The following is a 57671-nucleotide window of genomic DNA, read 5'->3' as shown; positions in this document are numbered from 1 at the left end:
AACTGCTCGACCAGAACGGTCTGGATCGGAGCATCTTCGAGGGTTTTCTGGTTTATCTGCTCGGTCATCCGCGCCCCTTGAACGAGGTGCTGAATCCGCGGCTGCAGCCGCTGGATGCCATCTACCACCAAGAGTTTGCCGGTATGGCGCGAACCGAGGTTCCACTGGCGGAACTGGAGGCGGCTCGTAGGGCATTACTGGCCCGGTTGGGGGAGCTGATCACCGATGACGACGTTCGCTTTCTGCTGTCGTTCAAGCAGGGAAAGCCAGACTGGTCGCTTCTATCGATCTACGGTGTCGATCAGCTACCGGCGGTGCGCTGGAAGCTTGCCAATATCCAGCGGATGAGCGAGGAAAAGCACCGGCGCTCTCTTGAGTCACTGGAGCAGGCATTGAGCGGTCTTCAGTGACAGTCTCATCCATGAGCTCTATATCCTGGCTTCCTTCTTAACCTTTTGAAACGCTAGTCTGTTACGAAACGAACGCAGCTAACGATCACGCCGAGCGCAGGGGATGACATGGCGGACAGCAGAGAAGCCCATTTTCAGCGGGACATCATCGACGCCATGGTGGCTGGTGGTTGGAAAACCGGCGGCGCCGGGAGCTATGACCGCCATACGGCGCTCTATACCGAGGATCTGCTTGGCTACGTGCAGGAAGCCTGGCCAGAGCGCTGGGAGAAGTTCTGCCAGAACAATCCGCAGGCATCCGAGACCGTATTCGTGCGGAAGGTCGTGCGGGAACTGGAGCAGGCCGGCACGCTCGACGTTCTGCGTCATGGCTTCAAGGTGCCAGGCGTCAAATTCGACCTATGCAGCTTTCAGCCCGATCACGGCATGAATCCGGATTCGCTGGCCCGATACCGCGCCAACCGTTTGCGCGTGGTGCCGGAAGTTTCCTATTCCCCTAACGCTCGAGACAAAGACGCTGGACAAGGCTATGACCCGCGCCTGGATCTGGTGCTGTTCGTCAATGGCATTCCCACGGCGACGCTGGAATTGAAGAGCCAGTTCAAGCAGACGGTCGAGAATGCCAAGCGCCAGTACCGTCAGGATCGCCCGCTCAAGGATCCGGTCACCCGTAAGGCGGAGCCACTGCTGGCATTCAAACGTGGTGCCCTGGTCCATTTCGCCGTCAGTCAGGCCGAGGTGGCGATGACCACCAAGCTGGCCGGCAAGGACACCTTCTTTCTGCCGTTCAATCGCGGCACGGAAGCGGGCGGCGCCGGCAATCCACAGCCAGATGATGATCAGACTTACGCCACCGCTTACCTATGGGAGCAGGTCTTCGCGCCGGACGCCTGGTTGAAGATTCTCGGTCGTTTTCTGCATCTCGAGCAGAAGACGACTGAAGACTTCCATGGTCGTCGCAGTACGAAAGAGACACTGATCTTCCCGCGTTACCATCAATGGGACGTGGTCAATCGGTTGATTCATTCCACGTTGGCGGAGGGCGCCGGGCAGCGCTATCTGGTGCAGCACAGCGCCGGGTCCGGCAAGTCGAATTCCATTGCCTGGACGGCTCACCAGCTGGCCAGCCTTTATGCAGACGATGGCCGGAAACTGTTCAACTCGGTGATCGTGATCACTGACCGTACGGTGCTCGACAGCCAGCTTCAGGAAACCATTTATCAATTCGAGCATGCCCATGGCGTGGTCTGCCCGATCACCCGTGAGGTCGGCAACCAGAGCAAGTCGGAACAACTTGCCGAAGCGCTTGCCAGCAACACGCGAATCATCATCGTCACGATCCAGACCTTCCCGGCGCTCTTCGATGCTCTGGAAAAACGCCCCAGGCTGGCCGAGGGCCGTTATGCGGTGATCGCCGACGAGGCTCATTCCTCGCAGACCGGCAGCTCGGCCAGCAAGCTCAAGGCATTGCTGGCCGCCGCCGGCGAATCGATGGATGGGGACGATAACGGCGAGCTGGAAGAGCGCGAGGGCAACGGCGAGCTGGAAATAACCGCCGAGGCCATGCTCGATGCTGCCGTCGCTTCGCGCCGGCCCAATGAGTGCATCAGCTACTACGCCTTTACTGCGACGCCCAAGGGCAAGACACTCGAGCTGTTCGGGCACAGACCGGAGCCGGACTTGCCAGCCAGCATCGAGAACAAGCCTCAGCCGTTCCATCTCTACTCCATGCGCCAAGCTATCGAGGAGGGCTTCATTCTCGATGTCCTCCGGAACTACGTGACATACAGCACGGCGTGGAAGCTCGCCCATCCCGATGGTCAGGAGCAGGAGGTGGATTCCAAAAAGGCGTCACGGACGCTCGCGAAGTGGGTTCGCCTGCACCCCTACAACATTGCGCAGCGAGTCGAAGTGATCGTCGAGCATTATCGTAAGAACGTGCATCACTTACTCGATAAGCAGGCCAAGGCGATGGTGGTCACGTCGAGTCGGCAGGAGGCGGTGCGCTATCAACTGGCGATGCGTGAGTACATCCAGGAGAAGCGTTACGACGACGTTCATCCGATGGTGGCGTTCTCCGGCAGCGTGCCGCCGGACGAGGCGATCCCCGAAGAGGTGACGGAGACCAGTCAACGGCTCAATCCGGGGCTCAATGGACGTGACATGCGCGAGGCATTCGATACCGAAGACTATAACGTGATGATCGCGGCCAACAAGTTCCAGACCGGCTTCGATCAGCCCAAGCTATGCGCCATGTACGTGGACAAGAAGCTCCAGGGCGTGGACTGCGTGCAGACCCTCTCGCGGCTCAACCGCCTTTTCCCCGGCAAAGAAACTTTCGTTCTCGATTTCTATAACGACGAACAGGATATTCTCGACGCCTTCGCGACCTACTATCGCAAAGCCGAGCTGGCCGATGTCTCCGATCCGCAGGTGGTCTACGACCTCCAGCGCACTCTGGATGCCAGTGGTATCTATCAGTGGCCGGAGGTGGAAGCCTTCGCCAGGGCGTTTTTCGATCCCAAGGCGTCTGCCTCCAGTCTCAGCTACCACTGCCGGCCGGCGCAGGAACGCTTCAAACAGCGTTATCGGCTGGCTCTGGATCAGTTTCAGGCTTGGAACGAGGCTCACCAGACCGCCGAGCGCAATGGCGACGATAAGGGCCTGAAACGTGCCGAGCAGGAGCTCAAGGACGCCGGTACCACCCGCGACGAACTCGAATTGTTCCGCAAGAACCTGAACAGCTTCGTGCGCAGCTACGAATTCCTCAGCCAGATCGTTCATTTCGACGACGCCGAGCTCGAGCAGCTCTGTGTCTTCGCGCGTGGACTTTATCCGCTACTGAGAACTGACCGTTTGCTGGAAGAAGAAGGCGTCGACGTCAGCGAGCTGGAGTTGACGCATTACCGCTTTACCAAGCGCGAAGAGAAACGTCTGCGGCTGGAAGAGGCCGAGGGCGACTACGGGCTAACCCCGGTCAGCGCGGTGGGCTCCGGCAAACCCCACGATCCTGAAAAGCAGCGCCTGGCCGAGATCATCGACCGGCTCAATGATCTCTACGGTGCCGAGGTCAGTGATGATGACAAGCTGCATTTTGCCAACGGCATCGCTGATCGTATCGAGCGTGACGAGGCGGTGATGGCCCAGGTAAAAACTCACAGTCAGGATCAGGTGATGCACGGGTTGTTTCCCAAGCGCATTACCGATGCCGTGCTCGACGCCATGAACGATCACGAGAAGCTCAGCATGCCGCTGCTAGAGAATGAACAGGCAGGCAATTTGCATTGCTCATTTTGAAGTTGTTGGCGAGTCGCGAAAGCTTTAGTGCGTCTTCGAAATAGCGCGCAGAGCTACCTTTCGCCTCCGCCCTCCCGCTCCCTAAACATCTCCACCACCCGCTGCTGGGCGATGCCGATGTGGTAGTCGATCGCCGCCTCGCAGGCATCCGGATCTCGTGTCCGCAGCGCGTCCATGACAGGTTGGTGGCTTTCCGCGACCTGTGCGGGGTCGTCGTAGAGCTGGCCGATCAGCAGAATGCAGAAACGCATCTCGTGGCACAGCTCGTCGAATACCCGCACCAGCCGCTGATTGCCGCTGAACTCGCACAGCATGCGGTGAAAGGCGACGTCCTCCTCTATCTGCTGGACGGCGGTGCCGTCTCGGGCGACGCGGCGCATGGTCTCGAGCTGGGCGTCGAGCGACGCTTCCATCTCGGCCGTCAGTTTGTCGGCGAGCAGGCGAACGGCATGACGCTCGAGACACAGGCGCAGATCGTAGACGTCGTCGAGTTCTGCGGCATTGAAGGTGCGCACGAAGAAGCCGCGCCGCGGCTGCGACACCAGCATGCCGCGGCTTTCGAGCAGGCGTGCCGCCTCGCGGACGGGGGCCCGGCTGACGCCGAAGTCCCGCGCCAGCTGCGCCTCGGCCAGATGCATGCCCGGCGCAAACTCTCCCTTCAGTAGAGCTTCGGTCAGCATGTCGGCGATCTGATTGACCAGATCGCGCTGCTGGATGGTGGCAAATCCCCGCGTGGTCGTCGTCATGTCATCTCGTTGGGCTGGCGGTTACCGACCGTGGCACTATCGCTGAAAACCGCACTTGGGTCGACTGTCGAGTGTCGACAGTTTGAGAATGGCCTGATAGCTTACCTGCAGCACAGCCCAGTCACGATTGCCCGATGCGCAACCCGGATCGAGCCCACCAGGAGAGCGAGATGGATACGCTGACCGATACCTCCCGAGCTACCACAAAGTCCGACGCGCGCCGCGATCTGGCGGCCGCCTATCGACTGATCGCCCACTTCGGGCTCGATGACAGCATCTATACGCATATCTCGGCGCGGGCCGAGGCGGGCAAGGAACACTTCCTGATCAATCCTTACGGCTATCGTTTCGAGGAAGTGACCGCGGCCAATCTGGTCACTATCGATCTCGAGGGCAACGTGATCGATGACCCGGAAAGCGCAGGCGTCAACAAGGCCGGCTTCACCATTCACAGTGCGATCCATGAAGCGCGACCGGACGTGCACTGCGTGCTGCATACGCACTCGGTCGCCGGGGTGGCGGTCTCCTGTCTGGAAGAGGGGCTGCTGCCGTTGAATCAGTGGTCGATGGAGTTTCACGGGCGTACCGCCTATCACGACTACGAGGGCATCGCGCTGGATCTGGCCGAGCGCGAGCGTCTGGTGGCCGATCTCGGCGACAAGCCGGTCATGGTGTTGCGCAATCACGGCATGCTGGTGTGCGGGCGCACCGTGGGCGAGGCGTTCAAACGGATGCACAACCTCGAGCGCAGCTGTCAGGCGCAGCTCGCGCTGATGGGTAGCGGCATGGAGATTCGCCGTGTCGACCCTGCGCTTGCCGAGCACACCGCCCGGCAATATGAAGCGTGGGATTCGGATCACGGCGTCACCGACCACGATCCGGAGTGGGACGCCTACCTGCGCCTGCTGAAGCGCATTCAGCCGGATTTCGAGGGCTGAGCATGGCGCGAAAAATTTGCGGCGTCCTGCTGGGTTCTCCGGAGATCATGACCGAATACATCGCGGCGTTCGAGCAGGCGACGCCGCAGTTTCATCTTGCCTTGCCGCAGGATGTCGCCGATCCCGAGGCAGTCACCTTCGCGTTGGCCTGGGACCCGGGCGCCGACGATTTTCGGCCTTACCCTAACTTGCGCCTGGTCTCGTCTATCGCCGCCGGCGTCAACGGGATTCTGGCCAGCGCGAGTCTGCCCGGCGACGTCCCGCTGATGCGGATTGCCGGTGAATCCCAGTCCCAGATGATGGCGGGTTTCGTGACCTGGCACGTGCTCTGGCACCACCGGCGCTTTGGCGAATACCTGACCCATCAGCGACAGGCGTACTGGGAGCGCCTGCCCAAGCGCGATGCCAGTGACGTGCGCGTCGGTCTCCTGGGCGCCGGCAAGATGGGCGGGGCCGTCGCGCGGGCACTCAAGGCGCTGGATTACGATGTGGCGATCCATTCGCGTAGCGGGCGCAATCTGCCGGTAGGTATCACGGGCTTCAGTGGTGACGAGGGTCTCGCTCAGCTCGCCGCGCGCAGCGAGATCCTGATCAACCTGCTACCGCTGACGCCGGAAACTCGCGGCATCCTGAACGCCGAGCTGTTCACTCGCCTGCCGACCGGCGCCGTATTGATCCATGTCGGCCGCGGCGAGCAGCTCATCGAGGCCGACCTGCTCGCCGCGCTCGATAGCGGGCAGCTCTCGGCGGCATCGCTGGATGTGTTTGCAGTGGAACCTCTGCCGACAGATCATGTTTTCTGGCGCCACGACAGGATCGTCGTGACCCCGCACGATGCCTGCGATTCGACGCCGACTCAGGTGGCCCACGAGGTCGCCGAAGCGATGGCGCGGCTGGATGACGGCCAGCTGCCGGCAAGCATCGTGGATCGCCACGCGGGCTATTGAGGATCAGGTGGGCTGCGTATGACAAGGACAACATCGATGAAGACCTTTTTTCACGACGACCAACTTCTGCACCAGCCGCAGACCTATTTTTCCCGCGGCAGGATGCGTGAACCCCAGGAAGTTCGCGATCGCGCCAAACATCTGCTGGCGGCGGCCAGACGGCTCGGCTTCGAGATTCAGGAACCGGCGGATCATGGGGTCGCCCCCTTGCGGGCGGTGCACTCGCTGCCCTATCTGCGCTTCCTCGAGAGCGCCTATCGGCGCTGGCACGAGCTCGACGAGGACTGGGGCGAAGAGGTGATCTCCAGCATCTTCGTGCGCTCGCCCAATGCGCTGCGCGGGATTCTCGCCGAGACCGCGCGCTACCTGGCCGATGGCAGTGCGCCGGTGGGCCAGCACACGTGGCAGGCCGCCTACTGGGCGGCCCAGAGCGCGGTGGCCGGTGCCGAAGCCCTGCTCGGCGGTGACCGCTTCGCCTACACGCTATCGCGCCCGCCGGGGCATCATTCGGGTATCGATTCCGCCGGCGGCTTCTGCTTTCTCAACAACGCCGCTATTGCCGCGCAGCATCTGACTTCGCGTTATCCGCGCATCGTCGTACTCGATACCGACATGCACCACGGCCAGGGCGTGCAGGAGATCTTCTATGAGCGCGATGACGTGATGTACATCTCGATCCATGGCGACACCACCAACTTCTACCCGGCGGTCACCGGCTTCGAAGACGAGCGCGGGCGGGGCGATGGCCTCGGCTACAACCTCAACCTGCCGATGCCCCATGGCTCACCGGAGTCGGTGTTCTTCGAGCGTCTCGAGGAAGCCTGTCAGACCATTCGGCTGTTCGAACCGGATGCGCTGGTGCTGGCGCTGGGATTCGATATCCACGAGAAAGACCCGCAGGCCAAGGTGTCGGTCTCCACGCCGGGATTCGGCAAGTTGGGCCGCGCCATCGCCGATCTCGACCTGCCGACGCTGGTGGTGCAGGAGGGCGGCTACTACCTGGAAGGGCTCGAGGCGAATGCGGTGAGCTTCTTCGAAGGGTTATCGGGCCGGTGACAGATCGGCTTCGCAGAATAGCCGCCTAGAGATTCTGGATCCGAAAATCCTTCGATCGGTCGATCTCGTCGCCGGCGACCATGAAGCGGCCGTGGCCACGGTAGTGGAGCGTCCGCGGGAGCTCGATCGAGGTGTCGACGTGGGCCTTGACGATCTCCCAGATGAACAGCTCGTGGCGGTCGATCTGGCTATCATCGGCCAGCCGGCATTCGAAGCTGGCGTAGCATTCGGCGACCAGCGGGGCCGAGACCTCGTCTCCTGCGACCGGGGTCAGCCCGAACGCCTCGAATTTGTCGATGTCGTCGCCATCGCTGTTGCCCACGCCGACCACGGCATCGATCAGATCCAGCGTCGGCACGTTGATCGTGCATTCGCGACTTTCGCGCACCAGCCGGTGGCTATGGTTGCCGGCGGTGATCAGGCAGCCGAAGTGTGCCGGCGCGAAGCCGAGCATCATGTGCCAGCCCATCACCATCAGATTGCGTTCGCCCTGCCACTGGGAGCCGACCAGCACGATGGGGCCGGTTTCCAGATGGCAGCGGCTTTGATCCAGCGGGAAATCGGTCTTGAATGATCTCAAGCGACGTTCCTCTCTGCCGATAGTGTGATTCCAGCATAGATCTTTGGCAAAGACCTCTGACATAGATCTTTGGCAAGGACCTCTGGCTAAGATCTTTGGCAAAGGCCTCTGATAAACACCTCTGGCATCGATGACTCGCATACCGCTTATCGATGCCTTCAATTTTTCGTCACAATCTTGTGGTTATATCCTGTGTGCCATCCCACCCGGACTCCTTCATCTAGGATCCGGCCACCTTTATTCAAGGAGAAGCAGCGTGAAGATTTCAGGGCGCATCAAGGCGTTGATCATTATGGCCGTCGTTGTCTACGTGCTCGCGCACGTGGTGCGCGCCATGCTGATGACGCTGATTGGCCCGCATGCGCTGCTGCCTCCGCCGCGCCGGTCGTCGGCACTGCCGCGATCAGCGCCACGCCTCGAATGTGACGAGGCCGAAACGCTCAAGCACTGCACGCGTTGCTGACGAGCGCTTACCCGTAGCACAGTGATATCGACGCACCCGGTCCCTCGGATCAGGTGCGTTTTTTGCGAGCTACGAACCCACGCCAACGCCATCGTCGGCTATGATGAAATCCTGCCGTGGCACCGTTTGCTGCTCACGGTGACGACGCCCCGAGGCCAAGGACAGGATTTTCATGCAATCAATTAAGACCGCCCTGATCGGCGCCGTCCTCTGCAGTGTGGCCGCCCAGGCTAACGCGGCGGATAGCGTTACCATCGGCACCAATAACTGGGCCGAAAACATCGCCATCTCGCACATGTGGCAGCAGTTGCTCGACGAAAAAGGGCACGACGTATCGCTGAGTGAAGTCTCCAAGCCGGTACTGTTCGGCGGGCTGGCGGAGGGCGATATCGATGTGTCTCTCGAAGTCTGGCTGCCAAGCGATTCCGAATATCTGAAGCCTTATGGAGAGCGGATCAGCCTGCACGACACCTGGTACGACGATGCGCTGGATGCGCTGGTCGTGCCGGCCTATGTCGAAGATATCGATACCATCGAGCAGCTCAAGGCGCATGCCGACGATTTCGAGTATCAGGGGGAATCGACGATTTTCGGCATCGAACCCGGCTCGTCGATCGCCAGCGAAACCGATGCCACCATCGAGCAGTATTCGCTACCGTTTCGCCAGTTGAGCAGCAGCGAGTCGGCGATGCTGGCGCAGCTCAAGGATGCCTATCAGCGCCACGAGCCGATCGCCGTGACGCTATGGCAGCCCCACTGGGCGTTTGCCGAGTACGATCTCAAAGTGCTGAAGGACCCCAAGAAGACCTACAGCGCCGGCGAGCAGATCAAATGGGTGTCGCATCAGGGCTTCGCCGCGTCGCATCCCGACGTCGCGAAGATGCTCGACGCCTGGCACATGACGCCGGAGCAGCTTTCCCAGTTGATGCTGACGATCGAAAAAGCCGGTGATCCCGATGATGGCGCGGCCCAGTGGATCGAAGAGAATCGGAAGCTGGTCGACGGCTGGCTGGCGGCAGATGACAACGGCTGAGCGTCGGCTCACCGTCGTTTTCCCGAGCTATCTTGCGCACGGATTACTGAAAGATTTTCGGTAACCCGCACCGCCGCTCACAAAAACGCCCGCACTCGAAAGAGTGCGGGCGTTGCCGTTTCTGCCAAGTATCGTTATTGAATGGCGTTACCGACGCCATGCCATCACGATCACTTGTTCGGCTGCTTGGTGACGCGGAGATAGGGCTTCTTCTCGTCCCAGCCGTTGGGGAAGAGTTCCTTGGCCTTCTCGTTGTCGATCGAGGGCACTATGATGACGTCGTCACCGTCCTGCCAGTTGACCGGTGTAGCGACCTTGTAGCCGTCGGTCAGCTGCAGGCTGTCCAGCACGCGCAGGATCTCGGCGAAGTTGCGGCCGGTGCTGGGCGGATAGGTGATCGTCAGGCGCACCTTCTTGGCCGGGTCGATGATGAACACCGAACGCACGGTATTGGTACCGCTGGCGTTGGGGTGAATCATGCCATAGGCCTCGCTCACCGAGCGGTCGCCGTCGGCCAGCAGCGGGAAGTTGAGCCCGCAGCCCTGGGTCTCCTCGATATCGCCGACCCAGCGGGTGTGATCGTCCAGCGGATCGACGGAGAGGCCGATTGCCTTGGTGTTGCGACGTTCGAATTCCGGCTTGAGACGCGAGACTTCGCCCAGTTCGGTGGTGCAGACCGGGGTGAAGTCCGCCGGATGGGAGAACAGGATGACCCAGTTGTCGCCGGCCCATTGGTGAAAGCTGATCGGCCCGTCGGTGCTTTCCTGGGTGAAATCGGGAGCGGTATCGCCAAGTTGCAAAGCCATGACTTTCTCCTGTTGCCGTTGGCGGCCTCGGTTCGAAGCCTAGAGTCGAATGCTCATCATGACGAGCGAGAGCGGCGCTGTGAAACAATCGATAGCCATAACGACATGCCCGCGCTCGTGCGATGTATCTGTAACATGGATGAGTGACGTGTCTTTAACGTGGTAGCCAAGATCCGATATCTCAAGGGCGCGGCGGTTTTTCCCTCACATGCGGGTCCCGATTGACACACTCGGACCCGTGCGCGGGCTACGATGATCCGCTCAGTTCGTGGGGGCGGCCGCGCCCAGGTAGTGCTTGCGCCAATAGCGGATATCCAGCGACGAAACGCTGACGGTTCGTCCGCTGCCGGGGGCATGGATCATCTGGCGATCCCCCATGTAGATGCCGACATGGGTGGCGTGGCTGCCGGAGCCGAAGAACAGCAGATCACCGGGACGGGCGACATCGATCTCTTTCAGGGCGTGAAACTGATCGTTGGACGTTCGTGGCAACGAGATGCCGATCTTGCCGTAGGCCATCTGAACTAGTCCCGAGCAGTCGTAGCCCCGGGGCGTGCTGCCGCCCCATTGATAAGGCGTGCCGAGCGCATCCTTGGCCGCCGACATCACCAGAATGCGGTCGATGGAAAGATTGTTGCCATCGATGGCGGGTCCGTCGTCGCGAGTGACGATCGCCTTCTGCGTGCTGCAGCCGGCCAGCAGAAGCAAAAGCAGCCCGGTGAATAACAGGCTTAGGCGAGAAACAGCCGGCGGTCGGCAAGCGCGGGTTCGAGGTGTGACAGCGCGTTGCGCCATGGGGTGGGGAATCGTGCCTGTCGCCATGCCCGTGGGCCCTGTTTGCCGGTTTCAACCGAGTGTAGAGCAGAGTCCGGGTAGCGCAAAGTCGTCGGCCGGGTCCGTCACCGACATGACCGGCATCGACGCCGACGCTTGTGACGGCCGGGCGGTGCCCTCATCTCTTTCAGCGATGCCTTCGCCCACGACGTCGTCATCATCCGTCTTCAGTCCGTCTTTTCATCGTCAGCCCAAGGAGTGTTCCATGACGATCGCCGAAGATCAGGTTCCCGGCGTGCAGCCCGCCACCGCCGACAGCCAGGGTTTCGTGCTCAACCACACCATGCTGCGGGCCAAGGATCCCAAGGTCTCGCTCGCGTTTTATACCCGCGTGTTCGGCATGCGCCTGCTGCGCAAGCTCGATTTCCCCGAGATGCAGTTCACGCTCTACTTTCTGGCGCGGGTCGACGACGACAGCGCCATCCCCGAGGACGACGGCGAGCGTACCGCCTACACCTTCTCGCAGAAAGGCGTGCTGGAGCTGACTCACAACTGGGGCAGCGAGAACGACCCCGACCTCAGCTACCACGACGGCAACGCCGAGCCGCAGGGCTTCGGGCATATCTGCTTCTCGGTGCCGGATCTGGCAGCGGCAGAGCAGTGGTTCGATGCCAACGCCGTCGAATTCAAGAAGCGCTCGGACCAGGGAAAGATGAAGAACGTGATCTTCGTCAAGGATCCCGACGGTTACTGGATCGAAGTCGTCCAGCCCTCGCTGTCGAAAGGTCTGGGAGCCTAGGGCATATCGCCCGGCGTCTCTCCACTCGGCAGGGCGTTGCTTGGGTGCTGGGATGAATCTCGCTGGGGTGGATCGCTCCGGCTGGATGCATAGGGTGAACGGCGCAGACAGCTGTCGTCGAGCTGCTTGAGCGTGGGGCGACCGAGCTGGGCCATCACGTTGTGCAGCTGATCCTTGAGCAGATCGATGGCGTGGGCCGCGCCCGCTTCGCCGCCGAGCGCCAGGCCGTACAGCGTGGCGCGTCCGCACAGCACGCCCTCGGCGCCCAGCGCTACCGTCTTGGCGATGTCGCTGCCGCGTCGAATGCCGCTATCCAGCAGCACGTGCATCGTATCGCCTACCGCGTCGACCACTTCGGGCAGGGCGTCCAGCGTCGCCGGTGCGCCGTCGAGCTGGCGGCCGCCGTGGTTGGTGACGACCACGCCGTCGGCGCCGATGCGCTTGGCCTCGCGCGCATCCTCGGCGTTGAGGATTCCCTTGATCAGCAGTTTGCCGGGCCAACGCTTGCGGATATCGGCCAGCACTTCCCAGGTCAGCCGGCGGGTCATGCGTTGATTGATGTAGCCAGCGGCGCTGCCCGCGCTCTGCTGCTCCCTGGGCAGATATTTCATCAAGTTGCCCAGCGTCGGCAATCCCTGGGGCCAGAGCGCGCGATAGGCCCACTGCGGATGCAGACCGGCGTCCAGCAGGTAAGGCCACGCCAGACGCCGCGGGTTGAGATAGCTTCTCGAATCCCATTCGCGACGCCCCAGCACCACGGTGTCCGTGGTGACCATCAGTACTTCGGCGCCGGCGTGTTTCGCCCGCTCGAGCATGTCGTTGCGAACCGCTTCGTCGTCCAGCACGTAGAGCTGAAACCAGAGCCTCACCGCCGGCACCGCAGCGGCGATCTGCTCGAGGCTGGCGCAGGAGACCGTGCTCAGGGTGAACGGGATGCCGCGACTGGCTGCGGCCCTTGCCAGGGCGATATCGCCGTCCCGCCACAGCATGCCGTTGTAGCCGGTGGGCGCGATCGCCAGTGGCAGCTCGGCGGGGCCATCCAGCAGCCGGGTTCGGCTGTCGCGGGCTTCGACATCGACCAGAGTGCGTGGCTGCCAGCCCCAGGCGCCAAAGGCGCGACGGTTGTCGCCGAGGGTGATCTCGTCTTCCGAACCGCCGTGGACATATTCCCAGGCGAAGGCGGGGAGTCGGCGACGCGCCATCCATGCAAGCTCATCGATGTTCTGGGCGCGGCGCCAGCGGTAATGGGAGGAGTAGCGTCGTTTCACGGGGCCTCTCGCGGTCGGCGGATGACGATGCGGTCGACGTTAGCACGCCACTCGTTTTCCGGCGATTCCACCAACGGCGAGGGACGGAACCCCGCCAGCGCGATGGCGTCTGATAGGAGATTCTTCCCGAGGCAGCCTGATTCGCGACGATCGGGTATGCTGCGACATCGACGGCAATTCACTAAAGGATGCGTGTTCATGGATCGTAGAACCCTGCTGAAGAGCTCCATCGCGTTGGCCGCCTGGTATGGTCTGCCCTCGGCCCCGCTGTTTGCGGCGGCGCGGGCTTCCAGCGGTATCGCCGATGGGCAGTCCGAGGCGTTCAGCTTCGATTGGCTACAGCAGTTCGCCAAGGGCCTGGCAGCCAAGGCCTATCAGAGCAACGTCGAGCAGCTACCGCCGACGCTCGCCAATCTGACGCCGCAGCAGTACAACGCCATCGGCTACGATCCCGACCATTCGTTGTGGAAGCGCATGAATGGCCCGCTCGATATCCAGTTCTTCCATGTCGGCATGGCGTTCAACCAGCCGGTGCGGATGTACTCGATCGATCCCGATACCCAGAAGGCCAAGGAGATCCATTTCCGCCCGGATCTGTTCGACTACTCGAAGGCCGATGTCGACGTATCGCAGCTCGAAGGCCAGGGCGATCTCGGCTTCGCGGGATTCCGCGTGTTCAAGGAGCCCTCGCTGACCGAGCGCGATATCGTCTCGTTTCTGGGTGCCAGCTATTTCCGCGCGGTCGACGACACCTATCAGTACGGCCTCTCGGCGCGTGGCGTGACCGTGAATACCTACAGCGACGGCAACAAGGAGGAGTTTCCGGCCTTCACCCGGTTCTGGTTCGAGACGCCCGAGAAAGGCGCGACCACGTTTACCGCCTATGCGCTGCTGGATTCGCCGAGCCTGGCCGGCGCCTATCGCTTCGTCATTCACTGCGAGGACGATCGCGTGGTGATGGATATCGACAAGCACCTCTATCCGCGCGAAACGATCGCCCAGCTCGGTGTCACGCCGATGACCAGCATGTTCAGCTGCGGTACCCAGCAGCGCGACATGTGCCTGACCTTCCACCCGCAGATTCACGACTCCGATCGACTGTCGATGTGGCGTGGCAACGGCGAGTGGGTCTGTCGGCCGCTCAACAATCCGCCGCGGGTCCAGTTCAATACCTTTGCCGACGACAACCCCAAGGGCTTCGGGCTGCTGCAGACGGATCACGACTTCAGCCATTACGAAGACATCGTCGGCAACTATCACAAGCGTCCGAGCCTGTGGGTCGAGCCCAAGGGCCAGTGGGGCAAGGGCGCAATCCAGATGCTCGAAATTCCCACCACCGGCGAGACCATGGACAACGTGGTGGCGTTCTGGAAGCCGGAGCAGCCGATCGAGCCGGGGCAGACGCTGAGCTACGGCTACAAGCTCCACTGGAGCGCGCAGCCGCCGGTGAAGCCGGATCTGGCTCGGGTACGCAAGACCTTCACCGGTATCGGCGGTTTCCCCGAGGGCTGGGCGCCGGGAGAGCACTACCCCAAAGTCTGGGCCAAGCGCATCGCGGTGGATTTCATCGGCGGTCAGCTCAAGCACTTCTACGACAACGATATCGGCATCCATACCCAGCTCGACGTGCCCGAAGGCGACGTCAAGCAGCTCGAGATTCTGTGGGTCGAGGAAATCGACGGCTTCCGCATCCAGTTCGACTGGTACCCGACCAGCGATTCCACCGACCCGATCAACATGCGCCTGAACCTGACCGCCGATGACAGGGCGGTGAGCGAAACCTGGCTCTATCAGTACTTCCCGACCCCGCCGGAAGAGAGAAACTATCCCGCGCATCCGGCTGCCAGCTGATAACGCCAAGGCACTAGCAACGACGATAGAAGGACATCACGAACGGGGCGGCCAGTTGGCCGCCCCGTTTCGTTTGCGGCAATCCGCTTTTTTCTGATTTTTCCTGGCGTTCACTGGCGGGGCCGATATCATCGGCGGCTTCGTCTGGCGGCAGGGCTCGGCAGGCAGGGTTCACGGTTTGAAAAGAGGCGATTCATGAATGCTGTGGTGCTGGCCATTCTGATCATGGTCACGTTGAGTCTGGCGCGGGTCTCGGTGGTGTTTGCGTTGATCGTTGCGGCACTCGTGGGCGGAATCTATGCGGGAATGCCGCTGGACGGGATTCTCGAGGCGTTCAACGGCGGGCTGGGTAACGGGGCGACGGTCGCCATCTCCTATGCAGTGCTGGGAGCGTTTGCGGTAGCGCTGTCGCGTTCGGGGATTACCCAGGGGCTCGCTCGCCGCGCCGTCGAGCGATTTCATCTCGAGGGCGTCGGAGCAGGCCGCCGCAAGGTGACGCTGGGTTTGCTGGGCTGTCTGCTGCTGGCCGCGATCAGCTCGCAGAACCTGATCCCGGTGCATATCGCTTTCATTCCGATTCTGGTGCCGCCGCTGCTGGTGCTGATGAATCGTCTCAGGCTCGACCGGCGGGCCGTGGCCTGCGTCATCACCTTCGGCATCACCGCGCCCTACATGCTGTTGCCGGTGGGCTTCGGGGCGATCTTTCTCAACGACATCCTGCTCGGCAACCTCAACGCCAGCGGCGCGGATCTCGGCCTTCATATCGAGGCCGCGCAGGTGCCGCTGGCGATGGCAATACCGATCGGCGGCATGGCACTGGGGCTGCTGGTCGCGGTGTTCTTCAGCTATCGTCGTCCACGGGATTACGAAGACCGTTCGCTCGTCGGTCAGAACCCCGAGCCCGTCCAAGTTCAGGCCCAGACTCGATTCGAAGGGGCCGGCCAACGTCTCAAGCCTTGGCAGAAACTGGTGCTGGCGCTTGCCCTCGTCGGCACCGTTGTCGTTCAACTGCTTACCGAGTCGATGGTGCTGGGCGGGCTGTTCGGCTTCGCGCTGCTGTCGGTCAGCGGCGTGTTTCGCTGGCGCGAACAGGACGATGTCTTCACCGAAGGCATGCGGATGATGGCCCAGGTCGGTTTCATCATGATCGCTGCCGCCGGTTTCGCCGGGGTGATGCAGGCGACCGGTTCCGTCGACAGCCTGGTGACGAGTTCCGCGGCGATGATCGGCGACCACAAGGGGCTGGCGGCGCTGATCATGCTGATCGTGGGTCTGTTCATTACCATGGGCATCGGCTCGTCGTTCTCGACCATTCCCATCATCGCCTCGCTCTACGTGCCGCTGGCGCTGAGCTTCGGCTTCTCGCCGCTGGCGACCGTCGCGCTCGTCGGTACGGCCGCGGCGCTGGGGGATGCCGGCTCGCCGGCCTCGGATTCCACGCTCGGCCCCACCGCCGGACTCAATGCCGACGGCCAGCATGACCACATCTGGGACAGCGTGGTGCCGACCTTTCTGCACTACAACGTGCCGCTACTCGTGTTCGGCTGGATCGCGGCGATGATGCTCTGAGCGGTCTTTCGGCGTCAGTGGTGGATCGATCTCGTCTGGCATCGCGCACTTGGCTCACTCGGCCAGCGGCGTTTCGCGCGTTGCCTGGCGGTGGGCCACGGCGTTCCAGGTCGTCAGCAGGGCGCCGCACACCAGTGCGGCGACCACGAACAGTAAACTATGGCTGCCGTAACGGTCGTCGAGCACCGTGGCAATCGCGGCGCCGGTGATCAGCGCCACCCAGCGCAACAGGCCGTCCAGACACGCTCGCCACTGTCCCGCAGCCAACGCTCGGCCGGTTCTCACCAGCGCCCCGGTCAGAAAGGTGACGCCGGACTCCTTGGCGCTGACCTGATTGAGCGTGCCCATGGCGGCGGCGATCGCGACCACGGTCACCAGGGTGTAGCCAGCGGCCACCGCGTGGGAGAACGCAAGGGCGATTAGTAGTGCGGTGAGCAGCATGACGAGCGTCGCACGCCATTGGTCGGTTCGGTCTCCGAGCCAGGCGGCCAGGGTCGTGGCCCCAAAGAACGCGCCTATCACCGCAAGAAGCGGCATGACGCCTGCCCAGTCGCCCATCGCCAGATGCTGCCCCACGTGAGAGGTGTTGCCGGTCATATAGACCGCCAGCAGATCGCGGCTGTGGCGATAGATCAGTGCATCGGTCGCCCCCGACACGACAAACAGCAGGGCAAAGGCCTGGATGGGGATGGGTTTGGGCGCTATTCGTCTCGTCTTGCGAATCGGTGTCACGGTTGGGATACCTTGGATTTGACGTGATCGGCGATACGTCCTGGGGTCGTCCACCAGACGCCGCGGGACTCCCGGTAATCGGCCAGCTCGGTCATTATCTCGCGTAGTTGGCGCAACCGGAATGGCTGCCCGACGAGCCAGGGATGCAACGCGATGCCCATGACGAGAGGCTGTCGGCGTGACTGCTCCAGCAGTTCCCGAAACTGATCGCGGATCATCGTCGTGAACTCGTCCATCGAGACGCGATGGGTCGAGATGGTCGGAATGTCGTTGAGCTCCTGCGGGTAGGGGATCGACCACAGGTCGCCGTGAGCCGTCTGCATGGTGATCGGGCGGTCGTCGTGGGCCCAGTTGAGGGAGTAGCCGAATCCCGCTTCGCGGAGCAGGTCGGGCGTCGTCTCGCTCTCCGAAATCCAGGGTGACAACCAGCCACTTGGCGTGGCGCCATAGCGTTCGGCGAGCCGGTCCCGGCAGTCGTGGATCAGCTCGCGTTCCTGCGCTTCACTCATCTGGCCTTGGCGCTCGGCATTGGTATGACCATGAGCGATAAGCTCGTCACCACGCGCCTGGAACGCGTCCAGTAGCGTCGGGCAGTGATCGAGAATCGAGGTGTTGGCGATCACGCCAATCGGCAGGTTCAGCGACTCGAAGAGTTCCAGGCAGCGCCACGCGCCGACGCGATTGCCGTAATCGCGCCAGGCATAATTGAGCACATCCGGTTCGCCCTCCGGGGCTGGTGGCGCGATCCCCACGCCACGCCCCTCGCCGAAAGCGTAATGCTCCAGGTTAAAACCGATATAGACGGCGAGGTCGGTATCGCCGGGCCAGCGCCACGTGTCCCTGTCGGTGATGGCGCGGTAATCGAAGCGTTGATGGTGGCGTAGCGGGCGGCGAGTCATCCTTGTCTCTCCAGATCGAGTGGGACCACTAGCGTAGACGCGAACGAGACCGATGAGGCAATCACGCTTCATAGGCTGCTAAGCTAGAGTCACCTTCATGACTCGTTAGGGAAGATGGATGAGTAAAAGCACCGACAAGAGCCCCAAGACCGCTAAAACCACCAAGACGACGAAGCGTGGCGCCACGCCGCTCAATGCAGAAGCGATGACGTTTCTGGAGCGCTATCTCAACAACGCCTCGCCCACCGGCTACGAGTGGGAAGGGCAGAAGCTGTGGATGGAATACCTGCGCCCGTACGTGGATGAGTTCATCACCGACACCTACGGCACCGCGGTCGGCGTGATCAATCCCGACGTCGACTACAAGGTGGTGATCGAAGGCCATGCCGACGAGATCTCCTGGTACGTCAACTACATCACCGACAACGGCCTGATCTACGTCGTCCGCAATGGCGGCAGCGATCATCAGATCGCCCCGTCCAAGCGGGTCAACATCCATACCGACAATGGCATCGTTCACGGCGTGTTCGGCTGGCCGGCGATCCATACCCGCCGTCAGGGTCCGAAGGAACAGCCGCCCGAGCTCGACAATATCTTCATCGATGTCGGCTGCAGCACCAAGGATGAGGTCGAAGCGCTCGGCGTACACGTCGGCTGCGTGATCACCTATCCCGACGAATTCTTCATCCTCAACGGCGACAAGCTCGTGTGCCGTGCCATCGACAATCGCATCGGCGGCTTCATGATCGCGGAAGTGGCGCGGCTGCTGAAGGCGCGCAAGCAGAAGCTCGATTTCGGTCTCTACATCGTCAACGCGGTGCAGGAAGAGGTCGGCCTGCGCGGCGCGGAGATGATCGCCGAGCGTCTGAACCCCAACGTCGCCATCGTCACCGACGTCAGCCACGACACCTCGACGCCGATGATCGAACCCAAGCGCGAGGGCGCCAACAAGATCGGCGACGGCCCGGTGATCTGCTACGCCCCGGCGATTCAGAACAAGCTTCGCGAGCGCCTGATCAAGGTCGCGACCGAGCAGAAGATTCCGTTCCAGCGCCTGCCGCGCTCGCGCGCCACCGGCACCGATACCGACGCCTTCGCCTACAGCAATTCCGGTGTCGCCTCGGCGTTGATCTCGCTGCCGCTGCGTTACATGCATACCACCGTCGAGATGGTCCACAAGCAGGACGTCGAGAACGTGATCGAGCTGATCTACCACACCCTGCTCGACATCAAGCCCGGCGAGACCTTCAGCTACTTCGATTGAGTGACGTGATGCCGGCCCGGGCCAACAGCTCGGGCCGGCAAGTCGACGTAGCGTCATTAAAAACCAGCACCGTCAACATCTGAGCAGTAACAGAATCTAAGCATCGTCAAAATCTAAGTACCGTTAAAATCTAAGCACCGTCAAAATCCGAGCGTCATCAAGAATCTGAACACCACGTCACCAACAACAACATCGTCTGGGGGTTCTCATGGCAAAAGCGACCGGCACTCTGCGCTGGTACGAACGCATTCCGCATCCAGCCATTCTGATTTTCTGTCTGTTGATCGTGGTCTGGGCGCTGACGCTGATCGTCCCCGCCGGGACTTTCGATCGGCACGAGATCGATGGCCGTAGTGCGGTCATTCCCGGCACCTTCCATCTGATCGACGCCGCGTCACCTTCCTTTCTAGAAGTCTTTCATGTCGTGCCGCTGGGCATGGTTCAGGCGGCGAGCATCATCATTGTGGTGTTGATCGGCGGCGGACTATTCCGCGTACTCGAAGCGACTGGCGCGCTGGAAAACATGGTCGGCACCCTGGTCAAACGCCTGGGATCGGAGCATCCGGTGCCGCTGATCTGGCTGATGACCTTCGTCTTCGGGGCACTCGGTGTCGCGGTCGGCTACGAGAACAACATCGCGCTGATCCCTATCGCGGTACTGCTGGGTCGGGCGATGGGCGGTGATCGACTGGTCGGCACCAGCATCGCGCTGGGCGGCGTGGGCATCGGTTTCGCGACATCGCCGATCAACGTCTATACCGTCGGCGTGTCGGACCAGATCGCCGAACTGCCGCTGTTTTCCGGGGCCGGCCTTCGTAGCGTGCTGTGCATCGGGGCGCTCTGCCTGCTGGCGCATCACACCAGCCGTTACATGAAGCGGCTGAAACGCGATGCCAATGCCACGCTGCTGCGCGATGCCGAGGAAGAGGGCAGCTCGCTGCGCAAGCCGCTCGCCGACTATCGCCTGAATGGCCGTGACTATCGGGTGTTGGGCACGTTTGTGATCGGTCTGGCGATCATGCTCTACGGCGTGTTCAGCCACGGCTGGTACATTGACGAGATCTCCGCCACCTTCCTGGCGATCGCCATCGTGGCGGGGCTGATGGCGCGGCTGCCGGCGTCAAAGATCAATGCCTACTTCTTCGAGGGCGCGGCCTCGGTGACGACCGGCGCACTGCTGGTGGGTCTGGCGAGGGGGCTGCAGGTGTTGCTCGAACAGGGCCAGATCGGCGACACCATCGTTCACACGCTGGCCGAACCGCTGGGCCACATGCCGGTACTCGTGTCGACGCTGGCGATGACGCTGGTTCACTCGGTCATCAACTTCTTCATTCCCTCCGGCAGCGGTCAGGCGATGGCAACGATGCCGATCATGATTCCACTGTCGGATCTGATCGGGATGACCCGGCAGACCGCGATCCTGGCATTCCAGGTCGGCGATGGCCTGACCAACCTGATCGTGCCCACCTCGGGTGGCACCCTTGCCATGCTGGCGATGGCACGCGTGCCCTATGACGTCTGGGTGCGCTTCTTCTTTCCGATGCTGCTGCAGGCATTTCTGCTGAGCTGGGTGATATTGGCGATCGCCGTCGCGATCGGTTGGGGGCCGGCCTGAAGCCGCCAGGGATCAGATACTGATCAACCCTTCCCACCACTGGCGGATCGACTTCCACCAGCCGGGAGATTGCTCGCGGTGTCGGCGGTTGCTGTCGAGATAGACAGTGGCGGTCAGCCCGGCGGAGAGCTTGGTGCCCTCGGGGATGTCGTCCAGCGCGATGCGCACGGGAATCCGTTGAGAGAGACGGACCCAGTCGAACGAGGCGTTGACCGCAGCCAGGCCATTGGCCTGGCTGCTGAGACTGCCGTCGCTGATACCGCGGGCAAAGCTGTCGACATGTCCCCAGATGGCCTCGTCGCTGGAGAGCAACTGCACGCGAACGGGCGCGCCGACCTCGATGTTGGCGAGCTTGGTCTCTTCGAAATAGCCCAGCACATAGAAACTTTCGGCATCGACCAGCGTCATGGCCTCGGTACCCACTGTCACGTACTGGCCGGGGCGCAGCAGCAGGTTGGTGACGTAACCGTCGACTGGCGCGCGGACCGTGGCGCGTTCCAGATCCAGCCTGGCTCGGTTGACCTCGACGCTGGCCTGCTCGACGGCGGCCTGGGCCGTGGTCAGCGCGAAGCGGGCGTTGTCCTTGTCCTCTTGCGACACGTAATTCTTCAGCCGCTGGCGGCGGCTGTTGGCCGCCTGGGCTTCATCACGCTGCTGCGCCAGCTGGTGCAGATTGGCCTGGGCCTCGTCCAGCGCCAGCTGATAGCGCTGCTGGTCGATGGTGAACAGCACGTCGCCTTTATTCACCAGCTGGTTGTCATGCACCTCCAGACTGTCGACGAGCCCGGCGACATCGGTACCCAGATTGACCACATCGGCGCGAACGCGGCCATCACGGGTCCAGGGGTCGTGCATGTAGTGATTCCAGATCTGGGCGACGGCGACGATCGCGGCAATGACCACGATCGCGGTCAGCGCCAGGCGAACGGTTTTACGAAGTCCGGGAGACGCGGTCATGCACTCGATTCCTTCACTCGATTCCTTATTCAGCGATCGGTAATGAACCCGTCAGGGCGAGCACCGACCACAGCAGCAAAGCGTAAATGGCGATATCCAGCAGCACCGGCTGCCAGAACCAGTGATAGAGCCCGAGGCGGACGAACACCCGCCGGAGAATCAGATAGAGCCCCAGCGCCAGAAAGACGGGTACGGCCAGTGGCGGTAACAGAAACCCCAGGAACGACCATTCAGTCAGCATGTCGGGGCTCCCCGGTCGTTGCGGTGGACGTATCGGGATTTTCATCGGACGCCCCATCGGCGCGGGCTTCGAGCGCGACCCCGGGGGCCTCGCGCATCAGGTGTCCCAGCATGGCGATTTCGCCGATACTGGCGATCGGCAACCGGGTTTCATGATAGAGCCGCTCGACCCAGCCGATGGCCTCGTCGGCGAGCGCATGCCAGGCGGCGGGATCGTGGCGGCGACGGGCGGCTACACGCCTGCCGATGTCGCCGAGCCAGACTTCGATCTCGGCTCGGTGGGGGCCGAGCGCATCGCGCAGACGTCGGATTCGCCAGACGCAGAGTGCCAGCGCGTGCAGATCGATGGCTTCGCGCACGACGCTGTCACTGCCGCCCAGCGCGACCAGCCGGCCCAGGCGGTCGTAGAGCCGGCTCTCCAGACGGGCGCGATTGGGCAGCGACTTTTCCTGCAGCAGCCGGCTCAGGCCGCGCCAGTAAGCCGCCATCAGCGTCTCGATCCGTTCGCCGGGAGAGCGCTGTCGAAACAGCGAATAGGTGATCATGGAGGCGATGGTGCCGATGATCGATGCCAACCCGCCATTGATGTAGCTCGAGGGCGAAAAGGTGTAGGTCGAATGCAGGTTGAGCAGGGTCATCATGGTGATGGCGCCGGCCAACCCGATCAGCGACCAGCGCGGATGGGGTGTCATCAAGGTGCCGATGGCGACCGGAATGCCGATGGCGATGGCCAGTAGCGGAAAGCCGTTGATGGTCGGCAGCACCAGAAACAGCAGAATGCCCCCCAGAATGACCGCAGCGATCGAGCCCCACAGGAATTGATAGACCACGGCGGCCGGGTTCGGCGCCTTGGCAAACAGCATGGTGAAGACGCCGAGCAGCATCATCGCCAGATAACCGGAATGCCAGCCGCCGTGGATCCAGATCTGGCCCAGCAGCTCGAAGGCGATGAATACGCGAAAGGCGTTGAAGCGCGCCACGAAGTGTTCGTTGTGGGTAGTGCGGGAGCGACGCTCGCGGGGCAATGTCTCGACCTTCGACGAGGTCGGGTCGTCGAGTGCGTTGCGGAGCCGGCGGCCGTGCTGCAGAAGCCCCAGCACTTCGCCCAGGCGCTGGCGCACCAGCTCTGCCCGGGCGCGGGTGCGCGGTGCGATGGCGGCGTCGTCATGCCAGTCGAAATCGGCCAGCAACAGGCGTTCGGTCGGCTTGCCATCCGGTTCGGACTCGATGGCCCGGAGCAGCGGTAGCGCCTGCTGTCTCAATTCGGCCAGCCAGCGCTCGCCGTCGTCGCAGTGGCGTAGATAGTCGAGTGCCGTTTCCAGTTCGCGCACGGCAGTGATCAGCGCCAGGCCGTCACTGGCGAAGCGGTCCAGCGCGGGGATGAAATGGCTGAGACGGCGAGTCTCGAGCCGGGCCAGCCCCCGCAGCTTCTCGAACTGCTGGTAATGCTGGAACAGCGCTTTCAGCGGGGCATCACGACTCGCCTGGGAACGTGGCTGAGAGCGTGGCTCGACGAGCGTCGTCAGCGTTTCGGTGGCGGCCTGGGAAAGAAAGCGGGAAAGCGCGCTCGGTAGTGCGCGGCTGCCGAAGCGCGGCGCGATCACCACGTGCGCGAGCAGGCCGCAGCCGATGCCCAGCGCCGTCTCGCTGAAACGCCCTTGCGCCACCGACCAGATATTGTCGATGCCGGTACCGATCGCCGTCAGCGAAACCAGCGTCGCGGTATAGCCGCTGAGCATCATCACGTAGCCGAGGTGTTCATCCTGCTCGAGCATGACCCAGTACATGCAGAACGCCAGCCAGGCGCCGGCAAACAGCAGATAGAGCATGGGTTGCTGGCCGAACAGCGCGATCATCACCAAGCCGACGATGGCGCCGAACAGCGTGCCGAACAGTCGCGCCACGCTGCGCCCGATGATAATGCCGATCGGCGGCGTGCCACCGGTGAACATGACCGGCTGCAGGGTCACGATCATCACTGCCAGAATCGCCCAGGCGGGCTGGTAGAGATCGAGGCGCATCGACAGGAACAGCGCCAGCCAGACGGCCAGCACCGTTCGCAACGCTAGTAACCAGTGATCGACGGGGATTCGGGGCATAAATGACCAAAACCCGTGAATGCAGGCATCCACAGGCAAAATGTAATCAAGCACAGTAAAAGTTAGGCTGCGAATAATCACATCATGGGCGACTTTTGTCTACCGTTGCAGCCAGAAGATTCGGAGAATTTGACCCGGTCGAAAGCGTGCAGAGGGAACCCGTCGGGCGTGAGGGCGCGTATCGGTGGGTGGTAAGCGAGGACCTTCCTACCGACATGGCAGCAGGAAAGCGCTGTGGGGCGATGAATGAGTCACACGACTGACTGCACTCTTCGGCATCACCGCCCCTGGCGGGGGATCAGAAGCGGTAGCCAATGCCACCCATGATCACGACCGGATCGATATGGACCGTCGTGTCGTAGGACTCGCCGCCAATCGTCGCGGTGGTATCGGAATCGATATCCAGATACCAGGCGGCGGCATTCAGCGACCAGTGGTCATCGATCAGCAGGTCCACGCCGAGCTGTGCGGCGGCACCCCAGGAGTCGTCCATATCGAGACTGCCGCCGTCGACTTTCTCGTCGGAGAAGTGGGTGTAGTTCAAGCCGGCGCCCACGTAAGGCTGAACCCGTGACTGGGTGCCGCCGAGCGGGTAGTACTGCAGCGTCAGCGTCGGTGGTAGATGCCGGGTAGAAGCCATTTCCGTGCCGTCCAGGCTGACGTCGTGTTTGAAGCGCTGGGCAGCGAGCAGTTCGACGCCCCAGTTGTCCAGAAAGCGATAGCCGAGAGTGAAGGCGAAGCCGTTTTCATCATCGACATCGACCTTGTCGACGCCGATGACATCGAAACTGCCGTTATCGCTCTTGGGTGAGACCTTGGCGATGCCAAAGTGGGTGAACCAATCGCCACCACCGTAAGCGAAGACGTTACCGGCATTGAGTGACATCGCGATCGCCAGCCCGGCGACGCCGATGTGGCGTGGTTTGGGGTTGCGCAGGCAGAGATGGCCCAGGCTGATTTGGCTTAGAAGGCTTGTGTTCATGAATGGCGTTCCCCTATCGATCCCTTGTGGATCTGCCAGCGACTGTCACCGCCGTGGCATCGGGAATAGCCTACGCCCGAATAACCACACAGATAATGTGGTTATTTGTCGCAAAAGTATTCTTAACCATCGAAGGGGCGGTTTAGCTGCTGTGGTTTGCCTACAGCTCCCGCCGCCGCTTGAGATCCACCGGCCAATGGGCAGAGAGCCTCTGGGAGAGCGGGCGTTGGCAGGCGAGATGGATACGCGGCAATCCCAGCCACGCTGCCAGCTGCTCGAACTGCCGTGACAGGGCGGTGAGATGTGAATCGTCGAAGGTGATGCCCGGCTCGGGATGTATTGCCAGCACCGTCAGTTCACCGTCGGCCCGGCGTGCGCGCAGATCGATTCGGCCGATGAGCCGGTCGCCGTGGAGAAACGGCATGACATAGTAGCCGTAGACTCGCTTGGTCGGCGGTACGTAGAACTCGAGGCGGTAGTGAAAGCCGAACAGCCGCTCGGTCCGTTCGCGAAACCAGATCAGCGAGTCGAACGGGGAAAGCAGGGCGGAGGTGTCGATCCGGCGGGGAATTCGTGGCTCGCCGACGACATAGGCGGGCAGGCGCCAGTTTTCGACTGAAACCGACGTCAGCGTTCCGTCCTCGGTTAACGTCTGCAGCGCGGCACGGGTGTCCTGCGGCGCCAGCCGGTAGTAGTCGCGCAGATCCTTCTCGGTCGCCACGCCGAGCGCGCTGGCGGATTGGCGCAGCAACTGACGGTGGGCCTCGAGTAGATCGGGCTCGGGCTGGTTGAGTACCGTCGCGGGCAGCACTCTCTCGGGCAGATCGTAAAGCCGTTCGAACCCTCGACGGCGGGCCACGGTGACTTCACCGGCGGCGAACAGCCACTCCAGCGCGTGTTTCTCGTCGCTCCAGTCCCACCAGGGCCCGGCCGGGCCTTCACGTGTATTCAGCGCGCCGGCGCCCAGCGGGCCGTGATCGCGCACGCTGGCCAAGACGCGATCGATCACCTCACGCCGCTCTCGGCCGAATCGAGCGAGGTGCTTGTAAATGCCGATGCCGTCCTGCGCGCGGCGCATGCGCCAGCGCATCGCTGGGTAGAGCGAGATCGGCAGCAGCGAGGCCTCGTGGCCCCAGTATTCGAACAGTGACCGGTGGCGATTGCGGCTCCAGGCCGCCTCGTCGAGCAGTGCGGTCGGGTAAGGGCCGAGACGCGAGAAGACCGGCAGATAGTGGGAGCGGGCCAGCGCGTTGACGGAGTCGATCTGCAGCACGCCGAGACGATCCAGCAGACGGTTGAGGTGACCGCGATTGACGGCATCGGGAGACCGAGACGTGAAGCCCTGCGCTTTGAGCGCAAGACGACGTGCCTGAGCGAGCGTGAGACGGCGTTGAGACGGAGGAATCACTGACGACATGCGAGGGACACTTTCTCGGCGAAAACGGCAAAGGAGGCTGCCGGGAAAGTGTCGTTCAAGCGGAGGCAATTGACCAGCGCCGGGCTGACCAGCACCGACGCGGCGCTGGCCTGGCGGCCGCTAGTCTTCGGCTTCCAGCGCGTCGAGTAGGGTGTCGACGTTGTGCTGGAACATGCCGAGGTAAGTGCTGCCTTCGCCGTCCGGCGTCAGCGCGTCGGCGTAGAGCGTGCCGCCGATGGCGACGCCGGTCTCTTCATGCAGCTGATTGATCAGCGCCGGGTTGCTCATGTTCTCGAGGAACAGCGCCTTGGCGTGGCTGGACTCGATCTGTTTGATCAGGTTGCCCATGTCGCTGGCGCTGGGCTCGGCCAGCGTGTTGATGCCCACCGGCGAGAGCAACTGCAGGCCATAGGCATCGGCAAAGTATCCGAAAGCGTCGTGGCTGGTGATGATCAGCCGATTGGCCTCGGGGATGTCCGCCATGCGCTGCTTGGCGTCGGCGTCCAGCGCTTCCATCTTTTCGATGTACTGCTTGGCGTTGGCCTGGTAGTCGTCGGCATTCTCGGGGTCGAGCTTGACCAGCGCATCGCGAATGTTGCGGGCGTACTGTTCGCCGTTCTCGAGATCCTGCCATGCGTGCGGGTCGACATCGCCGTGATGATGGTGGCCTTCCTCGGCAGCGGCGTGATCATGATCGTCATGGTCATGGTCATGGTCATGGTCATCGCCGTAGTCGTGACCTTCCTCTTCTTCATGACCTTCGAACGGTCGTGTCTTGATGCCGTCGCTGGCGACGACGATGTCACCCTCATATTCGCTGGCGTCGATCAGCCGATCGATCCAGCCTTCGAGCTGCAGGCCGTTGACTACGATCAGGTCGGCGTCGGCGAGTGACTTTGCATCATCCGGCTTGGGTGAGAACGCATGCACGTCGCCATCCGGACCTACCAGCGAGGTGACCGCGACATGATCCCCGCCGACGGTTTCGACCATATCGTCGAGGATGCTGAAACTGGTGACGACCTTGAGCGGGTCCGCGTGAGCGTAGACCGGTGACAGGGCGGCGATACTCAGGCTACCGGCGAGCACGCTCTTGAGCAGCGTTGAAGCGATCGATTGGCGGGACATCGTGAATCCTCGTAAAGAGTGGAACGGTGGTGAATCAGCGGGGAGCGGGGTACTGAGTGATGAGTGCCGGCTCAGCCGTGAGCGTCCGGCGGCAGCATCGGTTGAACCCGGCGGCGCCAGCGGGCAAAGACGCTGTGATAACGTCCGAACAGCGCGGAAAGCAGGTAGACCACGCCGGCGAACAGAATGATGCAGGGCCCGGAGGGCAAGCCGGCGTGGTAGGAGAGCAGCAGCCCGCCGACGCTCGAGACCATGCCGATGGCGATCGCCAGCCCCATCAACCCCTCGAGCCGCTTCGACCAGAAGCGCGCGGCGGTGGCCGGCAGCATCATCAGGCCGACCGCCATCAGCGTGCCCAGGGTCTGAAAACCGGCGGTCAGGTTGAGCACCATCAGGCCCAGAAACAGCCCGTGCACCGCGCTACCGCGAATGCCTTGGCCGCGCAGGAACAGCGGGTCCAGGCATTCGACGACCAGGATGCGGAAGATCGCGGCCAGCACGATCAGGGTCAGGCTCGACACGCTGACGATCAGCCACAGCGCGGTACCATTGACGGCCAGAATCGAGCCGAACAGCACGTGGGTCAGGTCGACGCTGCTGCCACGCATCGAGATCAACATCACCCCGGCGGCGAGCGAAATCAGATAGAAGCTGGCGATGGCCGAGTCTTCCCGGTGGCCGGTCAGGCGCGACACGCTGCCCGCCAGCCCCGCCACCAGCAGCCCCGCGAGCAGGCCGCCGAAACTCATCGCCGGTAGCGAGAACCCTGCCAGCAGAAAACCGACCGCGACGCCGGGCAGCACGGCGTGGGCCATGGCATCGCCGACCAGACTCATGCCGCGCAGCGTGAGAAAGACCCCCAGCGGCGGGGCGACCAGCGACAACGCCAGCCCGGCCACCAGCGCGCGGCGCATGAAGCCGAAATCCAATAGCGGAGAGAACAGCCAATCGATCATGTCGGCGTCTCCGCCGGTGAAGAGGCGTCGCCGGCCCGAGAGGGCGCCGACCAAGTTCCGTGCCCGCGCTCCAGCCGCAGAGTGCGATCGGCCAGTCGCGTCATTTGATCGTGATCGTGGAGCACGATGATGATCGCCGCACCCTCGGCCGCCATGGTGCGCAGCACGTCGATCAATACCTCGACGGTCGCGGCATCGACATTGGCAAACGGCTCATCGAGCAGCAGCAACTGGGCTTCCTGCATCAGCGTGCGGCCGAGCAGGGCGCGCTGGCGCTGGCCGCCGGAAAGCTCACCCAGCGGGCGGTGTTCGAACGCCTGCAGACCCAGACGCTGCATTACCGCCTGGCCACGGCGATACTCCGGTGGCCCGTAACGCTTGAAGCTGCCGTGGGTCGGCCAGCAGCCGCTCATCACCAGTTCCTCGACGCTCATCGGGAAGGTCAGATCCAGCGCCAGCTGCTGCGGCAACCATGCACGGCGGGCATTGGGTACCTCGCAGCGAACGCGACCGCTGACCGGGCGAAGTTCGCCCATGATGCCCTGGACCAGCGTGCTCTTGCCGGCACCGTTTGCGCCCACCAGCGCGGTAATCGTGCCGGCCTCGAAATGACCGTCGATATTCTCCAGCACCATCCGGTTGCCCTGCGCCAGCGACAGGGACTCCAGCGTCAATAGCGTGTCGGGCTTTGCCATGGATCGTGTCTGCAACGGAGCCATCAACCGAACGCCCCGCCCGCCCAACCGGCGACGAGCCACAGCACCGCCAGAGGAATGAGCGCCAGCAACACACGCCGCCCAGCGCCCAGCGACATCAAGGAAAAGTGGCACGGCCCATCGGGGCGATGGCGGTGACGATGTGACATGAACAGATCTACCTGAAGAAAACAGGCAGAAAGGTTATATCATAACAAAATGGGTGCCAAGCAGAGATTACAAGTGCGCCCGTCTTGTAAGAGATCGCTGACAAGCCTTTTGGCGGGGTTGTGGTACGGCGGGATCTGCGTTACCTAGAGTTACAGGGTGGTAATCCAGGAGGAGGTCGATTGGTACCATGCCTACAAGCATGACATGTAAGCTTAACAATTGGCAGCGCAATGATAGATTTTTCGCCGCGATGCTACTCCAAACTAGCGCGCGAACCATTAGGTAATAAGGGAAAAAAATGTACGATCCGGAGACAGACATATACGAAATGGAGAATGACAAACCTTTAGTCTTGCTCATCGGTGGTGTTGGCCATGAAGGTGTATTAAGTTCATTGCGAGCAGCCGGCCGGCAATATAAAAATAAGCTGCTGGAATCTAAAGCCGCAAACTGGGAGTCGATTGTCTCTTACTTTGATGAGTTCCCAGTTGAAGGGGTGTTAGTAAAGTTATCACCCTCTGCTATTACGCTCGCTTGCAACTCGGAATACAATGGTATTCGAGAAAGACTTTTCGAAAAAATAGCCAGCGTTCCAAACATTCTATTTGTGTATGAAGATATCTTGTCAGGAAATTATAAACAAGACGATGATTGGGAAGGCTACCATCGCAAGCCAACACACGAGGCAAGAGAGCAGTTTTTTGAATTTATTGCGGACTACGAAATTAAATTAATGCCATACAAAAGGAACGCTGAGGTCACAGTGATGGCTCAAACGTTTCTCGCGGATACTGAGCATAACTTACTTTTCAGAATATATACTCCAAGTGGCCGCCTATGGTTTAATGAAGCTGACAAATTGCTACAGCTATTTAGAGATTACTTGGCAAAAGTGTCAGGCTTGTCAGTAAGGCTTGACCAGATTCGAACGGATAAAGGTGTTATTTACGAAATACATAGCGATAGCGCCGATCGGAATACGGATGTTGATTTCGAGTTTTCGGGGTTCACTCAGTTCATGGATTTGTGTGTTGCTGATCTTGACGCTGCTGCAAAGGTTTTGAGGAGTAAATCAATAGCAGAAAAAGATATTATACCAATCTTGTCTCGCTATTCCAAAGAAGCGAAGCGCTTAAGTGTCGATTTGAAGCATGAGCGAGAAAGCAAAGTTTTAAGTATACGACACCGCCTTGAGTCAGAGCTTGTTGATAACATGCCTGAAGCAACAGATTGGAGTTTTATTGGGCAGCTAATTAATATCACGGTTCCGCAATTAAGTGGTACACAAAGTGCGATTGCTATCGATCAAAATCTTTCTATGGTTACAGGAATAGGTCCCACCCATAATCTAACAATTAACTTGAATCCCCAGATTGTAGAAACTGTAAATGGCGTTATAGCACAAGAAATTACGGGAAACCAAAATACTGGATTAGAAGCAAAGCAATTACTAGAGCTAATCCAAAGCTATGGCGGAAAAGATGCCGCTGAGTTGGCATCATCGGTGCACGAGTTAGAGGACACTAGTGCGCCAAAAGGAGGGCGGTTAAACGCGAAGCAGCGTCTTAAACGTTTTCTCATAAGTGTAAGTTCCAAAGGCGGTGACGTTGCGACAGGTGTTTTGCAGTCGTACATTGAAACAAAACTGGGGCTCTGAGCAGGAGCTCATGCCTAAAAAGCGTAAACTTGGAATCAATAAAGCCTCGTTCATCCGTCACGATGCTTTTATTGATCCGGTTACGCCAAGCGTTACATCAGGTTTTGGCCGAACGCGGCCTCTAGAATCAACCTCACTCCTCCAGCGCGTAATCGATCGTCGTCACCACCCGCACCCGCTTGATATCGGGGGTATAGCTGTCGAGATCCTCGATCGAGAAGTAGCCTTGGCTGGCGCTGCGAATCGCGCCGACGCGACTGCCTGAATCTCTGGCGAATTGCTGAGCGACGCCGCGGGCATCCTTGGTGGCTTCGGCGACCATTTCCGGCTTGAGGTCATTGAGGCCGGTGAGCAGGAATTCGGTGCGGTAATCGTAGTTGGGTGACAGCACGACGCCGGCACGCACCAGTTCTCCGGTCTGGGGCATTGCTTTCTTGACGTTATCGACTGCCGGGGTTCGCAGCAGCACTGTGGCTTCGGCCTGATAACGCTCGTCCGGCCGGTCGGCGCCATAGAGATTGGCGAATCGGTCGGTGACCTGGGGGGAGGTCACGGTGATGTTGCCGGTCTCGAAACCCCGCTGGGTCAGGAATTCGCGAATACGGGTTTCCTGAGCGGTCAGGTCGCGCTGCAGCGTTTCCAACTCGTTGGCGGTGTCGGTGTAGTGCAGCGGCCAGAGTGCCATGTCCGCCGCCACCTCGCGTTCCGAGAGCCCCTTGACGGTGACGCTGCGGCCGGCATCGCGCCAGGTTTCGGCGGCATCTTCGATATAGCTGCCACCCCAGATCATGCCGATTGCCAGCAGGCCTCCCAGAATCACCGCGCTGCGTGTCGGTAGCATTGCTTTCTCCTGTTTCCATAGCCGTCTGCTAGCATTGTCCTGATAGCCAGTATCGTAGCCGGTTATCAGTGCCGTGGGGTAGACCGCCGCCGTCTGGCAATCCGGTGACCCTATCCATCAATCCCGGTGATATTTGATTTCAGACTGACTGATTAGCCAGCTAATAAGGTGATCTCCATAATCTCGTCATCGGTTAGGCCAAGGGGCCAACCACTCAAACGAAGATGATTGGAGGTTCACCATGAAAACTCGCATTCTCGCCGCTATCGCACTGGCCGTCGCACTCCCTGCCGCCGCTCAGGCCAACAGCGTCATGGAGCAACGCGCTTTCGCTCAGCAGCATGAAGCGCTGAATACTCAGACAACTTCCAGCTATCAGTTGCTGCCGTCCGACTATCGCATCGATAACGTCAGCGGTGGTCACAGCACCGCGGCCGATCACTCCCTGGCCTACGTCGCAGCGATCACGCAGCGGGCAACCGCTATCGCTGGTGGCAATAGTGAGCTGGTCGGCCAAGGCCAGAGTGATGCAGCGGCGCAGTCGCTGCAGAACGTCAATGGCGGCGGCGATACCGGGCAGGGCAATGTCGAAATGTCTTTCGCCAGCCTCGATTGATCGATAAGGCTTGATCAAGTTGCGCCCGGCCAGCGGGCGCTCGAAACAGGCCGAAACTGCTCAGGTACTTTCAGGTTTGCCGTGCTTCTGACCTCCAGTGGCTTTTAATCTCCATTGGCTGTGATTTCCAGTGCTTTGGGATTCCAGCATCTTTAATACCCGTACCTCCAACTTCCCCGATCCATCCTCTGGATCGGGGTTTTTTATGGGTGAAAGGGCAGGCCAAGCCATTGGCAAAAACTAACGGCGATGCCTCGATCGCGGTGCCAGACATGACAACGCCCGGCAGTGGCGAGATGACCGTTTTGGAGTGCCGACCGCGGCGGGACCGAGCTGGCGTCCATCAATCCCGGTGATACTCGAATTCGGGTCAACTGATTAGCCAGCTAATAAGATGCCCGCCATAATCTCGTCATCGGTTAGGCCAAGGGGCCAACCACTGAAACGAAGATGATTGGAGGTTCAACATGAAAAATCGCATTCTCGCCGCTATCGCACTGGCCGTTGCACTACCGGCCGCCGCTCAGGCCAACAGTGTCATGGAACAACGCGCTTTTGCTCAGCAGCATGAAACGCTGAATACGCAGACGACTTCCAGCTATCGGGCGCTGCCGACCGACTACCGTGTGAACACCTTCAACAGCGGCTATAGCGTTGAAGCGGGTCGTGCGCTGGCCACCGTCGAAGAGACCACCCGCCACGGGACCCATCTCATCGGTGGAAGCAACGACCTGATTGGTGAGGGCCACAGCGTGGCCGCCGCTCAGGCGCTGCAGAATGTGAACGGCGGCGGCGATACCGGCCGCGGCAACGTCGAAGTGACTTTCGCCAGCCTCGACTGATCGAAATCGCTGTGACGCCAGGCGCCCGATTGCCGGGCGCCCTGACAGGAATTGAAACTCGAGCCGTATGACGCTCGAGCCGGCACGACCACTTTTTGGTTCTTCTTAGTCGCTTCTTGCTAGTTGGTACTTCCAGGTTCCCTGTACCTCCAACTTCCCCGGTCCATCCCCTGGTCCGGGGCTTTTTATGTGCGCAGTCTTTTAATTCCCGCTTACGTCGAACTTCTACTGGCCGTCGATTTTCTGCTGACCATCGATTTTCTACTGACCATCAATTTTTTGCTGACTGAGATGCTCCATGAAGCGTCGGCGCCATTCGAGCAGGCTGTTGCGCCTGAGAATGCCGATCATCTGCTGGTAGCGTTCGCGACGCTCCTGCTGCGACATGTTGAGCGCCTGATCGATGGCACTGGCGATGGCGTGCACGTCGTAGGGGTTGACCAGTAGCGCGCCGCTCAGCTCCTTGGCGGCGCCGGCCAGTTCGCTGAGCACGAGTACGCCGGGGTCGTCGGGGTCCTGGGCAGCGACGAACTCCTTGCACACCAGGTTCATGCCGTCGCGCAGCGGGGTGACCAGGCCAACCCGGGCGGAGCGGAACAGGCCGATCAGCGCGTCGCGGGGGTAGGTCTGGTTGAGATAGTGCACCGGCACCCAATCGAGATCGGCGTAGGTGCCGTTGATGTGCCCGGCCATCTCCTCGAGCTGGCGACGCAGCTCGTCGTATTCCGGAATCGCGCTGCGCGAGGGGCTGGCGATCTGCATGAACATCGTCTTCTGGCGGCGATGTTCGAAATCAGTAAGTAGTGCTTCGAAGGCGTTGAAGCGCTGAATCAGGCCCTTGGAGTAGTCGAGGCGATCGGCGCCGATGATCAGGTCGCGTTCGCCGAGATCTTTTTGGAGCTGAAGCGCCTGTTCGTTGGCACAGGAGCGTTCGGCCTCATCGGCCAGCTCATCGACGTCGATACCCACCGGGTAGACGCCGGTGCGCACCTTCCGGCCGTTGCATTCGATGGTGTCGCCGGTGACCTCGGCGCCGAAGGTCTCGATCGCCGCCTGGCGGAAAGCGTGCAGGTCGTTACTGGTCTGAAAGCCGATCAGGTCGTAGTGCAGCAGGTCGTCGAGTAGTTCGCGATAGCCGGGCAGCGCGCGCAGCAGATCGTAGCTGGGGAAGGGGATGTGCAGGTAAAACCCCATCGGATCCTTGATGCCCTTCTGGCGCAGTTCCTTGGCCAGCGGCAGCAGGTGGTAATCGTGCACCCAGATCAGCTCACCGCCTTCGAGCAGAGTGCTCAGCGCACCGGCAAAGCGCTTGTTGACCCGCCGGTAAGCCTTGGCGTAGCTCAGCCGGAAATCCATGGCGCCGAGATTGAAGTGAAAGACCGGCCAGAGGACCTCGTTCGAGAAGCCGAGGTAATAGTCGTCGTAATCCTCCTGAGACAGCGACAGGGTGGCGTAGGTGATGTTGCCACGCTCGACGGTGTTGGGCTCGCTGGCGGGCGATTCACTGACCTGGCCGTCCCAGCCGAACCACAGCCCGCCATACTCGTTGAGGGCGCCGGTGATCGCCACGGCAAGGCCGCCGGCCTCGGATTTGCCGGGTTCGGGGATGGATACGCGATTGGAAATGACGATGAGACGGGTCATGCGGGCTCCTCTCAGCCATGGCTGAGATGCAACGCCGAGTCGATCGACTCGACCCTGCAGTAGGTCTGCGGGAAAATGCGCCACAGCGCGGGTTTGGTAGTGTCCAGGTCGTGGGAGAGCAGACCCGGGAAAGGGCCGACAAGGCTTGTTACGAGGTCGTGTTCTGCGTCGCGCGGCGGGGTCAAGCGCCTTGCGCTGCCAGACTCTCCAGCCATGTCAGTACCTCCTGTACTGATTCGAGATAGCAGCTCGCGGCGGTCTCCCCTTGGCTGCCGACTCGCACGGCATGGCCGCCGCGAGCGTTGACGACGCGAAAGGCATCTTCGTCGGTGACATCGTCGCCGATGAAAACCGGCGTGCGCGCCTGGAAAGCCGGTGTTTCATCGAGCAGGCGGGCAACGGCGGTTCCTTTATGATAGCCGCCGGGGCGCAACTCGAGGACGCACTTGCCGGAAATCAGTTCGAACGTGTCGCCGAGGGCCCGATGCTGAGCCTCGAAAAACTCGTGACACGCTTCATCGAGCTCCGGGGCGCCACGGTAATGCAGCGTCAGCGACACGCCCTTGTCTTCGTAGTGCAGGCCAGGGTGACCCTCGACGAAGGCTGCCAGGGCATTCCGGCAGGAAGCCAACTGGGCGGGCTGGTCGATTGCCGTATGACGCGTGCCGTCGGCGTCGCGCCACTCCAGCCCGTGGATGCCGGCCATCGGCAGGGAAACCGGCGCAAGCAGCCGCTCGAGCTGATCCAGCGGGCGTCCGCTGACCACCGCCACGGCACCGTCGAAGGTCCTGTCGAGTTCGCCGAGCAGCGCTTTCAGACGCGGCGATACGTGGACATCGTCGGGATGGGCTTCGAGCGACACCAGGGTGCCGTCGAAATCGAGAAACAGCGCCCAGTCGCGACGAGGCGGGGGCAGCCGAGAAGAAGGCCGGTTCGAGGATGGTTTGGACATGGGCCTGCGCGAGCTCTCTGAGTGAAGGGTCGGGTCCGTCGGCGTAGCTCGGTCCGGTATCGTCGGCTCTGGTGTCGTCGTGTCCGGGGTGTCGGCCGCTTTAATGCTCGGCCTGTTCGAACTGCTCGGCGGCGCGCAGGGCTTCTTCCTGAGTCGTATGCTCGGAGACGACGTTCTCGTTGTCGGGCTGGCTTTCGTCGATCACCACCCAACCGGTGATCGTGTCTTTCAGGTCGCTGCTGTCGAAAACCGGTTCGACGCGGGCTTGTTTCTGCATTTTTCATCCTCCGTGATGATGTCGCTCAGGGTTGAGCGACGGGTCTCGATGGTTCGAAAGAACGTTATCGATAGTTCGAAAGACGTTCTCGATGATTCGAATGAATGGTCCTGATGGTCTGAGTGAGCGGTCTCGTCGGCATGGCAAGCCATCGCAACGCTTGCCTGCCCGCGCGCCTCAGTCGTCGTCTGCGGCCGACGCCTGGAATGCCCGCTTGTCATCGGGAAGCCTAACCATGTCACCGACGCTGAGTTCGCCGTGGGTGTCGTGGCGATCACCGTCGTCGCCGACCAGCGCGGCGACCTTACCGATGCTCACGCCGTCCTTGTAGGCTTCTACCTTCACCCGCACCGTGGAGCCGTGGTAGCGAGCGGTCAGCATCGTTCCCGGCTGCGGCGTTGCGCGATGCTGCTCATCCTTGGCGTAGTGAGCGTCGACGCTGGCGCCACCCGGGGTGTCCCATTCAACATGCTTGTGCATAGCGGTTTCCTTAACATTGGTAAGCGTGCTGTTCAGCGTAGCCGTTAATCGTTCGGTCTGCCGTCGCCTCGAGAGTGGCGCTGTTCGTCACCCGTCATGCGCTATCATGGGGGCGGTCAGGCACGCCGAAAGGTGAAGACACGAACCGTTACGAATGCTTGTCTTTTGGGCGCCGTGCCAGCAGAGTAAACATCGTCTTTCACGACCTCATACAAGTCTTTCACGACCCTACAAAGAGCGACAACAACGATGAAGAAGACAGTACTCGCACTCGCCATCGCGGCAACCACGGCCTGCGCCGGCGTCGCCCAGGCGGATGTCAAAGTGGGATTTCTCGGGGGCTTCACCGGCGGTATTGAAAGCCTGACGCCGCCGATCTTCGATGGCGCCAAGCTCGCCGTGCAGGAGGTCAACGAGCAGGGCGGCCTGCTGGATGGTGAAGACATGGTGATGCCGTCAGGCGATACGACCTGTTCGGACGCCTCGGCTGCCTCCAACGCTGCCGATCGCCTGGTGAATAGCGAGAAAGTGACCGCGATCGTCGGCGCGCTATGTACCGGTGCCACCATTGCGGCGGCCAACAATGCCGCGATCCCCGGCGGCGTGGTGATGGTCTCGCCGGCTTCCACCGCTCCGGCGGTGACGGATCTCGACGACAACGATCTGGTCTTCCGGACCGTGCCTTCCGATGCCTTCCAGGGCGAGCAGCTGGCCAAGCTGCTGCTGTCCAAGGGCATCGAGGATGTCGCCGTGACCTACGTCAACAATGACTACGGTCAGGGCCTCGACGACGCCTTCACCAAAACCTTCGAAGCCGAAGGCGGCTCGGTCTCCGCCAATCTGGCGCATGAGGACAATCGGGCGGACTATCGTTCGGAGATCGGCAAGCTCTCTTCCGGCGGTTCGCAGACGCTGGTCGTGCTCGCCTACGCCGATACCTCGGGCCAGACGATCCTGCGTCAGGCCTACGAAAGCGGCGCGTTCACTCAGTATGCCGGCGGCGACGGCATGGTCGGCAACTCGCTGGTCGAAGCGGTCGGCGCCGACGTACTCGAAGGCATGATCGCGACACGTCCGGGCTCCCCGGATGCGCCGGGCGGCGATGTCTTCAACGATCTGGCGAAGAAGGCCGACATCGATCCGAGCGCGGTGTTCGCGGCGCAGTCCTACGATGCCGCCTTCCTGCTGGCGCTCGCCATCGAGAAGAACGGCAGCGCGGACCGCGAAGGCTTGTCCAAGGCACTTCGCGATGTCGCCACCGAGCCGGGCGAGACGATCCTGCCGGGTGAATGGGAGAAAGCCAAGAAGTTGCTCAAAGAGGGTAAGGAGATCAACTATCAGGGCGCTTCCGGCAACCAGGAGTTCGACGACAACGGCGACGTGCCGGGCATCGTGGTCGAAATGGCGGTCGAGGATGGTAAGTTCGTCACCAAGGGTGCGATTGGTGAATAAATAGCGAGCCGCCGACGACTGATCGGCGTCACTGTTCAGATAGCAAAACCCCGAGCTCAGGCTCGGGGTTTTGCGTTTCGGGCTTGGTAAAATCGCTCAATCGTGATGTGCGACCTTCTCCGGTATCAGTCCGCGCGGGGCGAAGCGCAGCACCAGCAGAATCAGCAGGCCGATCACGAACACCCTCGCCTGCAATGCGCGACTGTCGAGATTGCCCGGCTGCCAGTCGAACCAGTGCGAGCCCAGTGCGACGAAGGCGTGCATCACGGCCAGCGCCATCGGCCCCGACATGATCCAGATCACGTAGACCAGCACGGCGCCGAACAGGGTGCCCAGATTGTTGCCCGGGCCACCGAGAATCACCATCACCAACACCAGGAAGGTGTGATTGAGCGGCAGGAAGCCCTGCGGATCGAACAGGCCGTTGAAGCTGGTCAGCGCCGCGCCGCCGATGCCCATCAAAATACAGCCGAAGACGAAGATCTCCTGACGGCGGCGATTGATCGACTTGCCCATGGCCGCGGCGGAGACTTCGTTGTCGCGGATGGCGCGGATCATGCGGCCCCAGGGGGCGTGATAGGCGCGATGGAGCAGGAAGAAGATCACCGCGATCATCACCACAGTCACAGAAAGATAGAGCGCTCTCGCCGTCAGAAAGCCGACGTCACCGGGTTCCGCCACCGGCCAGGACAGCGGCGAGATCGTCGCGGTGCCGCGAGTGAGCCAGTCGGAGTTCTTGAGAAACGCTTTGATGATCTCGGCGATGCCCAACGTCGCGATGACCAGATAGTCGCTGCGAAGGCCGAGGCAGATATGACCGATGAAGTAGCCGACACCGCCGGCCAGCACGCCGCCCACGATCCAGCCCAACCATACCGGCAAGCCCAGGCCGCCGATGAACTCCACCTGGGATTCGATATCGCCGGTCACGCTGCGCAGCCAGCTGATCACGACCAGGTAGCCGACGAGCCCGGCGACGATGGCCAGCGTCGTGCGCAGCAGTTTGGGAACGCCGATGCGATCGAGCCGGCTGATGCCGAAGACCAGCGCGGTCACCACGACCATCGCCAGCAGCACCCAGCCCAGGCGGCCGGGAAGATCGCTCGCCCAGAATTCGTGATTGACGGGGATGCTGAAGAACGTCGCCGAGAAACCGCCCAGCGCCACGAAACCCATGATGCCGGCATTGAACTGGCCGGCGTAGCCCCACTGGATGGTCAGGCCGAGGGCGAGAATCGCATAACAGGAGGCTTCCACCAGCATGCGCGTGGAATAGGCCGGGCCCATGGTCGCGAACACGGCGAGCACGACGATGGCCAGCCCGCCGAACAGCACGAGTTCGCGCTTCGGCATCGCGCGGCGGGGCGCGGTTTGCCTTGAGCTGGGCGTATTGGAAGTCGAGTTCATCAGATCACCTTCCCTTTGAAGATGCCGGTCGGACGCCAGATCAGTACCGCGATCAGAATGAAGAAGGGCACGACGATTTTGTATTCGGTACCCACCAGCGCGAGGTTGTTGGGGAGTTCCAGCCACGTCGGCAGGCTATCGCGCAGCGGTCTGAGCAGCACCGACCAGTTGAATACCGCCAGCGTTTCGGCGAAGCCGACCAGGAAGCCGCCAGCGATGGCGCCATACGGGTGACCGACGCCGCCGACGATGGCAGCGGCGAAGATCGGCAGCAGCAGGAAGAAGCTGAGATCCGGCTTGAAAGCGACATCCAGCGACAGCAGCGTCCCCGCCAGGGTGGCAAGCGACCCGGCGATGACCCAGGTCAGCGTGATGATCAGTTTGGTGTTGATGCCGGAGGCCCGAGCGAGATCGGGGTTGTCGGACATCGCCCGCATCGCCTTGCCCAGTCGGGCCCGCGTCAGAAACAGGTGCAGCCCGACCACGGCGATCACGGTCACGATGAACAGAATGATCTGCGGTTCGGTGAGGATGATCGGTCGGGTCACGCCGGGCACGTCAATGCGAAAGATCTCCTTGCGCGCGTCGACGTAGAGATTCTGGGAGCCGGTACCGGCGAACAACCGGATCAGACCCTGCAGCATCAGGGTGACACCGAGCGACGCGATCACCATCACGATCGGTTTGACGCCGTGATTGCGCAGCGGCTGATAGAACGCGCGATCGATCCCCACGGCGATCAGTGAGGTGATCGCCATCCCCACCGGCAGCATGACGATGGCCGTGGGCAGGCCGAGCGGGTCGCCGGCATGGGGAAAGGCCAGCGTCAGCAGCAGTACGGCGAGGGTGCCGAGGGTCATCATGTCGGCATGGGCGAAGTGGGCGAAGCGCAGGATGCTGTAGATCAGCGTCACGCCGACCGCGCCGATAGCGTAGATGCAGCCGGTGACGCTGCCGGCGATCACCACATAGTTGAAGAAATAGATCAGCTCATTCACGACAGGGTCTCTCTTGAAAGCGGGGTCTCGCGGCCGGGAATACCGGACGACAAGGCGGCGTCAGCCACCGAGGAAGCTCTTGGCCACCTGCGGATCATCGAGCAGCGCCGCGCCGGTATCGGTGAAACGGTTCTGCCCGGCCGCGAGCACGAAGCCCTTGTGCGCGATACGCAGCGCCTGCTTGGCGTTCTGCTCGACCATCAGCACGCCGACACCGGCGGCATTGATGGTCTTCACCCGCTCGAAGATTTCGTTCATGTAAAGCGGCGAGAGCCCGGCGGTCGGCTCGTCGAGCAGCAGCACGCTGGGTTCGTTCATCAGCGCCCGGCCCATGGCCACCATCTGACGTTGGCCGCCGGAAAGCTCGCCGGCCGGCTGACGGCGTTTTTCCAGCAACGGCGGGAAGAATTCGTAGATCTGGGCCTTGAGCCGCGAGGCGGTGGCGGGCTTGAGGAACGCGCCCATCTCCAGGTTCTCCTCGACGGAGAGACTGGGGAAGATGTTCTTCTCCTGGGGGACGAAGCCCATGCCCATTTCCACCAGCTTGTGGGGAGAAAGGTTGGTAATCGCTTCGCCGCGCAGCCGGATCTCGCCCTGGGTAATCGTCAGCAGGCCGAATATGGCCTTGAGCATGGTCGATTTGCCGGCGCCGTTGGGCCCGATGATGACGCCGATCTCATCGGCCTCGATCGTCATGTCGACGCCGTTCAAGATGTTCATGCCGCCGTAGCCGCCATGAACGTCGATTGCTTCGAGTAGTGGCATTGTGTGCTCGTTTGTTATTGCGTCGCGAGTACTGGCTGTTGTTTTCGAGCCTCGAGCCGGTTCCGGGCTCCAGGTCGGTTCTGAAATCTAGGCAGGCTCGGCGCCAAAGTACGCTTCGATCACTTCCGGATTGTTCTGGATCTCGGTGATCGACCCTTCCATCATCACCTGACCCTGGGCCAGCACGATGACCGGATCGCACAGCCGCGCGATCATGTCCATGTCATGTTCGATGACCAGGAAGGTGTAGCCGAGCTCGCGATTGAGGCGTTCGATATTGCCCATCAGGTCACCGAGCAGGGTGCGATTGACCCCGGCGGCGATCTCGTCGAGCAGCACGACGCGGGCATCGGTCATCATGGTGCGGCCCAGCTCGAGGAGCTTCTTCTGGCCCCCGGAGAGATTGCCGGCCAGTTCGTTGCGCACGTGCGAGAGCCCGACGAAGTCGAGCACTTCGAGCGCACGGCGGCGAACTTCGGCTTCCTGACGTCGCACTTCGCCGGGTTTCAGCCAGGTGCTGAACAGCGTCTCGCCTTCCTGGCTCGGCGGCACCATCATCAGATTCTCGAGCGCCGTCAGGTGACTGAACTCGTGGGCAATCTGAAACGTGCGCAACAGCCCTTTATGGAAGCGCTGGTTAGCGGAGAGGTGGGTGATCGCTTCGCCGTCGAGCAGCACCTCGCCGCTGTCGGGCATGAGGCTGCCGGCGATGATGTTGAACAGGGTGGACTTGCCGGCACCGTTGGGACCGATCATCCCGGTGACCGAGCCCTTGGCGACCTGGATCGAGCAGTCGTCGATGACCGTCAGGCCCCCGAACGACTTGCGGATATTGCGGACATCGATGATCGGCGTCATCGGGTTTCCCTTGGCACGTTTTTACTATTGTTCGAGCAAGCCCGCCGATAAGGCGGCGCTCCTGGCAGTCGCTTGTTGATGATGTTGCCGATTGTACAGCGGTCGCTCATCTTGAATAGTCTTTCTTGTTCAACGCTCGAACGCCACAAACGAATACACCCGCCGAAGGGCGGGTGTATCGATGTCACGTCACGCGTTCGAATCGGCGCGTGATCAGCCTTTCTTGCCGGCTCGCTTGCGCTCGTTCTCGGTCAGGTGCTTCTTGCGCAGACGAATATGGCTCGGCGTCACTTCTACCAGCTCATCGGAGTCCAGGAACTCGATCGCCTGTTCGAGCGTGAACTTGATCGGCGGTGTCAGCACGATATTTTCATCGTTACCCGTCGAGCGCATGTTGTCGAGCTTCTTGCCCTTGGTCGGGTTGACCACCATGTCGTTGGCACGGTTGTTGATGCCGATCAGCATGCCTTCGTAGACTTCCGTGGCGTGATCGATGATCAGCTTGCCGCGCTCCTGCAGGGCGTAAAGCGCATAGGCCAGGGCCTTGCCGCCGACCATGGAGACCAGCACGCCGTTACGACGCTCGATCGAGGCGTCCGGCTTCAGCGGGCCGTAATGATCGAAGCGGCTGGTCAGGATGCCGGTGCCCGAAGTCAGGGTCAGGAACTGACCACGGAAGCCGATCAGACCCCGCGCGGGGATGATGAAGTCCAGACGCACACGACCCTTGCCATCCGGGTTCATGTTGGTCATCTCGCCCTTGCGGTAGCCGAGCTCTTCCATCACCGAGCCCTGATGCTGCTCTTCACAGTCGATGATGACTTCTTCGTACGGCTCCTGCTTGACGCCGTCGATCTCGCGGATGATGACCTCGGGGCGGCCCACGGCCAGCTCGAAGCCTTCGCGGCGCATGGTTTCGATCAGCACCGAGAGGTGCAGCTCGCCGCGGCCGGAGACCTTGAATTTCTCCGGGGTCTCAGCCTGCTCGACACGCAGCGCCACGTTATGGATCAGCTCCTGGTCGAGACGATCCTTGATGTTGCGGCTGGTGACGTACTTGCCTTCCTTGCCGGCGAACGGCGAATCGTTGACCTGGAAGGTCATCGAGACGGTCGGCTCATCGACGGAGAGCGGCGGCAGCGCTTCGACGGTGTTGACGTCGCACAGCGTGTCGGAGATCGCCAGGTTGTCGATACCGGTGATGCAGACGATGTCGCCGGCGGTGGCTTCGTCGGTCTGCACGCGTTCCAGACCCATGTGAGTCATCACCTGGCCGATCTTGCCCTTACGGGTCGCGCCTTCCTTGGTGATGATGCTGATCTGCTGGCTGGGCTTGACGCTGCCGCGCTTGATGCGGCCGAGACCGATGACGCCAACGTAGCTGTTGTAGTCCAGCGCCGAGATCTGCATCTGGAACGGGCCGTCGAGTTCGACCTTGGGCGGTTCGACGATGTCGACGATCGACTGGAACATCGGCGTCATATCGTCGGCCATCGCGTCCGGTTCCATGCCGGCGATGCCGTTGAGCGCGGAGCAGTAGATGATCGGAAAGTCGAGCTGCTCGTCGGTGGCGCCGAGGTTGTCGAACAGATCGAAGATCTGATCGACGACCCAGTCCGGGCGCGCGCCGGGACGGTCGACCTTGTTGACCACGACGATCGGCTTGAGACCCTGGGCGAAGGCTTTCTGGGTCACGAAGCGCGTCTGCGGCATCGGGCCGTCGACGGCATCGACCAGCAGCAATACGGAATCGACCATGGACATGACGCGTTCGACTTCACCACCGAAGTCGGCGTGTCCCGGCGTATCGACGATATTGATGTGGTAATTGTGGCCTTTACCGTCGTCCCAGCGGATCGCGGTATTCTTGGCCAGAATCGTGATGCCGCGTTCCTTCTCCTGATCATTGGAATCCATGATCCGGTCTTGGCCTTCGGCCTTGCGATCCAGCGTGCCGGACTGGCTCAGGAGCTTATCGACCAGTGTCGTCTTGCCATGGTCGACGTGGGCGATAATGGCAATGTTCCTAATGCTCTCGATACGAGCGTTAGAGGCGTTGTCACTCATGGGGCGGTTTCCATCGTAAAATGTGTGCGCCCATGTCTAAGTCGATGATCCGCGCTCTAGCGCTGGATCGACGAGTCCCCTGGGCACTGAGTAGGAGGGTCGGGCGCGCATTGTACAGCCAAGCGCGCGACACTGGCTACTTTAGTCTATCGGGATATTGTGTCGATGGATCGCAGGATCTTTCTGGGCGATTTCCGCGCGTGGCGCCAGCCAGAGCGATAGGTAGGGCGATGTCTATCGATCAATACGGCGGTGTGTCTATCGACAAGGGCGGCCACGGTGGTTCGAGGATGCTCATGGGTGATGCCGAGAGAGTGTGCGAGTGGATTCACGCCGATGCCTGGCGCATGAGCGCGCTGCGCCAGGCGCGTTCGCTGGGCTTGCCCGACTGGTGGCTGGCCGCCGGATTCGTGCGCAATCTGGTCTGGGATCGGCTGCACGGCCATGTGCCGTCGACACCGCTCAACGATATCGATCTGGTCTACTTCGCGCCCGCCAGGACCAGCGCGCTGATCGATCGCCAGCAAGAAACGAGCCTCATCGACGCCACCGGTTTGCCCTGGTCGGTGAAGAATCAGGCCCGTATGCATCGCCGACACGGTCATCTTGCCTACACCTCTATAGAGGAAGCGCTGAGCGTGTGGGTCGAGTGTGAAACCGCGGTGGGGGTGACGCTGGATGACGATGACGGTCTTCACCTGATCGCGCCATTGGGTTTGGCGTCGCTGCTGGCCGGACGCGTCACCCACAATCCGCGCCATGGGGATCGCGAGGTGTTTCGTCGTCGGGTCGTTGCCAAGGGGTGGGGTCGTCGCTGGCCGCGACTCGAGATAGAAGGCCTGCCCGGCGAGAGCTAGCTCGGCAGCTTGCCCAGCAACCAGTCGAACAGCCGGCCCGGGCTGTTGGCGACCGGTTGCGTGATCAGAAAACGCGGCAACAGAACGGTGTCGTTCGGCGGCTCCAGCCAGCCGGCACGGCGGGTCAGGACGCGCTCGAAGCCGGCGTTGACGGCCAGTCTGGTCAGCGCCTCGTCCGCAAACTCACTGTTGCAGGCCGCCACGTTCAGCGGTTGGCGGCACAGCACCGCCAACTGATGCTGACTGTCGCGCAGTCGATGGAGCGTCTGAAGACTGCCAGGCGTGGAGCGCGCCGGCATCAGGTTGCCGAAACGAAAGAGTCCGCCCTGTTCGAGACGGCGGATGCTGAACGCATCGAGTGCCTGATCGGTAAATGCCGGTTCGTTACCCAGTGATTCGGCGATCATGCCCAGTGCGGCCCCTTCGTGCGACCGTTCGAGTTCATCGATGTAGATCTTGATCTCCTGGCTGTAACGCTCGTCGCGGTGGCCGTTGGCCAGCGGCGGCATCGGCAGGCTCGCGTCGGCGAGCAGCCGGTGCGCACTAGCGGCGGTATCTTTGCGCCACAGCGCTTCGCCGATGACTTCGTGCCAGCTGCTCCAGGCCTGCTGGGTGACCGGGCAGGGGAGAAACACGTTGGCGGGAAGCGCCAGCCGCTCCAGCGTCGGCGAAACCTGTTTGAGCGTGTCGCGCCAGCCGCCGTCGAATGTCAGCGCAATCCGGGGCAGTTGATCGTGGTGCAAGTGCAACGCGCTTTCCAGACTGACGATCTGGGCGCTTTCAGTGAGACTTTCCAGCAGTTGCCGGAAGCTGTCCGGGCCCAGACACCAGTCGGATCGATGTGGCAGGCGGGCCTCGGCTTCGTCAGCCATCACCCGGCGCAGGGCTAGAATGGCGCTGCGGCCCCACAATGGTTCACTCAGATTGAGGCGCCAGTGGCCCCTTAGGCGTTGTACGACGTCCTGTGTACGATCCAGCCTGGGCATGGGAAATTCCGTTACTGAAGTCGTTGATCGCCATCGCTTCCGGCGCCTTTCTATACTCTCTACAGTATCCGTTGCCGATCGCGTTTGGGCAAAGTTTCCGGGCGAAGTCGTGCGAGACATTGTGGTGCATTTGACTCTATAGGCGCGCCAAACTGGTGCATAAGGCAATCAACCGATCTAGGCTGAAAGCCAATAGAAAGGCCGTGAGTCTCGTATGAAGCTTTCGATCTGTAGGGAATCGTCTTTTTTATCATCCGCTTACGGCTTCATTTCACCGCTTTGCTTCATTTTGGCACATTCTCTGCATGACAATGTAAAAACGGTGTGCGCGTGGGCAAGAGTGCCGACTTCATGCTACAAAATACGCACGCCACACATACGTACGCCAAACAACGGTGTTGGTCATTCGCCAACGAATCGAGCCATGGCTCACAGTGGAGGACAACATGTCTGAGAAAACCCTCGCCCTTATCGAAGAACACGACGTCAAGTGGGTGGATTTGCGCTTTACCGATACCAAGGGCAAGGAGCAGCACGTCACGATCCCTGCCACTGCCATCGATTCGGATTTCTTCGAAGACGGCCAGATGTTCGACGGCTCTTCCATCGAAGGCTGGAAAGGCATCAACGAGTCCGACATGATTCTGCGTCCGGAAGACGGTACCGCGTTTCTCGACCCGTTCACCGAAGACTCCACCCTGGTGCTGCGTTGCGACATCATCGAGCCGGCCACCATGCAGGGCTATGAGCGCGATCCGCGCTCCATCGCCAAGCGCGCCGAAGCCTATCTCAATAGCACCGGCCTGGGTGACACCGCGTTCTTCGGCCCGGAGCCGGAATTCTTCATTTTCGACGAAGTGCACTGGAAGTCCGATATCGAGGGCTCCATGTACAAGATCTCGTCCGAAGAAGGTGCCTGGTCCACCGACCGTCAGGTCGAAGGCGGCAACCTGGCGCACCGTCCGCGCGTCAAGGGCGGCTACTTCCCGGTTCCGCCGGTCGACAGCTTCCACGATATCCGTAGCGCCATGTGCAACACGCTGCAGGCGATCGGTCAGGAAGTCGAAGTGCATCACCACGAAGTGGCCAACGCCGGTCAGAACGAGATCGGTGTCAAGTTCAACACGCTGGTGAAGAAGGCCGACGAAGTTCAGGAAATGAAGTACGTCATCCACAACGTGGCGCACGCTTACGGCAAGACGGCGACGTTCATGCCCAAGCCGCTGGTGGGCGACAACGGTTCCGGTATGCACGTTCACCAGTCTTTCTGGAAAGACGGCACCAACCAGTTCGCGGGTGACGAGTACGCAGGTCTGTCCGAGATGGCGCTTTATTACATCGGCGGCATCATCAAGCATGCGCGTGCTCTGAACGCCTTCACCAACGCCTCGACCAACTCCTACAAGCGTCTGGTGCCGGGCTTCGAAGCGCCGGTCATGCTCGCCTATAGCGCGCGTAACCGTTCCGCGTCCATTCGGATTCCGTATACCTCCAACCCGAAAGGCAAGCGTGTCGAGACGCGTTTCCCTGACCCGACGGCCAACCCGTACCTGGCCTTCTCGGCGATGCTGATGGCCGGGATCGACGGCATCAAGAACAAGATTCATCCTGGCGATGCCATGGACAAGAATCTGTATGACCTGCCGCCGGAAGAAGGCAAGAAAGTGCCGACCGTGGCGACCAGCCTCGATCAGGCGCTGGAAGCACTCGACGCCGATCGCTCCTTCCTGACCGAAGGCGGCGTGTTCACCGACGAGATGATCGACGCCTACATCGCGCTGAAGAGCGAAGACGTCGAGCGCCTGCGTCTGGCGACGCATCCGGTCGAGTTCGATCTCTATTACAGTGTCTAAACGGGCTTGAGCGTATAGCCCCGCGGACCTGACGGAAGCCCCACTCTGGTGGGGCTTTTTTCGTGGCACGTCACGTTCGTGCGCTTTCAGCCGATGTTGTGCCTGGCCGATAGGAGATATCGGACGATAACGGAGGGGTGGCGATGTCGGTACGAATGTTGGGTTTGAGGACCTGGGTTGGCCTGGCGGCTGGCATTGTCTCGTCGGTGATTGTCTCGCCGATGCCTGTCTTGCCGATGATTATCTCGTCGGCCCAGGCGGCGTCGGTGTACCGTCATGTCGACGCTGACGGTAACGTGGTCTACAGCGATGAGCCGCGGGCCGGGCATCGCGTGGATCTCAAGCCGATTACGGTGGTCGACCCTGACACGCCCGACATCCGCACGCGCTCAGACCAGCCGACGCCGGCATCCGCCTCGGCGGTCGACTATGAGCGCTTCACGATTTCCAGCCCGCATGACGAGCAGACGCTGCCCACCGGCCAGGCCGGCAACGTTCAGGTGCAGCTGGCGATCGAGCCGGCGCTGCAACGTGGCGATCGGGTCCAGCTCCGGGTCGATGGCGAAGTGCGCCAGTCACCCATGCACACCAATGTCTTCGCGCTGAGTCAGCTCGAGCGTGGCGAGCATCGGTTGCAGGCCGAGCTGGTCGACGCGCAAGGGCGGGTACGTCTGGCGACGCCGGCGGTCACGCTCTATGTGCAACGGGCCAGCGTCAATCTGCCGGCCAACCCGAACAATCCCAATCGCCAAAAATAATGGCAGCCGTGAAATCGATCCCCATTGGCAGGCAGGGATCTGGGTGACTGCACCATTTTGGTGAATGAGCGCCAGGGCGTTCAGTACGGATCAGATCGGGTGGGGACGCGCCTGCATCAAATGAGCCTTCCGCGTAGCAGCGCGAAATCGGGGAGTGGCGCGGTTCTTGCACTGTATAAGCACATACCGGATCACCACGATGGAACGACGCATGTATCAACGTTTGCTGGAGCATCTGACGACCGCCGTCGTACTCCTCGACGACAGCCTTCAGGTGCGCTGGCTCAACCCCTCCGCCGAGGCGCTGCTGGCCGCCAGCCGGCCGCGGGTGATGGGACAGTGGCTGGAGTGCCTCAACGGCGAGGACGGTAGCGTTCGCCAGGTCCTGCTCAAGGCCATGCAGGAGTTTCACCCCTACACTCAGCGCGAAGCCACGCTGATACTGGCCGCGGGGGACGTGATTACGGTGGACTTCACCGCGACGCCGATCACCAGCCGCGAACTGCTGCTCGAGATCGAGCCGCGCGACCGACTGTTGCGGATCTCGCGGGAGGAGGCGCTGATGGCGCGCCAGGAAACGGTCAAGGTGCTGATGCGGGGTCTCGCTCACGAGGTCAAGAATCCGCTGGGCGGTATCCGCGGTGCGGCGCAGCTGCTGGAGCGGGATCTGCCCGACCCGCAGCTCACCGAATTCACCCGGATCATCGTCGAAGAGGCTGACCGGCTGCGCGATCTGGTCGATCGCATGCTGGGCCCCAACACCCTGGTTCACCACGAGCCGCTCAACGTGCACAAGGTACTGGAGCGCGTGCGTGCGCTGCTCGAGGCGGAGCACCATCAGCTGAGCTTCGAGCGCGACTACGACCCCAGCGTGCCGGACCTGATCGGCGACGAGCCCCAGTTGATCCAGGCGGTGCTCAATATCGCACGCAATGCCGTTCAGGCGATGGAGGAGTTCGACACGCTCGAGCCGCGCCTGCTGCTGCGCACCCGGGTTCGCCGCCAGTTCACGCTGGGCGCCGAGCGCCACCGACTGGTGTGTGAAGTGGCGATCATCGACAACGGCCCCGGCATTCCGGAGCACATTCGCGAGACGCTGTTCTTCCCGATGGTCTCCGGGCGCGCCGAGGGTAGCGGGCTGGGACTGTCGATCGCGCAGTCGATCCTGCATCAGCATCAGGGCCTTATCGAGTGTGAATCCCATCCGGGAGTGACGGAGTTTCGTCTGTTGATTCCTTTCGAGGCGCCGTCGTGAGTCTGATTCTATTCGTCCTCGTCCGTGGACGAGCGATTGACGAAGTCGCCGAGAGCGCGATTCACCGTTCTGCTGGAGAACTGCCATGACTGAAGTCGCCCGTATCGCGATCGTCGACGATGATCGTGCGATCCGCTGGGTTCTGGAAAGAGCGCTGGCGCAACCGGATCTCGAGGTGCAGTCGTTCGAACGGGCCGATGCCGCGCTCGAGTCGATCGAGCGACATCCGCCGGACGTGCTGCTGACCGACATTCGCATGCCGGGGCTCGACGGGCTCGATCTGATGGCCAAGGTCCGCGAGATGCATCCCGACCTGCCGGTGATCGTGATGACCGCGCATTCGGATCTGGACAGTGCCGTGGCCTCCTATCAGGGTGGGGCGTTCGAATATCTGCCCAAGCCGTTCGATGTCGACGATGCGCTGGCGCTAGTCCGGCGGGGCGTGGCGCACGCCCGCGAACGACGTTCACCCGCCGCCATGCCGGAGGGGCTTTCCGCCGAGATCATCGGCGAAGCGCCGGCGATGCAGGAGGTGTTCCGGGCCATCGGCCGGCTGTCGCAGTCGCACATCACCGTGCTGATCAACGGCGAATCGGGCACCGGCAAGGAGCGGGTCGCCCAGGCGCTGCACCAGCACAGCCCGCGCAGCGGCCATCCGTTCATCGCGCTCAACATGGCCGCGATCCCCAAGGATCTGATGGAATCGGAACTGTTCGGCCATGAAAAGGGCGCCTTCACCGGAGCCGCCGCTCAGCGCCGCGGGCGCTTCGAACAGGCCGATGGCGGTACGCTGTTCCTGGACGAGATCGGCGATATGCCGGCCGATACCCAGACGCGGCTGCTGCGCGTGCTGGCGGACGGCGAGTTCTACCGGGTGGGTGGTCACATGCCGGTCAAGGTCGATGTGCGGATCATCGCGGCGACGCACCAGTACCTGGAAAAGCTGGTGACGGAGGGGCGCTTCCGCGAGGATCTGTTCCACCGGCTCAACGTGATTCGCGTGCATCTGCCACGGCTGTCGGAGCGCCGCGAGGATATTCCGCGTCTGGCCCAGCACTTTCTCGCCGAGGCCGCCAAGGAACTCTCGGCGGAGCCTAAGGTTCTGACCAAGGACGCCGAGACGCATTTGACGCGCCTGCCCTGGCCCGGCAACGTGCGTCAGCTGGAAAACACCTGCCGCTGGCTGACGGTGATGGCCTCCGGCCGGGAAGTGCTGGTCGACGATCTGCCGCCGGAGCTGCGTGACATCGAAGGCAGCGAAGCGCCGAGCGGGGACTGGCGCAACGCGTTCCGGGAGTGGGCGGACCGAGCCCTGGCCTCGGGTCATACGCACCTGCTAGAGGAAGCGGTGCCGGATTTCGAGCGCATCCTGATCGAGACCGCCCTGAAGCACACCGGCGGGCGCAAGGGCGAGGCGGCCGAACTCCTGGGTTGGGGACGCAACACCTTGACGCGTAAAGTGAAGGTGCTTCTGCCGGCGCTGGCCGACGAATAGCGCCTGCGCGACGCCGCTCAACTGGCAGGTCGGCGCGCCAAGGCGGCTCAATGCGCGGCTTGCGTGCTAGAAGCCTCGTGCCTGGAAAGCAAGACAACGCCCGGTCGAACGCCGGGCGCTGTCGTCGTTGGCTATCTTGCGAAGCCGTGAATCAAAAGACACCAATGGGAAATTCTATGTCCGATCCGACCCAGTGGTGGCGTGGCAGCGTCATCTACCAGATCTATCCCCGAAGCTTCATGGATGCGCGGGGTGACGGCATCGGCGATCTACCCGGTATCACCGCCAAGCTGGACTACGTGGCAGAGCTGGGCGTCGATGCGATCTGGATTTCGCCGTTCTTTCCGTCGCCGATGAAGGATTTCGGCTACGACGTGACCGATTACCGCGGCGTCGATCCGATGTTCGGCTCCTTCCACGACTTCCAGATGCTGCTCGAGCGCGCCCACGGACTGGGCCTGAAAGTGATCATCGACCTGGTGCTCAGTCACACTTCCGATCAGCACCACTGGTTCATCCAGAGCCGCAGCTCACGCGACAACCAGAAATCCGACTGGTACGTCTGGGCCGATCCCAAGCCGGATGGCACGGCGCCCAACAACTGGCTGTCGTTCTTCAGTGGCAGCGCCTGGACCTTCGATAGCCGGCGGCGCCAGTACTATCTGCACAACTTCCTGTCGTGCCAGCCGGATCTCAACTTTCACAATCCGGCGGTGCGCAAGGAGCAGCTCGACAACGCGCGCTTCTGGCTCGATCTGGGCGTCGACGGCTTTCGTCTGGACACCTCGAATTTCTACTTCCATAGCCAGGCGCTGCAGAACAATCCGGCGCTCGGCAGCGGCGAGTTCAAGACGCCCAGCGTTCCGGCCTCGAACCCTTATTCGATGCAGCGTCACCAGTTCGATATCAGTCAGCCGGAAAACATTGGATTCCTGAACGAGCTACGCGCGCTGATGGACGAATATCCCGGGACCATGACGGTGGGGGAGATCTCCGATGACCGCCCGCTGGAGCGCATGGTCGAGTACACCATCGGCGATGATCGTCTGCACATGGCCTACACCTTCGACCTGTTCGATGCCGAGTTCAGTGCCCAGCGACTGCGCGATATCATCGAACACTTCCAGTATTACGCGGGCGATGCCTGGCCGTGCTGGGCGCTTTCCAACCATGACGTCCAGCGCGTCGTGTCGCGCTGGACCCAGCACGAGAATCTGGAACAGCACGGCCCGCTGGTGGCCAAGGTCGCGACGGTCATGCTCTGTTCGCTCTACGGCAGCATCTGCCTCTATCAGGGCGAGGAACTGGGATTGCCGGAAGCCGATGTGCCCTACGAGCGGCTGGTCGATCCCTACGGCCTGGCGCTATGGCCGGAGTACAAGGGGCGCGACGGCTGTCGCACGCCGATGCCGTGGACGAGCGGTGAGCTGGGCGGCTTCACCTCTGTCGAACCTTGGCTACCGGTGGACGGCCATCATCGTCAGCTCTCGGTCGAGAGGCAGCTCGCCAATGCCGACAGTACGCTGCGGGTAACGCGGGAGTTTCTGCGCTGGCGCAAATCGCAGTCGGCGATGGTCGACGGGACGCTGATCCTGAGCGACTTCGATGACGACCTGCTGGGCTGGCTGCGAGTGTCACACGACCAGGCGATTCTGGCGGTCTTCAACCTGACCAGCGAATCGCGATCCACCAGCCTGCCGGCCGGTGCCGGCGAGATCGTCTTCCAGGCGGGCTTCACGCCGCATCTGAGTGACAGCCGGCTGACGCTGCCGCCGTTTCAAGCGGCGTTCGTGCATGTCGATCGCAGCAGTATCGATCCCCGAGCGCTGATCGAGCAGGAGCCCGATCCCGAACGCAAGGGCTTCCTCAGTCGGCTGCTGGGGTCGCTGATTCGCAACGAGGATGGCGAGTCTCAGTGACGGCGAGCCCCTTCTGACCGATCAGCTCTGATGATAGGGCTCGGCTGAAAAGATTGTCCGAGGGGGATTGGCCGGTCGAACTCGGGGAGATGCGGCACCTGCTCGTGGCGTACTCCCCGAGACCGGCTTTAGTGTCTCAGCCCTTGTTCCAGTGTCTCAGCCCTTGTTCCAGTAAGCGTTGGCGATCTCCAGGGTCAGCCGGATCTTGTCCCACTGCGCCGGCTCGGCGAGATCGTTACCCTCTTCGGTGGAGGCGAAGCCGCACTGCGGGCTCAGGCAGAGCTGGCGCTTGTCGACGAACCGGGTGGCTTCATCGAGGCGCGCCCTGACGACTTGCGGATTCTCCAGCTCCCCCATCTTGGTGGTGATCAGCCCCAGCACGGCCTGCTGGTGGCCTTCGGGAATGAAGCGCAGCGGATCGAAGCTGCCGGCACGGTCGCTGTCGTACTCGAGGAACCACGCATCCACATCAACCTTGCCGAACAGCGTTTCGGCGACCGGCTCGTAGCCACCTTCGCTGATCCAGGTCGAGCGGAAATTGCCGCGACAGACGTGGAGCGAGACGTACAGGTCGTCCGGCTTGTCGGCCAGGGCATGATTGAGCATCTCGGCGTAGATTGCCTGCAGCTGATCGGGATCGTCACCGCGGTCCCGCGCCGCCTGCATCTCTTTCTCGGAGCAGAGATAGGCCCACACGGTGTCGTCCAGCTGAAGATAGCGGCAGCCGGCATCGTAGAACGCCCTCACGGCGTCGCGGTAGGCGTCGGCGGTATCGGCGAAAAACGCGTCGAGACTCGGATAAACGCCGCTGTCGATCTTCTTTCGTCCGCCCCGGAAGTGCAGCACGCTGGGGCTGGGAATCGTCATCTTGGGCATGACGTCGGCGACGCTCGCCAGATAGCGAAAGTCGTCCAGCATCGGGTGCGCGACGTTGAAGCCGACCCTGCCGTCGACCCGGATCTGCTTGGCGCTCGTCTGAACGCCCTGGAACTGGATGCCCTGATCGCCCTGATAGCCGGTGACGCCGTCGAGCTGTTCGAGGAAATCGAAGTGCCACCAGGCACGACGGAATTCGCCGTCGGTCACGACCTCGAGTCCTGCGGCTTGCTGCTGTTCGACCACGTGGCGAATTTCGCGATTCTCGACCGCCTTCAAGGCGGAGGCATCGATATCGCCCTGCTGGAATTGCGCACGTGCCGTCTTCAGCGCCGCGGGGCGAAGAAAACTGCCGACGATATCGGCTCGGAATGGGGGATGCGACTGCGACATGGGATCTCCTCGCGTGATGGACCATCGGCATGATCGGCATGACGATGCTGAGGCCGCTAATGATGCGGGTTGGTCGCCGATTCGGCCAATGAAGGGCGCTCAAGCCAGTCATGCATACCATTCATTGTTCTGTCGTGGGGCCTTTGGGCGTCATCGTCGTTTTCTCAAACTTTAGTGGTAGGATTGTCGACCCGCGTCGAGGCCTTCATCGTGACTTCATCGGCTATCGGCGGGGCAGTTTCCAGAATGACGCCCTCGTATTCGAACGACTGAATTTTGAATGACAGGGTAAAAAAACAGGAGCACTCCGTGACGACCCCTTCCCAACACGATTTACGTAACGAATTTCGCCGCCTGCTGGCCAGCGACGACTGCTACTACACGGCGTCGGTATTCGATCCGATGTCGGCCCGGATCGCCGCCGATCTCGACTTCGAGGTAGGCATTCTGGGCGGCTCCGTGGCGTCGCTGCAGGTTCTCGCCGCACCCGATTTCGCCTTGATCACGCTGAGCGAGTTCGTTGAGCAGGCCACCCGCATCGGCCGTGTGGCCCGTCTGCCGGTGATCGCCGACGCCGATCATGGCTACGGCAACGCACTCAACGTAATGCGCACCATCACCGAGCTCGAGCGTGCCGGCATCGCCGCGCTGACCATCGAAGACACCCTGCTGCCGGCACAGTACGGGCACAAGTCGACGGATCTGATCCCGGTCGAGGAGGGCGTCGGCAAGATGCGCGCGGCACTCGAAGCGCGCATCGATCCGGCGCTGTCGATCATCGCTCGCACCAATGCCGGCCAGCTCGACGACGATGCCGCCGTCGCCCGGATCCGGGCCTATCAGGCCGCGGGCGTCGATGCCATCTGTCTGGTCGGCGTGCGGGATTTCGAGCACCTGGAAAAGCTAGCCGCGCCGCTGACGGTGCCGCTGATGCTGGTCACCTACGACAACCCGCAGCTGCGCGATCGGACACGGCTGGCCAAGCTCGGCGTGCGAATCGTCGTCAACGGTCACGCGGCCTATTTCGCGGCGATCAAGGCCACCTACGACTGCCTCCGCGAACAGCGCGACATCGCCACCAACGATCTGGATGCGTCGCAGCTGTCGACGCGCTATTCGACGGTCGACGAGTATCGGATCTGGGCCCGCGAATACATGGACGTCAAAGAGTAGCCCTGGGCTGCGAGCGACGAGCTGAAAATCCGCGCGGTATGTCCATAAGAGCTGATCTTGATAGGTCAGATGCTTGACTCGCCGAACGGTCGCGGCATCCTGTCGAAGCTCGAAGCTCGAAGCTCGAAGCTCGAAGCTCGAAGCTCGAAGCTCGAAGCTCGAAGCTCGAAGCTCGAAGCTCGAAGCTCGAAGCGGCCTTTACTGATAACGGAGATGACGATGACCGCCATGCAATGGGAACGCCTGCTCGATCCCGTCCGCCTGCACGATGCCCGGACCTCGCGTGGTGAAGCCGGTCGCAGTCCGTTCCACAAGGACTACGACCGCATCGTCTTCTCGGGTTCGTTCCGGCGTCTGGGGCGCAAGACCCAGGTCCATCCGCTCACCGACAACGATCATATCCACACCCGCTTGACCCACTCGATCGAGGTGGGCTGCGTCGGCCGCAGTCTGGGGATGATCGTCGGTGAACAGCTGCGCGACAGCCTGCCGGAGTGGGTTACACCTGCCGATCTCGGCGTGATTGTGCAGGCGGCCTGCCTGGGACACGACATCGGCAACCCGCCGTTCGGCCACGCCGGCGAGTATGCGATCCGCGACTGGTTCAAATGGTCCGAGGCGCACGGCGATGGGCTGCTCGATGGTCTCGACGAGGCGCAGCGCCAGGATCTGTTGACCTACGAAGGCAACGCGCAAGGCTTTCGCGTCGTGACCCAGATCGAGTACAACCAGTTTCGCGGCGGCATGCGACTTTCCGCGGCGACGCTGGGCACGCTGCTCAAGTATCCGTGGACCGTCGAACACGGCGGCCAGATGGGCAAGTTCGGCTGCTATCAGTCGGAGAAGCTGCTGCTGGCCGAGGTCGCCGAGCGTCTGGGGCTGAAAGCCACGGGCGAGTCGAAATGGTGTCGTCATCCCCTGGCCTACCTGGTCGAGGCGGCGGATGACATCTGCTATGCGCTGCTCGATCTCGAGGACGGCCTGGAGATGGGCATTCTGCGCTACGAGGAAGTTGCCCAGGTGCTGCTGCAGATCGCCGGCGAACCGCCGGCCGGTTACGAGCAGATGGAGACCGATGGCGTGTCGCAGCGCCGACGTATCGCGGCGCTGCGCGGTGCGGCGATGGAGCGAGCGGTCAACGAAGTCGGCGACGTGTTCGTGCAGCACGAGAAGGCGCTACTCAACGGCACGCTCAATGACGACCTGCTCGAACTGTGTCATCCGGATTTGACCTGGGGGGTCTCCTCGGCCAAGCAGCTGGCCCGCGAGCGGATCTTTCAGAACGAGCGCAAGGCCAAACTCGAGATCGGGGCCTACACCACGCTTGGCATTCTGCTCGAGGCCTTCATCGGGGCGGCCCACGAGCTTCACCATACCGGGCACTCCTCCTTCAAGCACCAGCGCGTGCTGGCGTTGATCGGCGAGAACACGCCCAAGCCGAACTGGCCGCTCTACGACAGCTATCGGCGTATGCTCGATTTCATCGGCGGCATGACCGACCACTATGCGGTCGAGCTGGCCCAGGAGATGGGCGGCCGCCTCAAGGGCGACTGAGAGC

General features: G+C 61.8%; 51 protein-coding genes and 1 pseudogene (1 of these 52 only partly in view). 24 read left to right on the top strand and 28 right to left on the bottom strand.

The genetic code is table 11. The annotated features are described in order from the left end of the window. A protein-coding gene (locus tag ACUN9V_RS16575) for a nucleotidyl transferase AbiEii/AbiGii toxin family protein (protein ID WP_445512204.1) crosses the window boundary here: on the top strand, nt 1–410 show its end. The gene continues 508 nt to the left of window position 1, outside the view; only the last 410 of its 918 coding nucleotides appear in the window; its start codon lies off the left edge, out of view; it ends in the stop codon at nt 408–410. Nucleotides 411–518: 108 nt separating this feature from the next. Further along, nucleotides 519–3707 (top strand): type I restriction endonuclease subunit R, encoded by a 3189-nt coding sequence (locus tag ACUN9V_RS16570; protein ID WP_445512203.1) that lies wholly within the window; start codon nt 519–521, stop codon nt 3705–3707. A 53-nt stretch (nt 3708–3760) separates the two neighbouring features. On the opposite strand, the gene ACUN9V_RS16565 is transcribed toward ACUN9V_RS16570, so the two are convergent. Then, the gene (locus ACUN9V_RS16565) at nt 3761–4453 is read right to left on the bottom strand and encodes a GntR family transcriptional regulator (RefSeq protein WP_445512202.1); all 693 of its coding nucleotides are present in this window, start codon (nt 4451–4453) and stop codon (nt 3761–3763) included. Nucleotides 4454–4623: 170 nt separating this feature from the next. Here ACUN9V_RS16565 and ACUN9V_RS16560 point away from each other — a divergent pair, with 170 nt between their 5' ends. From ACUN9V_RS16560 to ACUN9V_RS16550, 3 genes are read left to right on the top strand one after another with little or no spacing between them, the layout of a single operon-like run. Then, nucleotides 4624–5391 (top strand): class II aldolase/adducin family protein, encoded by a 768-nt coding sequence (locus tag ACUN9V_RS16560; RefSeq protein ID WP_445512201.1) that lies wholly within the window; start codon nt 4624–4626, stop codon nt 5389–5391. 2 nt (nt 5392–5393) lie between these two features. Then, nucleotides 5394–6338, top strand: a complete 945-nt coding sequence (locus ACUN9V_RS16555; protein WP_445512200.1) for a 2-hydroxyacid dehydrogenase — start codon at nt 5394–5396, stop codon at nt 6336–6338. A gap of 36 nt (nt 6339–6374) precedes the next feature. Then, on the top strand, nt 6375–7394 hold the full coding sequence (locus ACUN9V_RS16550; protein ID WP_445512199.1) for a histone deacetylase family protein: 1020 nt from the start codon (nt 6375–6377) through the stop codon (nt 7392–7394). Nucleotides 7395–7419: 25 nt separating this feature from the next. On the opposite strand, the gene ACUN9V_RS16545 is transcribed toward ACUN9V_RS16550, so the two are convergent. Continuing rightward, complete coding sequence (locus ACUN9V_RS16545) at nt 7420–7974, bottom strand: flavin reductase family protein (protein ID WP_445512198.1); 555 nt, start codon at nt 7972–7974, stop codon at nt 7420–7422. A 256-nt stretch (nt 7975–8230) separates the two neighbouring features. Here ACUN9V_RS16545 and ACUN9V_RS16540 point away from each other — a divergent pair, with 256 nt between their 5' ends. Both ACUN9V_RS16540 and ACUN9V_RS16535 read left to right on the top strand, forming a co-directional pair. Continuing rightward, complete coding sequence (locus ACUN9V_RS16540; protein ID WP_445512197.1) at nt 8231–8437, top strand: hypothetical protein; 207 nt, start codon at nt 8231–8233, stop codon at nt 8435–8437. Between the two features lie 172 nt (nt 8438–8609). Continuing rightward, the gene (locus tag ACUN9V_RS16535; protein WP_445512196.1) at nt 8610–9470 is read left to right on the top strand and encodes a glycine betaine ABC transporter substrate-binding protein; all 861 of its coding nucleotides are present in this window, start codon (nt 8610–8612) and stop codon (nt 9468–9470) included. Nucleotides 9471–9640: 170 nt separating this feature from the next. On the opposite strand, the pseudogene ACUN9V_RS16530 reads toward ACUN9V_RS16535, so the two are convergent. Next, nucleotides 9641–10279, bottom strand: a pseudogene (locus tag ACUN9V_RS16530) (peroxiredoxin); the annotation flags it as partial. Between the two features lie 258 nt (nt 10280–10537). Continuing rightward, nucleotides 10538–11071, bottom strand: coding sequence for a C40 family peptidase (locus ACUN9V_RS16525; RefSeq protein ID WP_445512195.1), 534 nt, complete (start codon nt 11069–11071; stop codon nt 10538–10540). Nucleotides 11072–11315: 244 nt separating this feature from the next. Between ACUN9V_RS16525 and gloA the strand changes: the two genes are divergently transcribed. Then, nucleotides 11316–11849, top strand: coding sequence for a lactoylglutathione lyase (gene gloA / locus ACUN9V_RS16520; RefSeq protein WP_445512194.1), 534 nt, complete (start codon nt 11316–11318; stop codon nt 11847–11849). Here the strand turns inward: gloA and ACUN9V_RS16515 are convergent. After that, on the bottom strand, nt 11846–13117 hold the full coding sequence (locus ACUN9V_RS16515) for an alpha-hydroxy acid oxidase (protein WP_445512193.1): 1272 nt from the start codon (nt 13115–13117) through the stop codon (nt 11846–11848). The two genes, gloA and ACUN9V_RS16515, sit on opposite strands and share 4 nt — an antisense overlap. Nucleotides 13118–13315: 198 nt before the next feature. Here ACUN9V_RS16515 and ACUN9V_RS16510 point away from each other — a divergent pair, with 198 nt between their 5' ends. Beyond that, nucleotides 13316–14968: a glucan biosynthesis protein gene (locus ACUN9V_RS16510; RefSeq protein ID WP_445512192.1), complete on the top strand. Its 1653-nt coding sequence runs from the start codon at nt 13316–13318 to the stop codon at nt 14966–14968. A 195-nt stretch (nt 14969–15163) separates the two neighbouring features. Further along, nucleotides 15164–16537 (top strand): Na+/H+ antiporter family protein, encoded by a 1374-nt coding sequence (locus ACUN9V_RS16505; RefSeq protein ID WP_445512191.1) that lies wholly within the window; start codon nt 15164–15166, stop codon nt 16535–16537. 54 nt (nt 16538–16591) lie between these two features. Here the strand turns inward: ACUN9V_RS16505 and ACUN9V_RS16500 are convergent, their stop codons facing one another. Both ACUN9V_RS16500 and ACUN9V_RS16495 read right to left on the bottom strand, forming a co-directional pair. After that, nucleotides 16592–17269: a YoaK family protein gene (locus ACUN9V_RS16500; protein WP_445512190.1), complete on the bottom strand. Its 678-nt coding sequence runs from the start codon at nt 17267–17269 to the stop codon at nt 16592–16594. Then, nucleotides 17266–18168, bottom strand: coding sequence for a polysaccharide deacetylase family protein (locus ACUN9V_RS16495; protein ID WP_445512189.1), 903 nt, complete (start codon nt 18166–18168; stop codon nt 17266–17268). The genes ACUN9V_RS16500 and ACUN9V_RS16495 overlap by 4 nt, the downstream gene beginning before the upstream one ends. A 118-nt stretch (nt 18169–18286) precedes the next feature. On the opposite strand from ACUN9V_RS16495, the gene ACUN9V_RS16490 reads away from it, so the two are divergent. Both ACUN9V_RS16490 and ACUN9V_RS16485 read left to right on the top strand, forming a co-directional pair. Beyond that, nucleotides 18287–19432 (top strand): M42 family metallopeptidase, encoded by a 1146-nt coding sequence (locus tag ACUN9V_RS16490; RefSeq protein WP_445512188.1) that lies wholly within the window; start codon nt 18287–18289, stop codon nt 19430–19432. Between the two features lie 208 nt (nt 19433–19640). Continuing rightward, the gene (locus tag ACUN9V_RS16485) at nt 19641–21047 is read left to right on the top strand and encodes a YfcC family protein (protein ID WP_445512187.1); all 1407 of its coding nucleotides are present in this window, start codon (nt 19641–19643) and stop codon (nt 21045–21047) included. A 12-nt stretch (nt 21048–21059) separates the two neighbouring features. Here ACUN9V_RS16485 and ACUN9V_RS16480 read toward each other — a convergent pair whose 3' ends face one another. From ACUN9V_RS16480 to ACUN9V_RS16440, 9 genes are all read right to left on the bottom strand, one after another. Beyond that, nucleotides 21060–22004, bottom strand: coding sequence for an efflux RND transporter periplasmic adaptor subunit (locus ACUN9V_RS16480; protein ID WP_439286727.1), 945 nt, complete (start codon nt 22002–22004; stop codon nt 21060–21062). Between the two features lie 25 nt (nt 22005–22029). Further along, nucleotides 22030–22245, bottom strand: a complete 216-nt coding sequence (locus tag ACUN9V_RS16475; RefSeq protein WP_439286728.1) for a DUF1656 domain-containing protein — start codon at nt 22243–22245, stop codon at nt 22030–22032. Next, nucleotides 22235–24343 (bottom strand): FUSC family protein, encoded by a 2109-nt coding sequence (locus ACUN9V_RS16470; RefSeq protein ID WP_445512186.1) that lies wholly within the window; start codon nt 24341–24343, stop codon nt 22235–22237. The genes ACUN9V_RS16475 and ACUN9V_RS16470 overlap by 11 nt, the downstream gene beginning before the upstream one ends. Nucleotides 24344–24641: 298 nt before the next feature. Continuing rightward, entirely contained in the window at nt 24642–25229 is a 588-nt protein-coding gene (locus tag ACUN9V_RS16465; protein WP_445512210.1) for an OmpW/AlkL family protein, read from the bottom strand. Nucleotides 25230–25485: 256 nt separating this feature from the next. Then, nucleotides 25486–26742, bottom strand: coding sequence for a winged helix-turn-helix domain-containing protein (locus ACUN9V_RS16460; protein ID WP_445512185.1), 1257 nt, complete (start codon nt 26740–26742; stop codon nt 25486–25488). A 120-nt stretch (nt 26743–26862) separates the two neighbouring features. After that, nucleotides 26863–27870, bottom strand: a complete 1008-nt coding sequence (locus ACUN9V_RS16455; RefSeq protein WP_445512184.1) for a metal ABC transporter substrate-binding protein — start codon at nt 27868–27870, stop codon at nt 26863–26865. 71 nt (nt 27871–27941) lie between these two features. Continuing rightward, the gene (locus ACUN9V_RS16450; protein WP_075560619.1) at nt 27942–28826 is read right to left on the bottom strand and encodes a metal ABC transporter permease; all 885 of its coding nucleotides are present in this window, start codon (nt 28824–28826) and stop codon (nt 27942–27944) included. Further along, nucleotides 28823–29521 (bottom strand): metal ABC transporter ATP-binding protein, encoded by a 699-nt coding sequence (locus ACUN9V_RS16445; RefSeq protein WP_445512183.1) that lies wholly within the window; start codon nt 29519–29521, stop codon nt 28823–28825. The genes ACUN9V_RS16450 and ACUN9V_RS16445 overlap by 4 nt, the downstream gene beginning before the upstream one ends. Nucleotides 29522–29544: 23 nt before the next feature. Next, nucleotides 29545–29691 (bottom strand): hypothetical protein, encoded by a 147-nt coding sequence (locus ACUN9V_RS16440; protein WP_445512182.1) that lies wholly within the window; start codon nt 29689–29691, stop codon nt 29545–29547. A gap of 299 nt (nt 29692–29990) precedes the next feature. On the opposite strand from ACUN9V_RS16440, the gene ACUN9V_RS16435 reads away from it, so the two are divergent. After that, nucleotides 29991–31349, top strand: coding sequence for a hypothetical protein (locus tag ACUN9V_RS16435; RefSeq protein WP_445512181.1), 1359 nt, complete (start codon nt 29991–29993; stop codon nt 31347–31349). A 133-nt stretch (nt 31350–31482) separates the two neighbouring features. Here the strand turns inward: ACUN9V_RS16435 and ACUN9V_RS16430 are convergent, their stop codons facing one another. After that, nucleotides 31483–32190, bottom strand: coding sequence for an SIMPL domain-containing protein (locus ACUN9V_RS16430; RefSeq protein WP_445512180.1), 708 nt, complete (start codon nt 32188–32190; stop codon nt 31483–31485). Nucleotides 32191–32431: 241 nt separating this feature from the next. Between ACUN9V_RS16430 and ACUN9V_RS16425 the strand changes: the two genes are divergently transcribed. After that, nucleotides 32432–32806 (top strand): hypothetical protein, encoded by a 375-nt coding sequence (locus tag ACUN9V_RS16425; RefSeq protein WP_445512179.1) that lies wholly within the window; start codon nt 32432–32434, stop codon nt 32804–32806. A 467-nt stretch (nt 32807–33273) separates the two neighbouring features. After that, entirely contained in the window at nt 33274–33648 is a 375-nt protein-coding gene (locus tag ACUN9V_RS16420; RefSeq protein WP_445512178.1) for a hypothetical protein, read from the top strand. Between the two features lie 261 nt (nt 33649–33909). On the opposite strand, the gene ACUN9V_RS16415 is transcribed toward ACUN9V_RS16420, so the two are convergent. From ACUN9V_RS16415 to ACUN9V_RS16400, 4 genes are all read right to left on the bottom strand, one after another. After that, the gene (locus ACUN9V_RS16415; protein WP_445512177.1) at nt 33910–35292 is read right to left on the bottom strand and encodes an alpha,alpha-trehalose-phosphate synthase (UDP-forming); all 1383 of its coding nucleotides are present in this window, start codon (nt 35290–35292) and stop codon (nt 33910–33912) included. 181 nt (nt 35293–35473) lie between these two features. After that, nucleotides 35474–36244: a trehalose-phosphatase gene (gene otsB / locus ACUN9V_RS16410; protein ID WP_445512176.1), complete on the bottom strand. Its 771-nt coding sequence runs from the start codon at nt 36242–36244 to the stop codon at nt 35474–35476. Between the two features lie 100 nt (nt 36245–36344). Beyond that, nucleotides 36345–36521, bottom strand: a complete 177-nt coding sequence (locus ACUN9V_RS16405; protein ID WP_168170618.1) for a hypothetical protein — start codon at nt 36519–36521, stop codon at nt 36345–36347. A gap of 177 nt (nt 36522–36698) precedes the next feature. Continuing rightward, complete coding sequence (locus ACUN9V_RS16400) at nt 36699–37001, bottom strand: hypothetical protein (protein WP_075560629.1); 303 nt, start codon at nt 36999–37001, stop codon at nt 36699–36701. Between the two features lie 249 nt (nt 37002–37250). On the opposite strand from ACUN9V_RS16400, the gene ACUN9V_RS16395 reads away from it, so the two are divergent. Next, the gene (locus tag ACUN9V_RS16395; RefSeq protein ID WP_075560630.1) at nt 37251–38453 is read left to right on the top strand and encodes an ABC transporter substrate-binding protein; all 1203 of its coding nucleotides are present in this window, start codon (nt 37251–37253) and stop codon (nt 38451–38453) included. 96 nt (nt 38454–38549) lie between these two features. Here the strand turns inward: ACUN9V_RS16395 and ACUN9V_RS16390 are convergent, their stop codons facing one another. From ACUN9V_RS16390 to typA, 5 genes are all read right to left on the bottom strand, one after another. Beyond that, on the bottom strand, nt 38550–39860 hold the full coding sequence (locus tag ACUN9V_RS16390) for a branched-chain amino acid ABC transporter permease (protein ID WP_445512175.1): 1311 nt from the start codon (nt 39858–39860) through the stop codon (nt 38550–38552). Further along, nucleotides 39860–40858, bottom strand: a complete 999-nt coding sequence (locus tag ACUN9V_RS16385) for a branched-chain amino acid ABC transporter permease (RefSeq protein WP_075560632.1) — start codon at nt 40856–40858, stop codon at nt 39860–39862. Before ACUN9V_RS16385 ends, ACUN9V_RS16390 begins: the two co-directional genes overlap by 1 nt. Nucleotides 40859–40918: 60 nt before the next feature. Next, nucleotides 40919–41623 (bottom strand): ABC transporter ATP-binding protein, encoded by a 705-nt coding sequence (locus ACUN9V_RS16380; RefSeq protein WP_439286752.1) that lies wholly within the window; start codon nt 41621–41623, stop codon nt 40919–40921. Nucleotides 41624–41710: 87 nt separating this feature from the next. Continuing rightward, complete coding sequence (locus ACUN9V_RS16375; RefSeq protein WP_439286753.1) at nt 41711–42481, bottom strand: ABC transporter ATP-binding protein; 771 nt, start codon at nt 42479–42481, stop codon at nt 41711–41713. 213 nt (nt 42482–42694) lie between these two features. After that, on the bottom strand, nt 42695–44548 hold the full coding sequence (gene typA, locus ACUN9V_RS16370) for a translational GTPase TypA (protein WP_075560635.1): 1854 nt from the start codon (nt 44546–44548) through the stop codon (nt 42695–42697). A gap of 230 nt (nt 44549–44778) precedes the next feature. Here typA and ACUN9V_RS16365 point away from each other — a divergent pair, with 230 nt between their 5' ends. Then, entirely contained in the window at nt 44779–45405 is a 627-nt protein-coding gene (locus ACUN9V_RS16365) for a nucleotidyltransferase family protein (RefSeq protein WP_445512174.1), read from the top strand. Here the strand turns inward: ACUN9V_RS16365 and ACUN9V_RS16360 are convergent. Continuing rightward, nucleotides 45402–46391 carry a polysaccharide deacetylase family protein gene (locus ACUN9V_RS16360; protein ID WP_445512173.1) on the bottom strand — a complete coding sequence of 330 codons (990 nt, stop codon included), beginning with the start codon at nt 46389–46391 and terminating at the stop codon, nt 45402–45404. The two genes, ACUN9V_RS16365 and ACUN9V_RS16360, sit on opposite strands and share 4 nt — an antisense overlap. Nucleotides 46392–46837: 446 nt before the next feature. On the opposite strand from ACUN9V_RS16360, the gene glnA reads away from it, so the two are divergent. The 5 genes from glnA (at nt 46838) to ACUN9V_RS16335 (ending at nt 53671) form a co-directional block, all read left to right on the top strand. Continuing rightward, nucleotides 46838–48244, top strand: a complete 1407-nt coding sequence (glnA, locus tag ACUN9V_RS16355) for a glutamate--ammonia ligase (protein ID WP_075560638.1) — start codon at nt 46838–46840, stop codon at nt 48242–48244. 143 nt (nt 48245–48387) lie between these two features. After that, nucleotides 48388–49002 (top strand): DUF4124 domain-containing protein, encoded by a 615-nt coding sequence (locus ACUN9V_RS16350; protein WP_445512172.1) that lies wholly within the window; start codon nt 48388–48390, stop codon nt 49000–49002. A 211-nt stretch (nt 49003–49213) separates the two neighbouring features. Continuing rightward, on the top strand, nt 49214–50257 hold the full coding sequence (gene glnL, locus ACUN9V_RS16345; protein ID WP_075560639.1) for a nitrogen regulation protein NR(II): 1044 nt from the start codon (nt 49214–49216) through the stop codon (nt 50255–50257). Between the two features lie 85 nt (nt 50258–50342). After that, the gene (glnG, locus tag ACUN9V_RS16340; RefSeq protein WP_445512171.1) at nt 50343–51752 is read left to right on the top strand and encodes a nitrogen regulation protein NR(I); all 1410 of its coding nucleotides are present in this window, start codon (nt 50343–50345) and stop codon (nt 51750–51752) included. 176 nt (nt 51753–51928) lie between these two features. After that, nucleotides 51929–53671: an alpha-amylase family glycosyl hydrolase gene (locus tag ACUN9V_RS16335; RefSeq protein WP_445512170.1), complete on the top strand. Its 1743-nt coding sequence runs from the start codon at nt 51929–51931 to the stop codon at nt 53669–53671. 156 nt (nt 53672–53827) lie between these two features. Here the strand turns inward: ACUN9V_RS16335 and ACUN9V_RS16330 are convergent, their stop codons facing one another. Continuing rightward, nucleotides 53828–54940, bottom strand: coding sequence for a cobalamin-independent methionine synthase II family protein (locus tag ACUN9V_RS16330; RefSeq protein ID WP_445512169.1), 1113 nt, complete (start codon nt 54938–54940; stop codon nt 53828–53830). A gap of 309 nt (nt 54941–55249) precedes the next feature. Here ACUN9V_RS16330 and ACUN9V_RS16325 point away from each other — a divergent pair, with 309 nt between their 5' ends. Then, on the top strand, nt 55250–56113 hold the full coding sequence (locus ACUN9V_RS16325) for an isocitrate lyase/PEP mutase family protein (protein WP_075560643.1): 864 nt from the start codon (nt 55250–55252) through the stop codon (nt 56111–56113). Between the two features lie 219 nt (nt 56114–56332). After that, a complete protein-coding gene (locus ACUN9V_RS16320) occupies nt 56333–57667 on the top strand; it encodes a deoxyguanosinetriphosphate triphosphohydrolase (protein WP_075560645.1) in 1335 nt (444 codons plus the stop codon). Nucleotides 57668–57671 lie beyond the last annotated feature (4 nt).

This window comes from Salinicola sp. V024 (assembly GCF_052645315.1).
This window is presented reverse-complemented; position numbering and strand designations above follow the sequence as displayed.

Coding starts and splice junctions, on each gene's coding strand:
- ACUN9V_RS16565 (WP_445512202.1), bottom strand. CDS start 4,453: ATGACGACGACCACGCGGGGATTTGCCACCATCCAGCAGCGCGATCTG.
- ACUN9V_RS16555 (WP_445512200.1), top strand. CDS start 5,394: ATGGCGCGAAAAATTTGCGGCGTCCTGCTGGGTTCTCCGGAGATCATG.
- typA (WP_075560635.1), bottom strand. CDS start 44,548: ATGAGTGACAACGCCTCTAACGCTCGTATCGAGAGCATTAGGAACATT.
- ACUN9V_RS16450 (WP_075560619.1), bottom strand. CDS start 28,826: ATGATCGATTGGCTGTTCTCTCCGCTATTGGATTTCGGCTTCATGCGC.
- ACUN9V_RS16480 (WP_439286727.1), bottom strand. CDS start 22,004: ATGACCGCGTCTCCCGGACTTCGTAAAACCGTTCGCCTGGCGCTGACC.
- ACUN9V_RS16360 (WP_445512173.1), bottom strand. CDS start 46,391: ATGCCCAGGCTGGATCGTACACAGGACGTCGTACAACGCCTAAGGGGC.
- ACUN9V_RS16400 (WP_075560629.1), bottom strand. CDS start 37,001: ATGCACAAGCATGTTGAATGGGACACCCCGGGTGGCGCCAGCGTCGAC.
- glnA (WP_075560638.1), top strand. CDS start 46,838: ATGTCTGAGAAAACCCTCGCCCTTATCGAAGAACACGACGTCAAGTGG.
- ACUN9V_RS16510 (WP_445512192.1), top strand. CDS start 13,316: ATGGATCGTAGAACCCTGCTGAAGAGCTCCATCGCGTTGGCCGCCTGG.
- ACUN9V_RS16320 (WP_075560645.1), top strand. CDS start 56,333: ATGACCGCCATGCAATGGGAACGCCTGCTCGATCCCGTCCGCCTGCAC.
- ACUN9V_RS16365 (WP_445512174.1), top strand. CDS start 44,779: ATGTCTATCGATCAATACGGCGGTGTGTCTATCGACAAGGGCGGCCAC.
- ACUN9V_RS16495 (WP_445512189.1), bottom strand. CDS start 18,168: ATGACTCGCCGCCCGCTACGCCACCATCAACGCTTCGATTACCGCGCC.
- ACUN9V_RS16335 (WP_445512170.1), top strand. CDS start 51,929: ATGTCCGATCCGACCCAGTGGTGGCGTGGCAGCGTCATCTACCAGATC.
- ACUN9V_RS16435 (WP_445512181.1), top strand. CDS start 29,991: ATGTACGATCCGGAGACAGACATATACGAAATGGAGAATGACAAACCT.
- glnL (WP_075560639.1), top strand. CDS start 49,214: ATGTATCAACGTTTGCTGGAGCATCTGACGACCGCCGTCGTACTCCTC.
- ACUN9V_RS16460 (WP_445512185.1), bottom strand. CDS start 26,742: ATGTCGTCAGTGATTCCTCCGTCTCAACGCCGTCTCACGCTCGCTCAG.
- glnG (WP_445512171.1), top strand. CDS start 50,343: ATGACTGAAGTCGCCCGTATCGCGATCGTCGACGATGATCGTGCGATC.
- ACUN9V_RS16350 (WP_445512172.1), top strand. CDS start 48,388: ATGTCGGTACGAATGTTGGGTTTGAGGACCTGGGTTGGCCTGGCGGCT.
- ACUN9V_RS16425 (WP_445512179.1), top strand. CDS start 32,432: ATGAAAACTCGCATTCTCGCCGCTATCGCACTGGCCGTCGCACTCCCT.
- ACUN9V_RS16440 (WP_445512182.1), bottom strand. CDS start 29,691: ATGTCACATCGTCACCGCCATCGCCCCGATGGGCCGTGCCACTTTTCC.
- ACUN9V_RS16485 (WP_445512187.1), top strand. CDS start 19,641: ATGGCAAAAGCGACCGGCACTCTGCGCTGGTACGAACGCATTCCGCAT.
- ACUN9V_RS16430 (WP_445512180.1), bottom strand. CDS start 32,190: ATGCTACCGACACGCAGCGCGGTGATTCTGGGAGGCCTGCTGGCAATC.
- ACUN9V_RS16395 (WP_075560630.1), top strand. CDS start 37,251: ATGAAGAAGACAGTACTCGCACTCGCCATCGCGGCAACCACGGCCTGC.
- ACUN9V_RS16570 (WP_445512203.1), top strand. CDS start 519: ATGGCGGACAGCAGAGAAGCCCATTTTCAGCGGGACATCATCGACGCC.
- otsB (WP_445512176.1), bottom strand. CDS start 36,244: ATGTCCAAACCATCCTCGAACCGGCCTTCTTCTCGGCTGCCCCCGCCT.
- ACUN9V_RS16505 (WP_445512191.1), top strand. CDS start 15,164: ATGAATGCTGTGGTGCTGGCCATTCTGATCATGGTCACGTTGAGTCTG.
- ACUN9V_RS16455 (WP_445512184.1), bottom strand. CDS start 27,870: ATGTCCCGCCAATCGATCGCTTCAACGCTGCTCAAGAGCGTGCTCGCC.
- ACUN9V_RS16405 (WP_168170618.1), bottom strand. CDS start 36,521: ATGCAGAAACAAGCCCGCGTCGAACCGGTTTTCGACAGCAGCGACCTG.
- ACUN9V_RS16535 (WP_445512196.1), top strand. CDS start 8,610: ATGCAATCAATTAAGACCGCCCTGATCGGCGCCGTCCTCTGCAGTGTG.
- ACUN9V_RS16390 (WP_445512175.1), bottom strand. CDS start 39,860: ATGAACTCGACTTCCAATACGCCCAGCTCAAGGCAAACCGCGCCCCGC.
- ACUN9V_RS16375 (WP_439286753.1), bottom strand. CDS start 42,481: ATGACGCCGATCATCGATGTCCGCAATATCCGCAAGTCGTTCGGGGGC.
- ACUN9V_RS16445 (WP_445512183.1), bottom strand. CDS start 29,521: ATGGCAAAGCCCGACACGCTATTGACGCTGGAGTCCCTGTCGCTGGCG.
- ACUN9V_RS16470 (WP_445512186.1), bottom strand. CDS start 24,343: ATGCCCCGAATCCCCGTCGATCACTGGTTACTAGCGTTGCGAACGGTG.
- ACUN9V_RS16525 (WP_445512195.1), bottom strand. CDS start 11,071: ATGGCGCAACGCGCTGTCACACCTCGAACCCGCGCTTGCCGACCGCCG.
- ACUN9V_RS16490 (WP_445512188.1), top strand. CDS start 18,287: ATGAGTAAAAGCACCGACAAGAGCCCCAAGACCGCTAAAACCACCAAG.
- ACUN9V_RS16550 (WP_445512199.1), top strand. CDS start 6,375: ATGAAGACCTTTTTTCACGACGACCAACTTCTGCACCAGCCGCAGACC.
- ACUN9V_RS16420 (WP_445512178.1), top strand. CDS start 33,274: ATGAAAAATCGCATTCTCGCCGCTATCGCACTGGCCGTTGCACTACCG.
- ACUN9V_RS16380 (WP_439286752.1), bottom strand. CDS start 41,623: ATGCCACTACTCGAAGCAATCGACGTTCATGGCGGCTACGGCGGCATG.
- ACUN9V_RS16465 (WP_445512210.1), bottom strand. CDS start 25,229: ATGTCACTCAATGCCGGTAACGTCTTCGCTTACGGTGGTGGCGATTGG.
- ACUN9V_RS16415 (WP_445512177.1), bottom strand. CDS start 35,292: ATGACCCGTCTCATCGTCATTTCCAATCGCGTATCCATCCCCGAACCC.
- ACUN9V_RS16560 (WP_445512201.1), top strand. CDS start 4,624: ATGGATACGCTGACCGATACCTCCCGAGCTACCACAAAGTCCGACGCG.
- ACUN9V_RS16475 (WP_439286728.1), bottom strand. CDS start 22,245: ATGCTGACTGAATGGTCGTTCCTGGGGTTTCTGTTACCGCCACTGGCC.
- ACUN9V_RS16330 (WP_445512169.1), bottom strand. CDS start 54,940: ATGTCGCAGTCGCATCCCCCATTCCGAGCCGATATCGTCGGCAGTTTT.
- gloA (WP_445512194.1), top strand. CDS start 11,316: ATGACGATCGCCGAAGATCAGGTTCCCGGCGTGCAGCCCGCCACCGCC.